This is a genomic window from Blastococcus sp. SYSU D01042 (assembly GCF_054050515.1).
This window is the reverse complement of record NZ_JBJGZM010000002.1, coordinates 392,453-449,327: the sequence shown is the minus strand read 5'-3', so window position 1 is coordinate 449,327 and position 56,875 is coordinate 392,453. Positions and strand designations below refer to the sequence as shown.

Genomic DNA, 56,875 nt, shown 5'->3' with positions numbered 1-56,875 from the left:
TCGAGGGACTGCGGCGCTTGACCTCGGCGATGACCCCGACGCCCGGGGCGCGCAGCGCGGCCAGGGCGTCCAGCGCCGGCCGGGCGTCGCGCGCGGCGGCCTTGACCTCGACCAGGGGGGTGAGCGCCTCGCGGGCGGCGACGTCCTCCCGGACGCCGGCGACGATCTCGTCGAGGACGTTCACGGGGTCGTCCCCACCGGCGCGGTCGCCCGCCCGCCGCTCGTTCGCACTGCCTGTCGCACGTCGTCCCCTCACCAGCCGGATCGGTGGGCTCACTCTAGAGCGGGCACCGATCCGGCCCTGGTGAGGGGGCCGTCGGCGCGACCGCAGCCCGCTGCGCTACGCCTCCCGCGGGGAGTCGGTGGGGTCCTCGCCGCGGTCCAGCGCCTTCCACGCGTCGACCGCGCGGTCCTCGTCGGTGCGCGGGCGGGCCGGCGCGGCGGCAGCAGCGGTCCCTGCGGCGGCGCCGGCGCGCTCGTAGCGGCGGCCCATCGCCGGCCACCCGCGGCCGCGCAGCACGGTGACCGCCCCGGTGGCGACGGCGACCAGGCCGGCCAGCACGGCGAGCACCGGCCAGACCGCGGACACCTCGGCGCCGGTGCCCGTCACCGTGGCACCCGCCAGGCCGGGCAGGTCGGTGCCCGCGTCGTCCAGGCCGCCGGTGAGGGCGCGCAGCCCGGACCAGGCCAGCGCGCCCCCCGCGGCGGCGGTGAGCAGCCCGACGCCGACCCGGCCGGCGCCGCGCACCGCGAGCAGCGCGACCGCGGCGGCCAGCAGCACCAGCCCGGCGGCCGGCACCAGGGGGGCGGCCTCGGAGCCGGACAGCTCGGCGCTCACCGGGGGCAGCGGCGCCCGCCGCTCCGCGGTGACCGACGCCCACGCCTGGCCGCCGGCGACGAGCGCCAGCGCTCCGGCGAGCACCGCGCCGAGCACCGCCGCCGTGAGCTCGCGGCGGCCCTCCGCGCTCACAGCTCGCGCAGCCCTTCGGCCCGCGCGATCGCCGACAGCACCGCCCGCGCCTTGTGCCGGGTCTCGGCCTCCTCGGTCGCGGGGTCGCTGTCGGCCACCACGCCGGCGCCGGCCTGCACGTAGGCCCGGCCGGCGTGCAGCACCGCGGTGCGGATCGCGATGGCCATGTCCATGTCGCCGCTGGCGTCGACGTAGCCCACGGTGCCGGCGTACAGCGCCCGCCGGGTGGGCTCGAGGCTCTCGATGATCTCCATGGCGCGCGGCTTGGGCGCACCGGAGACGGTGCCGGCCGGGAAGGTCGCGTCGAAGACGTCGAGGGCGTCGTGCCCCGGCGCGACCTCACCGGCGACCGTCGAGACCAGGTGCATCACGTGGCTGTAGTGCTCGACCCGCATGAAGTCGGGCACCTCGACCGAGCCCGGCACGCACACCCGGCCCAGGTCGTTGCGGGCCAGGTCGACCAGCATCACGTGCTCGGCGCGCTCCTTGGGGTCGGCCAGCAGCCCCTCGGCGAGCCGGACGTCCTCCTCCGGGGTCGCACCCCTCGGCCGCGTGCCGGCCGGCGGGTGGACGACGGCCGACGTGCCGGTCACCGTCACCAGCGCCTCCGGCGAGGACCCGACGACGTCGAACGGCGACTCCCGGCCCTCGAAGCGCAGCAGGTACATGTACGGCGAGGGGTTGGTGGCCCGCAGCACCCGGTAGAGGTCCAGCGCGTCCGCGCTGGTCGTCGTCTCGAAGCGCTGCGCGAGGACCACCTGGAAGGCGTCGCCGGCACGGATGTGCTCCCGGATCCGCTCGACGCCGGCCTCGTAGACCCCGGGCGCCATGTTGCTGGTGACCTCCGGGACCTCCGCCTCGCCGAGCACCGCCACCCCCGGCGGGACGGCGCGGGTGAGGTCGGCGGCCATCGCGTCCAGCCGGGCCACCGCGTCGTCGTAGCCGGCGTCGCCGCCGCGCAACGCGTTGGCGATCAGCAGCACGGTGCCGTCGGAGTGGTCGAGCACCGCCAGGTCGGTCACCAGCATCATCGCGAGCTCGGGCATGCCGAGGTCGTCGGTGCTGGTCTCCGGCAGCCGCTCCAGCCGCCGGACGACGTCGTAGCCCAGGTACCCGACCAGCCCGCCGGTGAGCGGCGGGAGCCCCGGCGTCCGCGGCGAGCGCAGCCGGCGGGCCAGCGTGCGCACGGCGGCCAGCGGATCGGCCGGCAGGGCGTCGGTGAGCCCGGGGATCTCCTCCCCCAGCCACTGCGCGACGCCGCCGCGCTCGGTGAGGACACCGGCGCTGCGGGCGCCCACGAAGCTGTACCGCGCCCAGCGCTTGCCCTGCTCGGCGGACTCCAGCAGCACCGTGCCGGGCCGGTTGCGGGCCAGCTTGCGGTAGATGCCGACCGCGGTCTCGCTGTCGGCCAGCAGGCGGCGCACGACGGGGACCATCGGCCGGTCGAGGGCGAACTCCTCGCGCGCCGGCGTCGCGACCCCGGACGTCATGCGCCGGCCGCCGCGCGTTCGCCGGTCACGCTGGGCAGCACCCGGAAGAAGCAGTTCGGCGCGCCGGTGTGGCAGGCCGGGCCCTCCTGGTCGACGAGCACGAGCAGCGTGTCGCCGTCGCAGTCCAGGCGCACCTCGCGGACCCACTGGCGGTGACCGGAGGTCTCGCCCTTCACCCAGTGCTCCTGCCGGCTGCGCGACCAGTACGTCGCCCGCCCGGTGGTGAGGGTGCGGCGCAGCGCCTCGTCGTCCATCCACGCGACCATGAGCACCTCGCGGGTGTCGTGCTGCTGGACGACCGCGGTCACCAGACCGTCGGGGCCGCGGCGCAGCGCGGCGGCGAGCTCGGGGTCGAGGGCGGACTCGGACGGGGCGTCGGGCATGCCCGCCAGTCTGCCGTGTCCTCCCGTCAGGCCGGTGGGGCGGTGAACCAGCGCCGCGCCACCCCGCTGAGCAGCAGCCCGAGGGCGACGGCGGGGAGGACCAGGAAGAACAGCGAGAACGCCGCCAGCGACCCCTCGCCGTCGCCGCCGCCGAGCGTCCCGAGGACGTCGAGCAGCCGGCCGGCCCAGTACAGCGCGATCACCACCTGGACGACGAGCGCGCCGGCCAGCAGCCGGTAGGCCGTCGGGGTCCGGCGGTTGAGCGCGAGGACGCCGCCCGCCACCAGCAGGACCACCGACGCCAGCTGGACGACGGCGAGCACCGTGCCCTCGGTGGCCAGCGAGCGGGCGGTCTCGGAGGTGTAGACGCCGGGCCGGCCGCTGGAGGCGATGTCGGCGACCGAGGCGAAGAACCAGACGTAGAGCGAGGCGATGAGCACCACGACCGCCTGCACGAAGGCGAGCACCGCCGGCGCGACCACCTGCCCGGGCATGCGCTCGCGCGGCGGGCCCCACGGCTGCGGACCGTAGGGCGCCGGTCCCCAGGCGGGCTGCCCCCACGGCGGCGGCGCGCCGTAGGGCTGCTGGTAGGGCTGCTGACCCCACGGCGGAGGAGCCGCGTAGGGCTGCTGCGGGGGCGGCTCGGTGCGCGGCGGGCCGGGGTAGGGCTCGACGGGCCCCGTCGGGTCCGACCAGGGGTCCCGCTCGCCCGGCGGCCCGCTCACAGGGCGGCCGCGACGGCGCGGCCGGCGGTCCGGCCGGAGAACAGGCAGCCGCCGAGGAAGGTGCCCTCCAGGGAGCGGTAGCCGTGCATGCCGCCCCCGCCGAAGCCGGCGACCTCGCCCGCGGCGTACAGGCCGGGGAAGACCTCGCCACCGGGCCGCAGCACCCGGCCGGACAGGTCGGTCTCCAGACCGCCGAGGCTCTTGCGCGTGATGATGTTCAGCCGGACGGCGATGAGCGGACCGGCCTCCGGGTCGAGGATGCGGTGCGGCTGGGCCACCCGAATGAGCTTGTCCCCGAGGTAGCTGCGGGCCCCGCGGATGGCGGTGACCTGCAGGTCCTTGGTGAAGGGGTGGGCGATCTCCCGGTCGCGGGCCACGATCTCGCGCTCGAGCGCGTCCAGGGCGATCTCCGGCGTGCCGCCGGTGATGCGGTTCATCCCGGCGACGAGCTCGGGCAGCGTGGTCGCGACGACGAAGTCCTCGCCCCGGTCGAGGAAGGCCTGCACCGGTGCCGACACACCGGCCCGCGCGCGGTTGAGCAGCAGCTTGACGTCCTTGCCGGTGAGGTCGGGGTTCTGCTCGGAGCCCGAGAGCGCGAACTCCTTCTCGACGATCTTCTTCGTCGTGACGAACCAGGTGTGCTCGTGCCCGGTGGTGCCGATGTGCGCGAGCGTGCCGAGGGTGTCGAAGCCGGGGAACAGCGGCACCGGCAGCCGGCGGCCGGTCGCGTCGAACCACAGCGACGAGGGCCCGGGCAGGATGCGGATGCCGTGCTGCGCCCACACCGGCGAGTGGTTGGCGATGCCCTCGGTGTAGTGCCACATGCGGTCCTCGTTCACCACGCTGGCACCGGCGGCTGCCGTGGCCTGCAGCATCTTCCCGTCGACGTGCGCGGGGACGCCGGAGAGCATCCGCTGCGGCGCCGGGCCGAGCCGGGCCGGCCAGTTGCGCCGCACCAGCTCGTGGTTGCCGCCGATGCCGCCCGAGGTGACGACGACGGCCTGCGCGCCGATCTCGAACGGCGCGACCTCCTCGCGCGAGCTGGCCTCGCCGCGGGCGACGCCGCTGGGCTCGAGCACCGCACCGCGCACGCCGGTCACGGCCCCGCCGGTGACGACCAGCTCGGACACGCGGTGGCGGAACCGCAGCTCGACCGTGCCGGCCTCCACCGCGGCCCGGACCCGCCGGATGAAGGGGCCGACGACGCCGGGTCCGGTGCCCCAGACGATGTGGAAGCGCGGCACCGAGTTGCCGTGGCCGGTGGCGGTGTACCCGCCGCGCTCGGCCCACCCGACGACCGGGAAGAAGCCGATGCCCTGCTCCTTGAGCCACGACCGCTTCTCCCCCGCGGCGAACTGCAGGTAGGCCTCGGCCCACTGCCGCGGCCAGTGGTCCTCGGTGCGGTCGAAGGCGGCCGTGCCGAACCAGTCCTGGCGGGCCAGCTCGAGGGAGTCGTGCACCCGCAGCCGGCGCTGCTCCGGGGAGTCGACGAGGAAGAGCCCGCCGAAGGACCACCAGGCCTGCCCGCCGAGGCTCGCCTCGGGCTCCTGGTCGACCAGGACGACCCGCTTGCCGGCGTCGGCCAGCTCGGCGGTGGCCACCAGCCCGGCGAGGCCCGCTCCGACGACGACGACATCTGCCTCGGTGTTGTTGTCCACGGCAGCGACGCTAGCGGGTCAGGCCACGGGTTCCGGCTCGCCGGCCGACGAGCGGCGCCACGAGGCGTGCAGCCGCGCGTAGGTGCCCTCGACCCCGACCAGCTCGGCGTGGCTGCCGCGCTGGACCACGTGCCCGCTGTCGACCACGAGCACCTCGTCGGCCCGCTCGGCGGTGGAGAGCCGGTGCGCGATGGTCAGCGTCGTCCGCCCGGCGGTCAGGGTGTCCAGCGCCCGGGTGAGGCGCTGCTCCGTGGCGGGGTCGACGGCACTGGTCGCCTCGTCGAGCACGAGCAGGTCGGGGTCGGCGACGTAGGCGCGGGCGACGGCGACGAGCTGCCGCTCGCCGGCCGAGAGCGACTCGCCGCGCTGACCGACCGGGCTGGCCACGCCGTCGGGCAGGCCGGTGACCCAGTCGGTGAGCCCCAGGTCGTCGAAGGCCCGGGCGACGTCGGCGTCGCTGATGCCCGGCCGGCCGTAGCGGACGTTGTCGGCGACGGTCGCGTCGAAGAGGAAGCCGTCCTGGGGCACCATCACGACCCGCGCGCGCAGCGACCCGAAGGCGACGTCGGGCAACGGCACCCAACCGGCGTCGTCGGACCCCAGGAGCACCCGTCCGTCGACCGGGTCCATCAGCCGGGTGACCAGCTTGGCGAAGGTGGTCTTGCCCGACCCGGTCTCGCCGACGATCGCCACCCGTCGGCGCGGCGCGATGGTCAGGTCGACGTCGTCGAGCGCCTTCCGCGCGCCGGGCGCGTACCGGAAGGTCACGTGGTCGAACCGGACGCCCAGCACGCCGTCGGGCAGGTGCACGGTGCTCTCCGGCGCGGCCGTCGCCGGGTCCCGCACGTCGGGCTCGGTGTCGAGGATGTCGAGGACCCGCCGGAACCCGGCCAGCGCGTTCTGCGCCTCGTTGATGACCTCGCTGGCGGTCTGGACCGGCGCGACGAAGAGGGTGACCAGGAACAGGAAGGCCACCAGCGTCCCCGCCGAGATGTCACCGGCGAGACCCAGGTAGACACCTGCGACGACCAGCGCGGCATTGGCCAGCGCGGCGGCGAACTCGCCGCTGACGAACACCCCGACGGCCACCCGCTGCGCATCGACCGCCGCCCGGTAGTGCCGGTCGATCGCCGCGTCGATGCGCTCGGCGGTGCGCTCCCGCACCCCGTAGGCGCGCACGGTCGACGCGCCGACGACGGACTCCGAGACGGCGGCCAGCAGGTCCCCGATCCGCTCGCGGACCACGCCGTAGACCACGGCCAGCTTGCGGGCGAACCAGCGGACGGCGATGCCCAGCGGCACGAAGCAGGCCAGGACGACCAGCGTCAGCTGCCACGAGTAGACGAACATCACCACCGTGGCCACGAGCAGCTGGCCGAAGCTGATGAGACCGAGCACCCCGCCCCACTGCATGAACTGCGACAGCTGGTCGACGTCGCTGGTCACCCGCGACACCAGCGCGCCGCGCTTGTCGCCCTGCTGGTGCACCGCGGACAGGTCGTGCACGTGGCGGAAGGCCCGCACCCGCAGGCCGGCCAGCGCGGTCTCGGTGGTGCGGAACAGCCGCAGGTTCATCCGGTAGACCGCCACGGCGGTCAGCACCACGACCACCGCGCAACCGAGCACGACCCAGGTGACGAAGTCCAGATCGGGCCCACCCGCCGCGCCGATGCCGCGGTCGAGGACCTGCTGGACGGCGATGGGGACGACGACCCGCCCCGCGGTGGCCAGCACGGCGAGCAGGACGGTCAGCGGGAGCCCGCGCCGGAACTCGGGCATCATCCGCAGACCGCGGCGCAGCGTCCGGATGCCTCCCTCGTGCCGGTCCTCGTCGGGCAGCGTGACGGTCATGCCGGCACCCCGTCGGCCTGGGAGTAGGCGCGCACCAGGTCGGCGTACCCGGGCACCTCGCCGAGCAGGTACGCGTGGCTGCCGCGCGCGACCGCCCGTCCGTGCTCGAACCAGACGACCTCGTCGGCGAGCGCGATGGTGGCCTGCCGGTACGCGACGACCACCACGGTCGCCGGGGCGTCGCTGGCCCGCAGCGCGTCGAGGATGCGCGCCTCGACGGCGGGGTCGACGGCGCTGGTGGCGTCGTCGAGCACGAGCAGCCGCGGCCGGCGGACGATGGCCCGGGCCAGCGCCAGGCGCTGCCGCTGACCGCCGGACAGGGAGGCGCCCCGTTCACCGACGTGCGTGTCGAGGCCGTCGGGCAGGGCGGTCACGAAGTCGTCGGCGGCGGCCACCCGCAGCGCCGCCCACACCTCCTCGTCCGTGTACGCGCCGCCGAGGGTGATGTTGCCGCGCACCGTGTCGTCGAAGAGGAAGGCGTGCTGGGCGACGAAGGCGGCGTGGTCGCTGACCTGCCCTTCCCGCAGGCGGCGGATGTCGAGCCCGTCCAGGAGGACCGTCCCGTCGACGGGGTCGACCAGCCGGACCAGCAGCCCGGCCAGGGTGGACTTCCCGGAGCCGGTCGGCCCGACGACTGCGACGGTGCCGCCGGCGGGGACGTCGAAGGTGACGTCGCGGACGGCCGGGCGCTCGACGCCGGCGAAGGTGTAGCCGATCCCCTGCAGTCCCAGTGCCGCCCCGCCGTCCGCCGTGGCGGCGTCCTCCGGCCCGTACGGCGTCTCGCCGGTCGCCTCCAGGACCGGGGTGATCCGGTCGTAGCCGGCGAGCGCCCGCGGCAGCTCGGCGAGCACCCAGCCGATCGCCCGGATGGGCAGTGCCAGGAGCGTGAACAGGTAGGCGATGGACACCAGCTCACCGACGTCGATCGCGCCGTCGGCCACCCGGTGGGCACCCACCAGCAGGACGGCGAGCGTGCCGATGTTGGGCAGCGACTCGATGAGCGGGTCGAACAACCCGCGGACCCGGCCGACCGCGATGAGCCCGTCGCGCAGCTCACCGGCGCGGGCGGTGAACCGCTCGGTCTCCGACTCCTCGCGGCCCAGGGTCTTGACCACGAGTGCGGCGTCGAAGCTCTCGTGCGCGATCTCGCTGACCTCGGCGCGCAGCTGCTGCGCGCGCTGCTGGCGCGGGCTCATCACCTGCGAGTACAGGGCGTTGATGACGAACACGAGCGGGAAGACCACGAACCCGATGAGGGCCAGCAGCGGGTCGGTGGCGACCATCGCGCCGCCGGTGATGAAGATGATGACGACCGCACCGAGGCCGAACGCCAGCGGCGCGACGAAGAACCAGGTCGCCTCCACGTCGGAGTTGGCGTTGGACAGCAGCTGGCCGGTGGGATGCTGCTGGTGCCAGGACAGCGGGAGCCGCAGGTACTGCCCGGTCACCTCGCGGCGCGTCTGCGCCTGCAGGCGGTACTGCATGATCCCGGAGAGCAGGCGGCGCCCGACGATGCCGACGATCCGCAGCAGGGCCACGCCGATGATCGCGGCGACGGCGAGGGCCAGGGCTCCGGTCGAGGCGCGGCCCTCGTCGAAGGACGGCAGGACGACGCGCTCGGTGATCTCGCCGATGACGTAGGCGCTGGCCACCGTCATGACGGCGAACAGGCTGCTCCCCAGCAGGGCGGCGGCGAAGATCCTCGGCTGGAGCGCGATCGCTCGGCCGAGGTGTCGGATCCCTCGCCGCACGACGGCTTCTCGACGGCGGCGCGGCACGGTGCTCCTCGGGGTGGTTCGGTTCCGGCTCTGCGGATGTTACGTGGATCTCACCCGGTAACCGAACGGTATTCGGATTATTCCACCGGGTGCGTGTCGGTAGCGTCGGGCGATGACCGCTGCCCCCGACCCCGCCGGCGCGCTGGCCGCGCAGGAGCGCCGTGCGCTCGCCGACCTGCTCCTCGAGCTCGGCCCGGACGCCCCGACCTGCTGCGCGGGCTGGACCACCGCGCACCTCGCCGCGCACCTCGTCGTCCGCCACCGGCGGCCCGACGCCATGCCGGGGTACGCGCTGGAGATGGTCCCGGGGCTGGGCCGCCTGGGTGGCTGGGCGCACCGCGTCGAGGACGCGGCCCGGACGCGCACGCCGTACGCCGAGCTGGTGGCGCGGGTGCGCAGCGGCCCGCCGGCGTGGTCGCCGCTGGCCTGGCCCGGGCTCGCCCGCTTCGACGACCCCGAGTACGCCATCCACCACGAGGACGTCCGTCGGGCCCGGCCGGGCTGGGCGCCGCGGGAGCTGCCGACCCCCGTGCAGGACCGGCTGTGGCTGCCCGCGACCCTGTACGCGCGGCGCGGCGCCGGGCGGCGCGGCGTGCTGCTGCGGCGCACGGACCGGCCCGGTGCGGAGGCGCGCATCGGGCTTGCGGAGCGCACGGTCGAGGGCGAGCCGCTCGAGCTGCTGCTGTGGGCCTCGGGCCGGCGGGACGTGGCGCGGGTGACCACCTCCTGACCGGCCGTCAGCTCGTGCGGGTGGCCACCTGGTCCAGCGCGGCTCGCCACGTGCGCGGGAACGCGACCGGGCCGAGGATCCGCTGCGCCAGCAGGATGGCGGCGCCCCGCAGCCCGCGCGGGTGGTGGTGGTCGATGACGACGTCCACCCGGCTGCCACCGCCCGCGGCCGGGACCACGTCGATCTCGCCGCTGCCGCCGTCGCAGTGGTCGCTGTCCACCAGCGCCCACCGGATGGTGCCGGGCACGTCCCACTCGTAGCGCAGCAGCACCCAGATCCGGACGCCCGCGCTGCCCTCGCGGACGAGGGCCCAGCCCTCCCCCGACTCGAGCAGTTGGTACTTGGCAGGGTCGAGGGTGCGCCGCCACACCTCGAGCCGGCGGTCCGTGAAGTCGGTGAACGCCGCGAACACCTGCTCGGGCGACGCCTTCGTCGTCAGGCTGAAGCGGAATCGCATGGCCGCCTCCGGGGGCAACGGATCCGACCGCCTCATCGTCCTCCGCCCGGCCCGGGGAGGCGAGGGGCCGCGGCGCGGTCAGTCCGGGTGGCCCACCACGTTGACGACGACGCCGTGCGGGTCGCGGACGAAGAACCGGTGCACGCCCCACGGCTCGCGGGTGAGCGGGTGCACGATCTCGTAGCCGCGGCGCTGCGCCTCGGCGTAGGCCGCCTCGACGTCGGCCACCGCGACGCTCATCGACGACGGCTCGGGCGCGGTCGGGTCCTCGGCGACGAGGGTGACCTGGATGCTCGGGTTCGACGGCGACCGGAAGCTGGCCACCCACCCCATGTCGAACTGCTTCTCCAGGCCGAGGAAGCCCTCGTAGAAGTCGTGGCCGGACGTGGAGTCGTCGACGGTCAGGTTGGGGACGATGCGGTGCAGGTGCATGGCAGCAGCTCCTGGGCGCGGTCGGGCCGCCCACCCTGCCCCGGCGGCGCGCGGCCGTCGAGCCTCAGCGGACCGGCACGCCCACGCGGGACAGCTCGGCCTTGACGTCGCCGACCCGCAGCTTGCCGAAGTGGAAGACGCTCGCGGCCAGCACCGCGTCGGCCCCGGCCTCGACCGCCGGCGGGAAGTCCTCGACCCGGCCCGCTCCCCCGCTGGCGATGACCGGCACGGTCACCTCGCGGCGCACCGCGCGGATGAGCTCGGTGTCGAAGCCGGCCTGGGTGCCGTCGGCGTCCATCGAGTTGAGCAGCACCTCGCCGACACCCAGGGCCGCGGCCTGCACCACCCACTCGACGGCGTCGCGGCCCGTGCCGCGGCGCCCGCCGTGGGTGGTGATCTCGAACCCGGAGTCGGTGGCCGCGCCCTCGCGCACCCGGCGCGCGTCGACCGAGAGCACCAGCACCTGGCTGCCGAACCGCTGGGCGATCTCGGCGATCAGCTCGGGCCGGGCGACGGCGGCGGTGTTCACGCCCACCTTGTCCGCGCCGGCCCGCAGGAGCCGGTCGACGTCGTCCACGGTGCGCACCCCGCCGCCGACGGTGAGCGGGATGAAGACGCTCTCGGCGGTCCGCCGGACGACGTCGTAGGTCGTCTCGCGGTCGCCGGAGCTGGCGCTGATGTCGAGGAAGGTCAGCTCGTCGGCCCCCTCGGCGTCGTAGACCCGGGCCATCTCGACCGGGTCGCCGGCGTCCCGGAGGTCGACGAAGTTGACGCCCTTGACCACCCGCCCCTGGTCGACGTCCAGGCACGGGATGACCCGCACGGACAAGCTCATGCCCCGGCCCCCCGCACGGCGTCGGCCTCGATCTCGACCAGGTGCTCCGGGTCGATCAGCGCGGCGACCTGCACCATCGTGGTGGCCGGCCGGACGTCGCCGAAGACCTCGCCGTGCACCCGCCCCACCTCCTCCCACCGGGAGATGTCGGTGACGAACATCCGCGTGCGGACGACGTCCCCCAGCGTGAAGCCGGCCCGCTCCAAGGACTCCGCGATGGTGGCCAGGCACTGGCGGGTCTGCGCGGCGGCGTCCCCGGGGTGCGCCACCGCGCCGTCCACGGTGGAGGTCGTGCCGCTCACCCAGGCGGTGTCGCCGCGGACGACGACCCGGCTGTAGCCGACGACCGCCTCCCAGGGGCTGCCCGAGCCCAGCCGGACCACGCTCATCCGAGCTCCTCGGTGATCCGGAGGGCCTCCGGGAGCGTGAAGGCACCGGCGTAGAGCGCCTTGCCCACGATGGCGCCCTCGACGCCGACGGCGGTCAGCCCGGCCAGCGCGCGGATGTCCTCGAGCGAGCTGACGCCGCCCGACGCGACGACGGGGCGGGTGGTGGCGGCGCAGACCTCGCGCAGCAGCTCCAGGTTCGGCCCCTTCAGCGTGCCGTCCTTGGTGATGTCGGTGACGACGTAGCGCGCGCAGCCCTCGGCGTCGAGGCGGGCCAGCGTCTCGTACAGCTCGCCGCCCTCCTTGGTCCAGCCGCGGGCGGCCAGCCGGGTGCCGCGCACGTCGAGGCCGACGGCGATGCGGTCGCCGTGCTCGGCGATGGCGCGGGCGCACCACTCCGGGGACTCCAGCGCCGCGGTGCCCAGGTTGACCCGCCGGCAGCCGGTGGCCAGCGCCGCGGCCAGCGACTCGTCGTCGCGGATGCCGCCGGAGAGCTCCACGTCGACGTCCAGCTCGCCGACGACGCGGGCCAGCAGCTCGCGGTTGGAGCCACGGCCGAAGGCGGCATCGAGGTCGACCAGGTGGACCCACTCGGCGCCGTCCCGCTGCCACTGCATCGCGGCCTCCAGCGGGTCGCCGTAGGAGGTCTCGCTCCCGGCCTCCCCCTGCACGAGGCGGACGGCCTGGCCGTCGGCGACGTCGACGGCGGGGAGCAGCTGCAGCTTCGGCACGACGACCAGCCTAGGAGCGTGCCGCCCGCGCCCTGCGGCAGGCTGTCGGCGTGGAGTTCGCAGAGGTGGTCCGCCGCCGCCGGATGGTGCGCGACTACGACCCCGACCGGCCGGTGCCGCCCGAGATCCGGGAGCGGCTGCTCGAGCACGCGATCCGGGCGCCGTCGGCCGGCTTCAGCCAGGGCTGGGCGTTCCTGGTGCTGGAGAGCGCCGAGGAGCGGGGCCGCTTCTGGGCGGCGACCACCGACGCCGGCGCGCCCGACGGCTGGCTCACCCGCATGCGGCGCGCGCCGCTCCTGGTCGTGCCGCTGTCCAACAAGCAGGCCTACCTCGACCGGTACGCCGAGCCCGACAAGGGCTGGACCGACCGGGACGAGGCGCGCTGGCCGGTCCCCTACTGGGACGTCGACGCGGGCATGGCGTCGCTGCTGGTGCTGCTCACCGCCGTCGACGAGGGGCTCGGGGCCTGCTTCTTCGGCGTCCCGGCGGACAAGGTGGCCGGCCTGCGGGCAGCCTTCGGCGTGCCCGAGGAGTACCGGCCGGTCGGGTGCCTGTCGATCGGCTACGCCGGGGACGGCGACCGGCGCTCGCCGTCCCTGCGCCGCGGGCGGCGCGGCCTGGACGAGGTGGTCCACCGCGGGCGCTGGGGAGCTCCACCCCGCTAGGTTCGCCCGATGCCCGACGAGCTGTGGCGCCCCTACGACCGGATGGCCGACGAGTTCCTGACCCACGCCGAGGACGGCGCCTACAACGCCCACTACGACCGGCCGGCGGTGCTCGAGCTGCTCGGGGACGTCGCCGGCCGGCGGGTGCTGGACGCCGGGTGCGGTCCAGGGCTGTACGCGGAGGAGCTGCTGGCCCGCGGCGCGGAGGTCGTCGGCTTCGACGCGAGCACCGCGATGGTGGAGCTGGCCCGGGCGCGGGTCGGCGACCGCGCGGAGATCGACGTCGCGCGCCTGGAGGAGCCGCTCCCCCACCCCGACGGCGCGTTCGACCTGGTGGTGTGCGCGCTGGCGATCCACTACGTCGCGGACCGGCGGGCGACGTTCGCCGAGTTCCGCCGGGTGCTGCGGCCGGGCGGCGCCGTCGTCCTCTCCACCCAGCACCCGACCACCGACTGGCTGCGCAAGGGCGGTTCCTACTTCGACCGTGTGCTGGAGACCGACGCCTGGTCGATGCTCTCCGGGCGGCACGAGGTGCAGTTCTGGCGCGAGCCGCTGTCCGACCTGTGCGACGCGGCGGCGGACGCGGGGTTCGTCATCCAGCGGCTGGTCGAGCCCCGTGCGCCGGAGGTGCTGCGGGAGCGCTGGCCGGCCGAGTACGACAAGCTCGCGCAGCGGCCGGGCTTCCTGGCGCTCCGGCTGCTCGCGCTGCCCTGATCAGTCCAGCGTGCCCAGCCAGTTGGTGAGCAGCTGCGCGCCGGCGTCGCCGCTCTTCTCGGGGTGGAACTGGGTCGCGGACAGCGCTGCGTTCTCGACGCCGGCGACGAAGCGGTCGCCGTGCTCGGCCCAGGTGACCTTGGGCTTGGGCAGCGGGGAGGGCAGGTCGTCCTGGCCGAGGGTGAAGTCGCGGACGCCGTAGGAGTGCACGAAGTAGAAGCGCTCGTCCTCGATGCCGTCGAACAGGACGCTGCCGGTGGGGACGTCCACCTGGTTCCAGCCCATGTGCGGGAGGACCGGCGCCTGCAGCGCCTCCACCACGCCGGGCCACTCGCCGCAGCCCTCGGCGTCGTGGCCGTGCTCGACGCCGCGGTCGAAGAGGATCTGCATGCCGACGCAGATGCCCAGCACCGGACGGCCGCCCGCGAGGCGGCGGCCGATGATCCGTGGGCCGTCGACGGCCTTGAGGCCCTCCATGCAGGCGGCGAACGCACCGACGCCGGGGACGACGAGGCCGTCGGCCTCCAGCGCCGTCTGCGCGTCGGACGTCACCGTCACGTCGGCACCGACCCGCGCGAGCGCGCGCTCGGCCGAGCGCAGGTTTCCCGACCCGTAGTCGAGGACCGCCACCTTCTTCACCCCTGCCACGCTACCGACCAGCGCGGCAGGGCCCGCCGTGATTCCCGTGACGGCGGTGCGCCGGGCCACCCCTCAGCTCGCGGCGACCTCGGTGCCCTGGTGGTAGACGGCGCGCCAGCCGCCGGCGGCGCGCTCCCAGACGGTCGCGCGGCGGGTGACCCGCTCGCCCTGCCGCAGCCGGTAGGTCAGCAGGTACGTACCGCTGCCCAGCGGGCGGCAGGCGAAGTCCCCGGCCTCCCAGTCGCCGGTCTCCCACTCGTCGGGCCCCTCCGCGGCGTAGCGCTCCGCCAGCACCGACCAGACGAATTCGCGGTCGTAGCGGGCGCCCGAGGCGCCGACCTCCCAGAAGTCCGGCGCGGTCATCGCCTCGAAGTCGGCGCGGCCGGTCCCGTGCTCGGTCCGGTGGAACAGCGGCTCCCGGGCCACGAGCTCCTCGAGGACGCCGTCGGTCTCGGCTGCGGGCACGCCCGGACGGTAGCTCAGCGAGCGGGCTCGGCGTCCCAGGGCAGGACCACGAGCTCGGGCCACTCCCCGTGCCAGCGCGCGGCCTTGGCCTCGTAGACCTCGCGCGGCGCCAGCCGCCGGTTGGGGCGCACCACGAGCCCGAACAGGTCGTCGAAGCCGTGCGGGGCGTAGACCTCCGGCCGGCCGTCGACGGACGTGGTCACGCCGAAGCAGCAGCACACCGCCGCGAAGTGGTCGATGGCGTCGGCGCAGTCGCGGAACGGCGGCGCGGGGACGCCGAAGTGCTCGGCGTACCAGAGGTGCACCCGGGCCTCGTTGCGGATCTCGACCGGCACCGGGAGGTCGGCGAACAGCTCCGCCCCCGCCCGGATGACGGCGTCCTCCGCCTCCCACGAGGTGTCCTCGTCGAAGTAGAACAGGTCCGCGTCCCGGATCCCGGTGCCGGCCGGGCGCCCGGTCAGGTCGTTCCACACCGTCTGGAACAGCACCCCGGCGGTCAGCCACCAGTCCCCGACGCCGAGCCGGGGCGCCCGGTCCAGCACCGCCCGCACCGTCGGGTCGGCCAGCACGGTGCGCAGGAAGCGCTGCTCGTCCGCCCCGCTCATCGGCGGGTCAGACCAGCCGGAGGACGCCCGAGGCCGACGCCAGCAGTGCGGCCAGCAGCAGGACGACGGCGAACACGACCTGCGGGGCGCCCCGCCGTGGGTCGTCCTCGTCGACGCTCCAGACGCTCCACGCCCCGCCGAGGAGGAACCCTCCGACGAGCAGGAGGACCAGGCCGGTGTTCACCGGTTACAGGGCGCCCTTGGTGGAGGGGACGTCGGTGATGCGGGGGTCGAGGGCGACCGCCTGGCGCAGCGCACGGGCGAGCGCCTTGAACTGCCCCTCGACGATGTGGTGGGCATCGCGGCCGGCGTGGAGCACGCGCACGTGCAGGCTGATCCGCGCGTTGAACGCGAACGACTCGAGCACGTGCTTGGTGAGCGACGTCGGGTAGTCCGGCCCGATCATCGGCGTCATGCCGTCGGGCTCGGCGTGCACGAAGTACGGGCGGCCGGAGAGGTCGACGGCGGCCTGGGCGAGCACCTCGTCCATGGGGATGGTCGCGTCGCCGTACCGCGTGATGCCGCGCTTGTCGCCCAGCGCCTGCGCGAACGCCTGACCCAGCGCGATGGCGACGTCCTCGACGGTGTGGTGGGCGTCGATGTGCAGGTCGCCGTCGGCCTGCACGGTCAGGTCGATGCCGCTGTGCTTCGACAGCGCGGTGAGCATGTGGTCGTAGAAGCCGACGCCCGTGCTGATCGAGCTGGTGCCGGTGCCGTCGAGGTCGAGCTCCACGACCAGCTTGGTCTCGCTGGTCGCGCGCTCCACCCGGGCGGTGCGGCGTGCAGGTGCGGTCATGGGCTCAGTCTCCCAGAGCGGTGGGCTGTACTCGCACGACCTCACCCAGCGCGGTGAGGAACGCATCGGTCTCCTCCGCGGTGCCGGCCGTCACCCGCAGCCACCCGGGCAGGCCCACGTCGCGCACGAGCACGCCGCGGTCGAGCAGCGCCTGCCACGCGGCCGGCGCGTCGGCGAACCGCCCGAACAGCACGAAGTTGGCGTCGCTGGGCACGCTGGTCAGCCCCAGCGCGGGCAGCTCGGTGACGATCCGGTCGCGCTGGGCGCGGACGGCGTCCACCGTGGCGAGCAGCGCGTCGGTGTGCGCGAGAGCGGCCCGGGCGGCGGCCTGGGTCAGCGAGCTCAGGTGGTAGGGCAGCCGGACCAGCTGGAGCGCGTCGACGACGGCGGGATCGGCAGCGAGGTAGCCCAGCCGCAGCCCCGCCATGCCGAACGCCTTGCTCATCGTCCGGCTGAGGACCAGCCGCGGCCGGCCCTCGAGCAGGGTCAGCGCCGACGGGGTGCCGGTACGGGCGAACTCGGCGTAGGCCTCGTCGACGACGACCACGCCGGACGTCGCCTCGTACAGCTCCTCGATGGTCGCCAGCGGCACCGCGGTGCCGGTGGGGTTGTTCGGGCTGGTCACGAAGACGACGTCCGGGGACACCTCGCGCAGCTGGGCGACGGCGGCGGCCGGGTCGATCGTGAAGTCCGCCCGGCGGTGCCCGTCGACCCACGCGGTACCGGTGCCGGCGCTGATGATCGGGTGCATCGAGTAGGACGGCGTGAAGCCCAGCGCCGTGCGGCCCGCGCCGCCGAAGGCCTGCAGGATCTGCTGCAGCACCTCGTTGGAGCCGTTGGCCGCCCACACCTGGGCGGGTTGCACCGGCGTCCCGGCCGACCGGGTGAGGTAGCCGGCCAGGTCGGCGCGCAGCTCGCGGGCGTCGCGGTCGGGGTACCGGTTGAGCTCCAGCGCCGCGTGCCCGAGCGCCGCCCCCAGGTCGGCGAGCAGCTCGTCGGGCAACGGGTGCGGGTTCTCGTTGGTGTTCAACCGGTGCCGGGCGGGCACCTGCGGGGCGCCGTAGGGCGTGCGACCGCGCAGCTCCGGCCGCAGCGGGAGCTCGTCCATCGACGTCACCGCTGGCGGATCCGCACCGCGGCGGCGTGCGCGGGCAGGTCCTCGGCACCGGCGAGCGCGTCGATGTGCCCGGCGACGCCTGCGAGGGCCTGCTCGTCGTACTCGACCAGGTGGATGCCGCGCAGGAACGACTGCACGCTCAGCCCGCTGGAGAACCGGGCGCACCCGCCGGTGGGCAGCACGTGGTTGGACCCGGCCGCGTAGTCGCCGAGCGACACCGGCGACCAGGCGCCCACGAAGATCGCGCCGGCGTTGCGCACGCGCAGCGCGACGGCGCGGGCGTCGCGGGTCTGGATCTCGAGGTGCTCGGCGGCGTAGGCGTCCACGACGCGCACCCCGGCGTCGAGGTCGTCGACCAGGACGATCCCCGACTGGCTGCCGTCCAGGGCGGTGCCGATCCGGTCGGAGTGCTTGGTCGCGGCCACCTGCCCGGGCACCAGCGACAGGACGGCGTCGGCGAGCGCCTCGCTGTCGGTGACGAGCACCGCGCCGGCCAGCGGGTCGTGCTCGGCCTGGCTGATCAGGTCGGCGGCGACGTGCGCGGGGTCGGCGATGTCGTCGGCGAGGATCGCGACCTCGGTGGGGCCGGCCTCGGAGTCGATGCCGATGATCCCGCGCAGCAGCCGCTTGGCCGCGGTGACGTAGACGTTGCCCGGGCCGGTGACCATGTCGACCGGCTCGCAGGAGCCGGCGCCGTAGCCGAACACCGCCACGGCCTGCGCGCCGCCGACCGCGTACACCTCGGTGATGCCGAGCAGCGCGCACGCGGCCAGCACGCCGGGGTCGGGCAGGCCACCGTGGTCGCGCTGCGGCGGGGAGGCGACGGCGATCGACTCCACGCCGGCGATCTGCGCCGGGACCACGTTCATGACCACGCTGGACAGCAGCGGGGCCAGCCCGCCCGGCACGTAGAGGCCGACCCGGCGCACCGGCACCCAGCGCTCGGTGACCGTGCCGCCGGGCACCACCTCGGTGGTGACGTCGCTGCGCCGCTGGTCGGCGTGCACCTTCTGCACGCGGGCGATCGCCTCCTCCAGCGCCGCGCGCAGGGTGGGGTCGCACTCGGCCAGCGCCCGGTCCAGCGCCTCCCGGGGGACGGCGAAGTCCTCGTTGTCCACACCGTCGAGCCTCGCGGTGATCTCGCGGACGGCCTGGGCGCCGCGGATGCGCACGTCCTCGCACAGCGGGCGGACCGTGGCGAGCACGGAGTCGATGTCGGTGGCGGCGCGCGGCAGCAGGCCGGCGAGCTCCCGGGTTCCCGGCAGCGCGGATCCGCGCAGGTCGATGCGGGCGAGCACGGGATTGCCTCCGGGGCGGTGCGGCGTGGCGCGGGACGAGCTCCCAGCGTAGCCAGCGGCCGTACCGCTCCCGGGCGCGCCCGGCCACTAGGCTGCCGGGATGGGCGAGCTGATCCCGCTGTTCCCGCTCCAGACTCCCCTGTTCCCCGGCATGGTCCTGCCGCTGCACGTCTTCGAGCCCCGCTACCGGCGGCTGGTGCTCGACCTGCTGGCGCACCCCGAGGACGGCGACCGCCGCTTCTTCGGCGTCGTCGCCATCCGGCAGGGATGGGAGGTGGAGCGCATCGCGCCGGCCGAGGCGCTCTACGACGTGGGCTGCGTGGCCCGGCTGCAGATGGTGCGCCCGCAGTCCGACGGCGGCTTCCGCATCGTCACCGTGGGCGGGGACCGCTTCCGGCTGCTGGACGTCGTCGTGGGCGAGGACCCGCCCTACCTGCAGGGGCGGGTCGAGTGGCTGGCCGAGGAGGAGGCGGCCGAGGAGGCCGCGGGGGACGCCGAGGGCCTGGTGCTCCCGGGCAGCGCGGCGGCGGACGGGGCGCGGACCGGGCCCTCGCCGTGCGACGAGAACCTCGACGAGGTGGTCGCCTCCGTCGCCCGGGGTTCGCTGGCGCTGCTGGCCGCCGGCGTGCAGGAGCTGTTCACCGACTACGTCGACGAGGTGGCCGACCTCGGCGCCGGGAGCGACGGCGAGGACGCCGAGCGGGCGGCGCTGCTGGCCGCGGTCGCCGACGACCCGGGTGCGCTCTCCTGGCTGGTGGCCTCCGCCGCGCTGCTGACCACCGAGGACCGGCAGGCGCTGCTCGCCGAGTCGACCACCCGGCGCCGGCTGGCCGCCGAGACGCGGCTGCTGCGCCGCGAGCTCACGCTGCTGCGCGAGCTGGGGGCCGTGCCCGCGCCGCTGCAGCGGTTCGCGACCCCCATGACGGTCAACTGATCGGGGACCCCGTCGCCGGGTCGGCTTCCGGGTCGGCCGGTGCGCGGCCGACGCCGTCCTCCGCGTTGACGACCACGCCCAGGACGTAGACGAGCAGCGCCACGAACGGCGCGACGGCCAGGGCGGCCGTCGCCCCGAGGTCGAGGCCGGTGGTCACCACGCCCCCGACGTCGGACAGCTCCGCCTGGGTGGGCCCCTCGCCGAGCATCTCCCCGACCAGCCAGGCGACGGCACCGGCGGCGGTCGTGCCCACCGCGAGCGCCGCGAGCAGGGTGACCCCGCGGTGCGGGCGCAGCAGCCACGCGGCGATGCCCGCGAGCAGCCCGATCACCGCCATCACCAGCACGAACACCGCGTCGTCTGCGACCAGCAGCTCGGTCGACGGCGAGCCGACCACCACCGGCCCGTCCTCGGTGATCCGGAACTCCGCCCGCGGCGCCAGGGCCCACCACACCAGGCCCGCGGGGACGCCGACCCCGGCGAGCGCGAGCACCAGCAGGCCCGCCGGCCGCAGGTCGGCCTGCAGCTCCTGCCGCCCCAGCCAGCGGTCCGGGGCGGGCTGCTGGACCCCGGAGGACGGGTGGGCGGGCGCGGGAGGCGGCTCGCTCACAGCAGCGCGACGCTCGTGGGACCCAGGAGCGCCTTGATGTCACCCATCAGCGCCGTGCTGGGCCGCACGCGCAGCCCCTGGTCGAGCCGCAGCACCGTCTCCCGGCTGCCGTTGACCAGCTTGAGCTGCACCTCGGTGGTGCCCGGGTGGCTGCCCAGGACCTCGCGCAGCCGCTCGACCACCGGCGGGGTGCAGCGCGCGGCTGCCATCGACACCAGCACCGGGCCGCGGGCGCCCTCGGTCAGCTCGGGCAGGGTCACCTCGGAGCCGAAGAGCGAGGGCTGGTCGTCGCGCCGGCTGATCCGGCCCTTGACCACGACGATCTGGTCGCGGACGACCTTCTCCGAGACCTCCGCCCAGGTCTTCGGGAAGAACAGCACCTCGATGCCGGACTCGAGGTCCTCCACCGTGGCGATCGCCCACGGCGCGCCCTGCTTGTTGGTGCGCGGCGACACCGAGGTGAGGATGCCGGCAATGGTGACGTTCGCGCCGTCCTCGACCCCGCCGGCGTTGATCTCGGCGATCGGGGTGTCCGCGTTCTGGGCGAGCACGTGCTCGACGCCGTGCAGCGGGTGGTCGGAGACGTACAGGCCGAGCATGTCGCGCTCGAAGACCAGCCGCTCGCTCTTGGACCAGTCGGCCGTCGGGATCACGATGTCCAGCGCGTTGCCGAAGGGGTCGTCGGCGGCGTCCCCGTCGCCGAAGCTGCCGAACAGGTCGAACTGCCCCTCGGCCTCCTTGCGCTTGAGACCCATCGCGGAGTCGACGGCCTGGGCGTGGATGGCCACGATGCCCTGGCGGGAGTGGCCGAGGGAGTCGAAGCCGCCGGCCTTCGCGAGGGACTCGATGACCTTCTTGTTGCAGGCCACGGTGTCGATCTTCTTCATGAAGTCGGCGAAGTCCTTGAAGGCGCCCTTCTCCTCGCGCGCCTTGACGATCGACTCCACGACGTTGTGCCCGACGTTGCGCACCGAGGCCAGGCCGAAGCGGATGTCGGCGCCGACGGCGGTGAAGTCCCAGGAGGACTCGTTGACGTCCGGCGGCAGCACCTTGATGCCCATCCGCCGGCACTCGGCCAGGTAGATCGGGCGGCGGTCCTTGTCGTCGCCGACGCTGGTGAGCAGCCCGGCCATATACTCCGCCGGGTAGTTGGCCTTGAGGAACGCCGTCCAGTACGAGATCAGGCCGTAGGCCGCGGAGTGCGCCTTGTTGAACGCGTAGTCGGCGAACGGGACGAGGATGTCCCAGAGCGTCTTGATGGCCGCGGCGGAGAAGCCGTTGGCCTTCATGCCGGCCTCGAAGCCGACGAACTCCGCGTCCAGCACGGACTTCTTCTTCTTGCCCATGGCCCGCCGCAGCAGGTCGGCCTTGCCGAGGGAGTACCCGGCGACCTTCTGCGCGATCGCCATGACCTGCTCCTGGTAGACGATCAGGCCGTAGGTCTGGCCCAGGATCTCCTCCAGCGGCTCGGCCAGCTCGGGGTGGATGGGCGTGATCTCCTGCTGGCCGTTCTTGCGCAGCGCGTAGTTCGTGTGCGAGTTCGCACCCATCGGGCCCGGCCGGTACAGCGCGCCGACGGCCGAGATGTCCTCGAAGTTGTCCGGCCGCATGAGCCGCAGCAGCGAGCGCATCGGCCCGCCGTCAAACTGGAACACCCCGAGGGTCTCGCCGCGGCCGAGCAGCTCGTAGGTCGCCTTGTCGGTGAGGTCCTTGCTGATCTCGTCGAGGTCGACCGGCGCCTTGCCGTTGATCACGATGTTGCGCAGCGCGTCGTCGATGACCGTCAGGTTGCGCAGGCCCAGGAAGTCCATCTTGAGCAGCCCGAGCGTCTCGCAGGTCGGGTAGTCGAACTGCGTGATGACGGCGCCGTCGGCCTCGCGCCGCATGATCGGGATGCTGTCGATCAGCGGGTAGCGGCCGATGATGACGCCGGCGGCGTGCACGCCCCACTGCCGCTTCAGGCCCTCGAGCTTGCGGGCCTGGTCGACCACCTCGGCCGCGCCCGGGTCGGACTCGTAGCGGGCGCGGAACTCCGCGGCCTCCTTGTAGCGCGGGTGGGCCGGGTCGAACACGCCGGTCAGCGGTATGCCCTTGCCCATGACGTCCGGCGGCATGAGCTTGGTCAGCTCGTCGCCGACCGAGTACGGCCGGTCGAGCACCCGTGCGGCGTCCTTGATCGCGGCCTTCGCCTTGATCGTCCCGTACGTGACGATCTGGCTGACCCGCTCCTCGCCGTACTTCTCGGAGACGTACCGGATGACCTCGCCGCGGCGGCGGTCGTCGAAGTCGATGTCGACGTCGGGCATGGAGACGCGCTCGGGGTTGAGGAACCGCTCGAAGATCAGCCCGTGCTGCAGCGGGTCGAGGTCGGTGATGCCCATCGCGTAGGCGGCCAGCGAGCCGGCGGCCGACCCGCGGCCGGGGCCGACGCGGATGCCGTTGTCCTTGGCCCAGTTGATGAAGTCGGCGACCACGAGGAAGTACCCCGGGAAGCCCATCTGCGTGATGATCCCGGTCTCGTAGTCGGCCTGCTTGCGCACGTGCGCGGGGATGCCGCCCGGGTAGCGCTTGTGCAGCCCGCGCTCGACCTCCTTCACGAACCAGGAGGTCTCGTCCTCACCGGGCGGAAGGGGGAACCGCGGCATCAGGTCGGCGCCCTCGGTGAAGGTCACCTCGCACTGCTCGGCCACCAGCAGCGTGTTGTCGCAGGCCACCTGCAGGTCACCGGGGAACAGCGCCCGCATCTCCGCGGCGCTCTTGAGGTAGTAACCGTCGCCGTTGAACTTGAAGCGGTTGGGCTCGTTGAGACGCGACCCGGTCTGGATGCACAGCAGGGCGTCGTGGGCGTCGGCGTCCTCCTTGTGCGTGTAGTGCAGGTCGTTGGTCGCCAGCAGCGGGATGCCGAGGTCCTTCGCGATGGCCAGCAGGGCCGGCCGCGTCTTCTGCTCGATGGACAGCCCGTGGTCCATCAGCTCGGCGTAGAAGTTCTCGCGCCCGAAGATGTCCTGGAAGTCGGCCGCGGCCTGGCGCGCCTTGTCCTCCTTGCCGGCGCGCAGCCACATGTTCACCTCGCCCGAGGGGCAGCCGGTGGTGGCGATGAGGCCCGTGCCGTAGCGCTCCAGCAGGTCGCGGTCGAAGCGCGGCTTGCGGTACTGGCCCTCGAGGCTGGCCAGCGAGGAGATGCGGAACAGGTTGTGCATGCCCTCGGTGGTGCGGGCCAGCAGCGTCATGTGCGTGTACGCGGCCTTGCCGCGGTTGGACCCGCCGTCACCCTCCTCGTCGATCAGCTTGTCGCCGAAGTCGAAGGGGGCGCGGTCGAACCGCGAGCCGGGCGTGTAGTAGCCCTCCATGCCGATGATCGGCTTCACGCCCGCGCCGGTCGCCTGCTTGTAGAAGTCGTAGGCGCCGAACACGTTGCCGTGGTCGGTCATCGCCAGCGCCGGCATGCCCTGCTCGGCGGCGGCCTTCGTCACCTCGGGCAGCTTCGCCGCGCCGTCGAGCATCGAGTACTCGGTGTGCACGTGCAGGTGCGCGAACGAATCGGACGAGCTGCTCACGGTCGGTCGGTGCTCCTCAGTGGTCGTGCGTGCCCGCCGGCAGGGTTCTCCGGCAGGCGACCGGCGGGGAAGACTCGGTCCGGCGAGTCCGATCCTCGCACTGCAAGCTGTCTACGCCGAGGGTCTGACAGGACGTGTCTGCTCACAGGCGGACCGATCGGTCACATCCGTCTCAGGGCAGCTCGCGGCGCATGGTGACGTGCACGATGCCGGCCTCCAGGTACTCCTCGCCGACGGCCGCGTAGCCCGCCCGCTCGTAGAACCGGCGGGCGGTGACCTGGGCGTGCAGCTCGACCGCCGTCATGCCGCGCTGCGCGGCCTGCCGGTGCAGCTCGGCCAGGACGGCGGCGCCGTGCCCGCCCCCGCGCACGGCCGCGTCGGCCGCCATCCGGCCGATCGTCGCGGTGCGCGAGCCCTCCGCGGGCAGCAGCAGCCGGCCGGTCGCGACGACCCGTCCGGCCAGCGGCCCGGTGAGGCCCCTGCTCAGCACGTGGACGGCGGTGGCGTCGGCGGCGTCGTGCTCCAGCTCGGCCGGCACGCCCTGCTCCTGCACGAAGACGCGGGTGCGCAGATCGAGGACCTCGGGCCAGTCGTCGGGGGTGGCGGCGCGGGCGGTGGGACCGCTCACCACGCGGGTCGACCGGTGGGCAGCACTCGGGTGGGCACGAGGAGGAATCGTAGGTCGACCGCCGCGTGCAGCAGCACGGGGAGCAGCAGCGACCCGGTGCCCACGTAGAGGGCGGCCATCACGCCGCCGAGCACGCCGGTGAGCACGACGCCGGCCCGGCCCTGGTAGGCGTGCGCCAGCCCGAAGGCGACCGCGGCGACGGCGACGAGCACCCAGGAGGGCAGATCGCCGGCGACGGCGGCGACGACGGCGAGGAAGAAGCCGCGGTAGAGCCACTCCTCGCAGATGCCGGCGGTCAGGCCGACCACGGTGAACAGCCGGCGCTCCCCCGGGGTGCGGGGCAGGAGGGCCAGCGTCGACTGCCCGGGCGGCTCCGCGTGCCGCCCCTCACCCGGCCGGTGGACCGGGCGGGCGGCCTCCACGAGCGCCCCGCCGCGCAGCGCCCGCGTGGAGGCGACGACGAAGACCAGCACCAGGGCGACGAGCAGCAGGGTCAGCGGGCCCGGCCACGACCGGGGCCACACCAGGCCGACCGCGGCGGCGTCCACCCCGGGCGCCGACAGCCAGACGACCAGCGCCAGCAGCGCCAGGCCCCACTCGAGCACGAGCAGCCGGCCGTAGAACGAGCGGCGCGCCCCGGGGTCGGTGCGCAGCCGGCCCTCGAAGCGGCGGTGCAGCACGTGCCCCGCGACCGGCTCGCCGGCGACCAGGTAGACCGCCACGACCACCGCGGCGAAGGCCGCCGGGCCGAAGTCCGCGAGCGACTCCGGCAGCCCGTTCACGGCAGGTCCACGGGCCGGTCAGGCCTCGGCGCGCAGGACGGCCAGCGCGCCGGCGAGGTCGGGCGGGTACTCGCTGGTGAACTCCACCCACGTTCCGTCGGCCGGGTGCGGGAACCCCAGCCGGACCGCGTGCAGCCACTGCCGGGACACCCCGAGGCGGGCGGCCAGCGTCGGGTCCGCGCCGTAGGTGGCGTCCCCGACGCACGGGTGGCGCAGCGCGGAGAAGTGCACCCGGATCTGGTGGGTGCGGCCGGTCTCCAGCCGGATGTCGACCAGGCTCGCGGCCGGGAAGGCCTCCACGACCTCGTAGTGGGTCACCGAGGGGCGCCCACCCTGGACCACGGCGAACCGCCAGTCGTGCTTCGGGTGCCGGTCGATCGGCGCGTCGATCGTGCCGCGCGAGGGATCGGGGTGTCCCTGCACGAGGGCGTGGTAGCCCTTCTCGACGGTGCGCTCCTTGAACGCCGCCTTCAGCGCGGTGTAGGCCCGCTCGCTCTTGGCCACGACCATCACGCCGGTGGTGGCGGCGTCCAGCCGGTGGACGACGCCCTGGCGCTCGGCGGCACCGGAGGTGGAGATCCGGAAGCCCGCGGCCGCCAGCCCGCCGATGACGGTCGGGCCGTCCCACCCGGGGCTCGGGTGCGCCGCGACGCCCACGGGCTTGTCCACGACCACCAGGTCGTCGTCGTCGTGCAGGATCGTCATGCCCTCGACCGGGCGCGGCGCCACCGGCTCCCCCGGGGGCGGCGGCAGCTCGACCTCCAGCCAGCTGCCCCCGCTCAGCCGGTCGCCCTTGCCCCGCGCCCGACCGTCGACCAGCACGTTCCCGGCGTCGGCGACCTCGGCCGCGGCGGTCCGGGAGAGCCCGAACAGCCGGGACAGCGCCTGGTCGACCCGCTGCCCCTCCAGCCCGTCGGGCACGGGCAGGGCGCGGTGGACCCCGGACGCGGGCAGGCCGGGAGAGCTGGTCACTCCCCCATTGTGACGGGACGCTCGCCGCTGCCGGCGGAGCGTGCCGGCTCCGCTCCCTCGCGGGTGCCGTCGAAGTCGATGCCGCGCAGCGCGAGCAGCGCGCCGAGGATGCCGCCGCAGACGATCGCCGAGTCGGCGACGTTGAAGATCGGCCACACCTCGCCGTCGGGGCCGAACACCGACAGGAAGTCGACGACGCCGCCGCGCAGGAAGCCGGGGTCGCGGAACACCCGGTCGACCAGGTTGCCCACCGCTCCGCCGAGGACCAGCCCGAGGGTGATCGCCCAGCCGGTGGAGAACAGCCGCCGCGCCGTCCGGACGATGACGACCACGACCGCCGCGGCGACCAGGCTGAACACCACGGTGAAGCCCTCGGCGAAGGAGAACGCCGCGCCGGTGTTCCGGTAGTGGGTGAGGTACAGCGCGCCACCGAGGGTGCGGATGTCCTCACCGCGGTCGATCGTGGCGACCACGACGAGCTTGGTGACCAGGTCGAGCAGCAGCACGCCCGCGGCCAGGCCCAGCAGCAGCCGCATGCGCGGCCGTGGTGCGCGGGTGCCCGCGGGGTCGGGCTGCTCGGTCACGACGACGACGATAGCCGTGCCCCCGCGGGCGTCCCGCTAGGCGGTGGCCGCCGTGGCGCCGCCCGCCCGCTGCTGCTCCGACGCCCGGCCCTGGGAGTCCTCGACCTGCTCCACCCGGTCCTGCGTGGCCATCCGGGTGAGCTCGGCCCCGGCCTCGGCGTCGCGGGTGAGGTTCTCGCCGGTCTCCGGGTCGAAGACGTGCACCTTGCGGGTGTCCAGCCAGAACTCGGCCTCGCGGCCCTCCCGGATCCGGCTGGTCGAGTCGATCGACACGATCGCCTGGGTGCGCAGCTCCTCGGAGTCCAGCTCGCGGGAGAGGTCGCGCAGCTTCGACCGGATAGACTCGGGCGCCTCATAGGGGATGTAGGCGAACTGCGAGTCGCCCAGCCACTCGGTCACGTCGACCCGCGCGGTGAAGGTCGAGCCCAGGGGCCGCTTGGCCTCGTCCACCAGCGAGGCGTCCTCGAAGTACTCCGGCCGGATGCCGACCAGGAGCAGTTCGTGACCGGCGAGCTTGCCGGCCCGCGCCGGGTCGAGCTGGATGGTCCCGAACGGCGTCTCGAGCGCGTTGCCCTTCGGCGTCGCCGGCAGGAAGTTCATCGGCGGCGAGCCGATGAAGCCCGCGACGAAGAGGTTGACCGGCTGCTCGTAGAGCTCCCGGGGCGAGGCGACCTGCTGGATCTTCCCCTTGCGGAGGACGCAGACCCGGTCGCCGAGGGTCATCGCCTCGGTCTGGTCGTGGGTGACGTACACGGTGGTGATGCCGAGGCGGCGCTGCAGCCGGGAGATCTCGGTGCGCATCTGCCCGCGCAGCTTGGCGTCGAGGTTGGACAGCGGCTCGTCGAAGAGGAAGGCCTCGGCCTGCCGGACGATCGCCCGGCCCATGGCCACCCGCTGCCGCTGGCCACCGGAGAGGTTGGCCGGCTTGCGCTCGAGGTGGTCCTTGAGCTCGAGCACGTCGGCCGCCTCGGTGACGCGGCGGCGCACCTCGTCGTCGGGCATCTTCGCCAGCCGCAGCGGGAAGGCGACGTTCTCGAAGACCGTCATGTGCGGGTAGAGCGCGTAGTTCTGGAACACCATCGACAGGTTGCGGTCGCGGGGGGCGAGGTCGTTGACCCGCTTGCCGCCGATGACCATGTCACCGCTGGTGATGTCCTCCAGGCCGACGATCATCCGCAGCAGGGTCGATTTCCCGCAGCCGGAGGGGCCGACGAGGATCATGAACTCGCCGTCGGCGATGTCGAGGCTGACGTCGTTCACGGCCGGGAACCCGTCGCCGTACTGCTTGACGATGTTCTTCATCTCGATGGAGGCCATCAGTGCTCGTCCCCTCGGTGGGTCGAAGTGTCTCTAAGAGTGGTGGTCATGCCGGTCAGCCCTTGACCGCGCCGTTGGTGAGGCCGGCGACGATGCGCCGCTGGAAGAGCAGCACCAGGACGACGACCGGGATCGTGACGATCACGGCGGCCGCCGCGATGGCCCCGGTCGGCTCCACGAACTGCGACTCGCCGGAGAACAGACCGATCGCCGCCGGGACGGGCCGGGCGCGGTCGGTCGAGGTCAGCGAGATGCCGTACAGGAAGTCGTTCCACGCGATGAAGAAGGCGATGATCGCGGTGGTGAACACGCCAGGTGCGGCCAACGGGACGATCACCCTGCGGAACGCCTGCCACGTCGTCGCGCCGTCGACCTGGGCCGCCTGCTCCATCTCCCAGGGGATCTCGCGGAAGAAGGCCGACATGGTCCAGATCGAGATCGGCAGGGTCAGCGACAGGTACGGGATGATCAGCCCGGGCCAGGTGTCGTACAGGCCGATGTTCCGCCAGAGGTTGAACAGCGGGGTGACGATCGAGATGATCGGGAAGATCGCCACGATGAGCGCCGTGGACAGGATCAGCCTCTTGCCCGGGAAGTCCAGCCGGGCGATGGCGTACGCGGCGAACATGGCCAGCAGGCACGAGATCGCCGTCGCGATCAGGCAGATGCCGAACGAGTTGCGCAGCGCCGGCAGGAACAGGTCGCTGGCCCCGCCGCTGAGGATCAGCTCGTAGTTCTCCCAGGACACCGCCGAGGGCAGGAAGCCGCCGGTGTTGAGGTCGCTGGGCGCCTTGAAGGACAGCGACACGATCCAGGCGATGGGGAACAGGCAGTAGATGATGATCAGCGCGCCGCCGACCCACCACCAGATCTTCTCCCGTCGGGACATCAGCCCTCACCCCTCGCCTGCGCCAGGTCGACCTTGAAGCCCTTGATGAACACCGCCGCGATGAGCACGACCGACAGGAAGAGCAGCACCGAGAGCGCCGAGCCGAGCCCGATCTCGAGCCGGGAGATGGTCTGCCGGTAGGCCAGGAACGACACCGACTCGGTGCCGTTGGCGCCGGCGGTCATGATGAAGATGCTGTCGAAGATCCGGAACGCGTCGAGCGTCCGGAACAGCAGGGCGACCATGATCGCCGCCTTCATGTTCGGCAGGGTCACCCGCCAGAGCCGCTGCCACCAGGTCGCTCCGTCGACCTTCGCGGCCTCCTGCAGCACCTCCGGGACCTGCGCCAGACCCGCCAGCAGGAGCAGCGAGATGAACGGCGTGGTCTTCCAGATCTCGGCCAGGCAGATCACGAAGATCGACGTCCCGAAGTCACCGAACCAGTCGGTGTCGGTGCCGACACCGGGGATCCAGGCGAACCACGAGTTCACGAACCCGGTGTTGATGTTGAAGGCGAACTGCCAGGCGTAGGCCGACACCACCGTGATGACCGCGTACGGGATCAGGATGGCGGCCCGGACGACCGGCCGGATCGAGCGCAGCGCCTTGGCCATCACCATCGCCAGCGCGAACCCGAGCACCAGCTCCACCAGCACGGTGATGAAGGTGATCAGCGCCGTCACCCAGAGGGACTTCCACCAGAGCGGGTCACTGAGGATGACGCCGTAGTTCTGCAGGCCGACGAACGACCGGTTGTCCGGGTCGGTGAGCCGGTAGGAGAAGAGCGACTCGTAGGTCGCCTGCAGGATCGGGTAGGCGGTGACGGCGAGCATGACCAGGAAGGCCGGGCCCGCCAGCATCCAGCCGAGCTTGCGCTCGCTGCGCGCCCGGTCGCTGGCCCGCCCGCCGGGCGCGGAGACCGGGGCGTCCTTCTTCGTCGGAGGCAGGGTCGTCGTACTCACAGGAGCTGCTCCCCTCGCAGCACGGCGGCGATCAGGTCGGCCGCCTGCGGACCCGTCTCACCCGGCTGGACCGAGGACGGCGGGTGGTACTCGCGTTGGATACCTCCGGAGACCTCGTTGTAGTAGGCGGTCTGCGGCCGCGGGGCGGCCTGCTCCAGGGACTGCCGGATGGTGTCGGCCATCGGGAACTGCTCGACGACCTCGGGGTCGTCGAACACGGCCGCCGACGACGCCGGGTTCCCCTCGTTGATCATGTAGTAGGCCTGGTTCTCGTCCGAGGTGATGCACTCGGCCGCCTCGTAGGCGAACTCCACGTCGTCGCTGTAGGCGCCCACGCCCAGGTCGATGCCACCCAGCGGCGGAGCGCTCGGCTCCCCCTCGACCACCGCCGGCCACAGCGCCCAGCCGTAGTCGTCGAGCGTGGCCTGGTCCAGCGTCCCGCCCTCGACGCCGGTCACGGCCTGCGCGTAGATGAACGGCCAGTTGACCATGAAGCCGCCGTTCTCCCCCTCGAACTCCGCGGCCGACGCCGACTCGTCCTCGGTGGAGAACGCCGCGCCGGCCTGCCCGGACTCCGCGACCAGCTTCATGACCTCGGCGGCCCGGGCGGCAGCCTCGGAGTCCAGTCCGAGCTCCAGGTTGTCCGGGTCGTCGGCGTTGTCCTCGATGACCGAGCCGCCGGCGGACTCGATGAGCGAGTTGAGCCAGACGGTGAGCGACTCCGCGCGGTTGCCCTGGACGCCGAGGTCGACGCCCTGCTCCTGGGCGGCGGCGACGATCTGCTCCCAGGTGACCGGCTGCGTCATGTCGAGCCCGGCGGCCTCGGCCACCGACTTCCGGTACCAGAGCAGCTGGGTGTTCGCCCAGAACGGGACGGCGACCAGCTCGTCCTCCCACGTCGCGCCCTCGATCGCGCTCTGCACCACGCCCTCGGTGACCCGCTCCGCGACGTCCTCGGGCACCGGGGCGAGGAAGCCGGCCTGCGCGAACTCCGGCACGTAGATCGGGTCGAGGCTCATCAGGTCGATGGAGGAGTCCTTCGCCGCCAGGCGGCGGACCAGCTGCTCGCGCTGGGACGAGGCGTCCCGGGGCAGGATCGCCGTCTCGATCCGGTACCGCCCGTCGGCCTGCTCGGTGCAGCGTTCCGCCAGCTCGACCTGACCGCCGTTGTCCGGGTTGTAGTACCAGGTGAGGGTCGGCGGGCCGCCGCTGTCGCCGCCGCACGCGGCCAGCGTGCCGGCCGCGACCAGCAGGGCCGCGGCGCCCGCGACCCCGCGACGGCGGGAGCGCGGCGCCGCGCCGAGGAGGGCCGGGGCCCGCCCCCGTGCTGAGGAGCGGCCTGGAGCGTTCGGCATCGGTCATCGCCTCCGTTGGCGCCTCGTGAGCTGATCAAGAGGGGTGTTCGGAGCGTGGTGCAGGCCACAATGGCTGTCAATTCGAAGCGACACCCACGCGTACCGGGCGACCGGATCGTGACCTGGCGGGTGCGTCAGCCGCGCTTCGCACGCCCGGCGATCACCGACGGCGTGGTGACCTCCTCCGGCGTCCGCGGCAGGACGTGCCGCACGTACGAGCGCACCGCCTCCGCCGTCCCGACGTCCCTGCCCGCCTTCTCCGACAGCAGCCACCGGTGGGTGAGCACCTCGTGGAAGATCTCCGCCGGCGCCAGCCGGCCGGCCAGCTCGGGCGGGATGGCGGCCATGACGGTCTGGTAGACCTCGGCCAGCCACCGGTGCGCCGCGACCGGCTCGGGCACCGGGCTCCCGGTGCGCTGCTCCAGGTGGGCGCGGTAGGCCCGGACGTCGTTGAGCAGCCGCTGGGCCTGCCGCTCCTGCACCTCGAGGCCGGTGAGCCGGAACAGCTCCCGCCGGTTGTGCCCCGGCTCGGAGACGCGGGTCTCCACCCGCAGGCGGGCGCCCTCCGGGGAGGTGACGATCTCGATCTCGCCCACGTCGAAGCCGAGCTCGTTGAGCCGGCGCAGCCGCTCGGCCACCCGGTACTGCTGCTCGTCGGGCGAGAAGGTCTCCTCGTGGGTGACCTCCTCCCACAGGGACTCGTAGCGCGGCGGCAGGCTGTCGGCGACCTCGATCGGGTCGATGTCGTCGGGCAGCAGCCCGCCGAACCGGAGGTCGAGCAGCTCGGCACCCACCCGCTCGCGGGCCAGGTCGACGTCGTGCCGCCGCTGCCCGGGTGTCAACGAGGGGTAGCGCTCGACGGTCTCGGCGTCGACCAGGTAGGCGGCCAGCGTGCCGGCGTCGAGCCGGAAGAGCGTGTTCGACAGCGAGCAGTCCCCCCAGAAGACCCCCGCCAGGTGCAGCCGCACCAGCAGCACCACCATCGTGTCGAGCAGTTGCTCCGCGGAGTGCTCGCCGGGCGGTCGGGAGAACAGCCAGCGGTAGGACATCGAGTACTCGAGGTACCGCGTCACCAGGATCGCCTGCTGGTCGTCGGGCCGGTCCACGCAGATGCCGAGCACGCTGACCGACGGCAGGCCCTCCTCCTCGAAGCGGGCGAGCAGCGCGTACTCGTGCCGGGCGAGCCGCTCGGCGATCTCCTTGAGGGCGTACACGTGGCCGCCGGAGGCGACGAAGCGGACGACGTGCCGCGAGATGCCCCGCTGGGGCACCTCCAGCAGCAGCGCGTCGTCCCACTCCTCGAGCGGCCGGGCCCAGGGCAGGGCGAGCAGCTCGGCCGCCTCGTTCGCCGGGGGCCGGAAGAGGAAGCGCATGTCGGACTCCTGGTGGCGTTCTGGAACGGCCTCGGTGCAGGGTCCCGCGGCGAGCGCGGCGAGTCGAGTCGGGACACCGAGGTCCTTCTTCTAGTCGGCGCCGGTCGAGGCGCCGGTCTCGCCGCGCCAGGAGGCCAACCGTCCCGCCCGGCTGACCGCGCGCAGCCGGCGCTCGGCCGCCGAGCGCGAGCGCCGCGCGGCCACGATGAGCGCCTGGTCCCCGCGCATCAGGCGGGTGCCCTCGTCGGGCACGAACGACCGGCCGTCCCGGACGACGAGCACCACGGCGGCGTCCTCCGGCAGCCGGAGCTCGGGCAGGTAGACGCCGTGCAGCCGGGACCCCTCCTGGACCACCAGCTGCAGCAGGTCCGCGTCCAGCTCGTCCAGCGGCGCGGACTCGACCTCGACGTCGCGCGGGGTGAGCGGCGCGGCGATCCTGAGCCGCCGGGCGACCCACGGCAGCGACCCGCCCTGCACCACCGTGAAGACGACGACCAGCACGAAGACGGTGTCGAAGATCGTCGTCGCCCCGGGCACGTCCTCGGTCAGCGGGATGGTGGCCGCGACGATCGGCACGGCTCCGCGCAGCCCCGCCCACGACATGAACGCCTGCTGGGCCCACGGGAAGCGGAAGAACGCCAGGCTGGCGACCACCGACAGCGGCCGGGCGAGCAGGAGGAGCGCGCCGCCCACCAGCAGCGCCGGCCACACGGCCTCCGGCAGCCGACCGGGCGAGACGAGGAGTCCGAGCATGACGAAGAGGCCGATCTGCGCCAGCGAGGCCATGCCCTCGGCGAAGCCGACGCTCGCCGAGCGGTGGGGCAGCGTCACGTTGCCCAGGACCACCCCGGCCAGGTAGACCGCGACGAAGCCGGAGGTGTGCGCCAGGCTGGCCGACGAGTACGCGAGCACGCACAGGGCGAGGGTGGCCAGCGGGTAGAAGCCGGCGACGGGCAGGGCGACCCGGCGCAGGAGCGCGGCACCCGCGAAGCCGATGCCGACCCCGATCACGGCCCCGCCGATCAGCTCGGCGACCACGACGACGCCGACCAGCCACCACGGACCGGTCGACTCCTCCGTGAGGAACTCGGCCAGCGCCACCACCAGCAGGATGACCGGGGCGTCGTTGAGGCCGCTCTCGGCCTCCAGCGAGGCGGCGAGCCGGCGCGGGAGGGGCAGCCGGCGCAGCGTGGCGAAGACGGCAGCGGCGTCGGTGGAGCTGATCACCGCGGCCAGCAGGAAGGCGAACCCCCAGCTGTAGCCGAGGGCCAGCGCGGCGACCGCTCCGGTCACGCCCACGCTCACCGCGACGCCCACGGTGGACAGCGCGATGCCCGGCCCGATCGCCCGCCGGACGTCGGCCCAGCGCGTCGTGAGCCCGCCCTCGGCCAGGATCACCACCAGAGCGGCGTAGCCCAGCGTGTGGGTGAGCTCGTAGTCCTCGAACTGGATGCCCAGGCCGTTCTCGCCCAGCGCCACCCCGAGGGCGAGGTAGAGCAGGAGGCTGGGCAACCCGAGCCGGTCGGCCACGCGCAGGGCGACGGCGGCGACCAGCACGACCACCGCGCCGATCCCCAGGGCCAGCGTCACGGTCGTGCTCACCGGCCGCCGCCCTCCATGGCGACAGTCTCCCGGATGGCCTGCGGATCCCGTTTGCCGGTTCGGGGAGAATGGACCCCGTGAGTTCCCCCTCGGCCACCGGCCCGTTCGCCGCACTGCCCCCGCAGGTCGACCTGCCGGCGATGGAGCAGCAGATCCTGCAGCGCTGGGAGGCCGACAAGGTCTTCGACCGCACGCTCGAGGGCTCGGCCGGCCGGCCGCAGTGGAACGTCTACGAGGGGCCGCCGACCGCCAACGGGCGGCCCGGCACGCACCACATCGAGGCCCGGGCGTTCAAGGACGTCTTCCCGCGCTTCAAGACGATGCAGGGCTGGCACGTGCCGCGCCGCGCCGGCTGGGACTGCCACGGCCTCCCCGTGGAGATCGCCGTCGAGCAGGAGCTCGGGTTCGCGGGCAAGCCCGACATCGAGCGCTACGGCATCGCCGAGTTCAACGCCAGGTGCCGGGAGTCGGTCGAGCGGCACGTCGACTCGTTCTCGGAGCTGACCCGGCGCATGGGCTACTGGGTCGACATGTCCACCGCCTACTGGACGATGGACGCCGGCTACATCGAGAGCGTCTGGTGGTCGCTCAAGCAGATCTTCGACAAGGGCCTGCTGGTCGAGGACCACCGCGTCGCCCCGTACTGCCCGCGCTGCGGCACCGGTCTGTCCGACCACGAGGTGGCGCAGGGGTACGAGTCGATCACCGACCCGTCGGTCTACGTGCGGCTGCCGGTCACCAGCGGCGAGTGGGCCGGCAAGGCCGACCTGCTGATCTGGACGACGACGCCGTGGACGCTGCCCAGCAACACCGCGGTCGCCGTGCACCCCGACGTCACCTACGTCGTCGTGCGCACGGAGCGCTCCGTTGCTGGAGGCCCTCCCACCCAGGCCACGGTCGTCGTCGCCGAGCCGCTGCTGGACGCCGTCCTGGACCCGGACGCGCCGCGCGAGGTGCTGGCCCGCACGACCGGCCGCGACTGGGAGCGGGTGCACTACCAGCGGCCTTTCGAGCTGGTCGAGTTCCCCGAGGGTGACGCCCACTACGTGGTGCTCGCCGACTACGTGACCACCGAGGACGGCACCGGCCTGGTGCACCAGTCCCCCGCGTTCGGCGCCGAGGACCTCGCGGTGTGCCGTGGCTACGGGCTGCCCGTCGTCGTGCCGATCGACGCCACGGGTCACTTCCTCGCCGACGTGCCCCTGGTGGGCGGGCACTTCTTCAAGGCCGCCGACCCCGCGCTGGTCGAGGACCTGCAGTCCCGCGGCGTGCTGTGGCGCGAGCACCGGTTCGAGCACAGCTACCCGCACTGCTGGCGCTGCCACACGCCGCTCATGTACTACGCGCAGCCGTCCTGGTACATCCGGACCAGCGCGATCAAGGACCAGCTGCTCGCCGAGAACGAGAAGACGAACTGGTACCCGGAGAGCATCAAGACCGGCCGCTACGGCGACTGGCTCACCAACAACGTCGACTGGGCGCTGTCCCGCGACCGGTACTGGGGCACCCCCCTGCCGATCTGGCGCAACGACGCCGACCCGACCCGCATGGTGGCCGTCGGCTCGCTGGCCGAGCTCTCGGAGCTGACCGGGCGCGACCTGTCCGACCTGGACCCGCACCGGCCCTACATCGACGACGTCACCTTCACGCTGCCCGGCACCGACGGCACCTTCCGGCGGGTCCGGCAGGTCATCGACGCCTGGTACGACTCGGGGTCGATGCCCTTCGCGCAGTGGGGCGCGCCGCACCGCAACCAGGAGCAGTTCGAGGCCGCCTACCCGGCGCAGTTCATCTGCGAGGCGATCGACCAGACCCGCGGCTGGTTCTACACGCTGATGGCGGTCGGCACGCTGGTGTTCGAGCAGAGCTCGTACGAGAACGTCCTGTGCCTGGGCCACATCCTGGCCGAGGACGGCCGGAAGATGAGCAAGCACCTGGGCAACATCCTCGAGCCGATCCCGCTCATGGACCGGCACGGCGCCGACGCCGTCCGGTGGTTCATGCTGGCCGGCGGCTCGCCGTGGTCGGCCCGCCGGGTCGGGCACGAGACGCTGTCCGAGGTGGTGCGCAAGGTGCTGCTCACCTACTGGAACACCGCGAGCTTCTTCACCCTGTACGCCGAGACGAACGGCTGGGACCCGGCCGCGACGCCGGCCCCCGAGCGCGCCGAGCGGCCGCTGCTGGACCGGTGGGCGCTGGCCCGGCTGGCGGCGGTCACCGAGGGCGTCACCGACGCCCTCGAGGACTTCGACACCCAGGGCGCCGGCCGCCTGCTCGCCGAGTTCGTCGACGACCTGTCGAACTGGTACGTCCGGCGGTCCCGGCGGCGCTTCTGGGACGGCGACCCGGCCGCCCTGGGCACGCTGCACGAGGTGCTCGACGGGCTGACCCGGCTCATGGCGCCGTTCACCCCGTTCGTCACCGAGGAGGTGTGGGGCCGCGCCGTCGCGCCCGGTCTGGTCGGCGCCGCGGCGGACCGCGCCGTGGACTCGGTGCACCTCACCACGTGGCCGACGGTCGACGAGGACGCCCGCGACGACGCCCTGCTCGCCCAGGTGGACCTGGTCCGCCGGCTGGTCGAGCTGGGCCGGTCGGCCCGCACCTCGGCCAAGGTGCGCACCCGCCAGCCGCTGGCCCGCGCCCTCGTGGCCGCCCCGGGCTGGTCCTCCCTGCCCCGCGACCTCGTGGCCGAGGTCGCCGACGAGCTCAACGTCGTCGAGCTCACCGACATCTCGGCGACCGACGGCTCCCTGGTCGACGTGAGCGTCAAGGTGGACTTCCGGGCCGTCGGCCGCCGGCTGGGCAAGCAGGTGCAGGCGGTCGCCACGGCCGTCGCGGCTGCCGACGCCACGGCGCTGGTCGCCGCCTACCGGGCGGGCACCGCGACGGTCGACGTCGACGGCGCGCCGGTCGCGCTGGCCGAGGGCGACCTGGTCGTCACCGAGACCCCGCGGGAGGGGTGGACGGTCGCCAGCGGCGGCGGGCTCACCGTGGCCCTCGACCTCACGCTCACGCCCGAGCTCGAGCGGGCCGGCCTGTTCCGCGAGGTGGTCCGGCTGGTGCAGGAGGCGCGCAAGAACGCCGGCCTGGAGGTCAGCGACCGGATCGAGCTGACGTGGGCGGCCGAGGGCCCGGTCGCGCAGGCGATGGCCGAGCACGCCGAGCCGCTCGCCGCCGAGGTGCTGGCGGTGCGGGTGCAGGCCGGGACCGGGGCCGGTGCCGGCGTCGAGGGCCCCGAGGGGTCGCGCTTCTGGGTGGTCCGCGCGGGCTGAGATCAGGCCCCGCCGGCCGCCCTCCGCTCGCGGACGCGGCCGGCGAGGGTCGCGTCGGGGCGGCAGACCCCGCAGGGCGTGAAGCCGTCGGTGCGGGCCTCGTCCACCGGCAGCGGGAAGGTGTCCCGGCCGGCGAGGTGCGCGCAGCCGGCCACGTGGTAGCGCGGGTGCTCGTCGACGACGAGGACCTCGTCCTTCAGGTCGACGACCAGCAGCAGGTCCGTGACCTCGACCTCCTCGACCGGCGGCTCCCCCGCCTCCGCCGGGACGGCGGGAGCCGCGGCCGGCGCCGCGGGGGGAGCCGCGGCGGGGCCGGGGTCTGCGGTGGCCGTGCCGACCTCCGGCTCGGCGGCCGGCGGGGCGGCGCCGTTCCCGGAGACGGCCACGGTGGCGGCGGTCGTCGCGGTGGCGGCCGTGCTGCCCCCGGCGTGCCGCCCGCCGGACGTGCTCACCCCGGCCGCCGCGGGTGCGGCGACCGTCGGCGCGACCGGCGACGCGGTCGTCGTTGCCGCGGTCATCCGGCGGCGCGCGAGGAAGAGCAGCACCGCCGCGACGACGCACGCCCCGACGCACGCCCAGTAGAGGGCCGTCACGCCGGTGAGCACACCGGCAACGAACAGACCCAGTCCCACGAGCACGAGCAGGCCGGCGGCGACGATCACGTGCTGGACTCTAGAAGGACCGCCTGCCGCCCACACCTCGCCGGGCCGGTGCGCACCGCCACCGTCCCGTCACGCGACAGGGCCCCCGGACCGTGCGGTCCGGGGGCCCTGGTCGGCCGGTGCTGCTAGGCGGGCGCGTGCTGGTTCTGCCGCGCGGCGCTGGCCGGCTCGGCCGTGCCACGGCTGTCCAGGTCGCGCAGGTTGGACTCCAGGTAGGAGCGCAGCCGGGTGCGGTACTCGCGCTCGAAGGTGCGCAGCTCGTCGATCTTGCGCTCGAGGCCCGCCCGCTTCTCCTCGAGGGGGCCCATCGTCTCGACGTGCCGGCGCTCGGCGTCCTGCTCGAGGGCCGCGGCCTTGGCCCGGGCCTCCCTCTCCAGGGTCTCGGCCCGGGTGCGCGCGTCGCCGATCATGGCGTCGGCGCGGTGCTTGGCCTCGGTGACCATCTGCTCGCTCTTGGTGCGGGCCTCGGTCACCATCCGCTCGCTGTTGGTCTTGGCGCCGCTGAGCATCTGCTCGGCCTGCGTCTTGGCCTCGTTGACGTAGCGGTCGGCCGTCTCGGTGGCCAGCGCCAGCATGCGGGAGGCGCGCGCGCTGTCGTCCTCGCGGGGCTGCTGCACCGGCTGCGGGGCGACCGCGACCGGCGCCGGCGCGGGGGCCGGGGGCTCGGGACGCTCCTCGACGCGCGCCGGGGCGCGGGTGCCGACGCCCGAGCGCAGCTCGTTGTTCTCCTCGATGAGGCGGGCCAGCTCGGCCTCCACCACGTCGAGGAAGGCGTCGACCTCGTCCTCGTCGTAGCCCCGCTTGCCGATGGGCGGCTTCTTGAAGACGACGTTGTGCACGTCGGCAGGCGTGAGTGGCATCAGGTCACCTCAGGGGTACGGCGGGACTGGCGGGCGCGGACGCCGGAGGACGACGGGGTCGGTCGCCCGGCGTGCGGCCCGGGTAGGTGGCGATCACGTTAGCGTGCCAAACCTCCGACGATCCCGCGGAGCACGACCACGGCGATGAGGACCACCATGAAGCCGAGGTCCAGCCGGATCTGGCCGAGGTTCAGCGGCGGGATGACCCGCCGGACGGCCTTGAGCGGGGGGTCGGTGGTGCTGTAGACGACCTCGAGACCGGCCGCGACCAGGCCCGCGGGCCGCCAGCTGCGCGCGAGCACCATCACCCAGTCCACGACGAAGCGCGCGAAGAGCAGCACCATGAACACGGTGAGGACCACGTAGAGGATCAGCCAGAGAAGTTCCACGGTCCTCGTTCGTCCAGGGGCACCCGGGGTGCCGCCGTCGTCGTGCGCGCGGGCGGGTGCCCGCGCGGAGCTCAGGACTGGTTGAAGAACCCGCCCTCGCGGATCCGCGCCTTGTCCTCGGCCGTCACGTCGACGTTCTGCGGGCTCAGCAGGAACACCTTCGCCGTGACGCGCTCGATACTACCGCGCAGCCCGAACGACAGACCGGCGGCGAAGTCGACGAGCCGCTTGGCGTCCGCGTCGTCCATCTCCGTGAGGTTCATGATGACCGGCATCCCGTCGCGGAACCGCTCGCCGATCACCCGCGCCTCGTTGTACGTGCGGGGGTGCAGGGTCGTGATCCGGTAGGGCTGCGGGGTCGGCGCCGGAGCGGGGGCGGGCTCGGGCGCGACGGCGGCGACCGGCTCGCGGACGGCCAGGCCGGCCGCGCCGACCGGACCGCTGCTCATGGCGCTGATCCGGGACCCGCCGCCGCTGCCGGCCGAGGGGGCCAGGCCCAGCGGGCGGGCGGGGGCGACGCGGCGGACGCTGAGCGGCTCGGGGCTGCGCACCGGCGCCGGCTCCGCGGGCTCGAGCTCCTCGTCGGCGTACCCGGCCGCGTAGTCGCCGTCGGCGTAGTCGTCGTAGCGGTCCTCGTCGTAGCGCGAGTAGCGCCGGTCGGACTCGGGATGGTCGGACTGCCGGGCGTCGTACCGCCCGTACCCGCGGGCGTCGTCGTCCTCGACGAGCCCCAGGTAGATCCCCATCCTCCGCATGGCTCCAGCCATCGGACCTCCCCCTCTGCTGGCGTGCACGACGCGCACGTTCGACGACCGTCGAGAGCCACCCCGGGGCTCCGGAGGCCCCTGTGGCGGGTGTGACTCGTGTGTCTCAGTCGGAGGTTAGGGGCCGACTGCCGAACAACGCGGTTCCGACACGCACGATGGTGGCGCCCGCCGCGACCGCCTGCTCGAGGTCCCCGCTCATGCCGGCGGAGAGCTCCGCGGCGCCGGGGTGGTCGGCCCGGACGCGGGCGGCGAGCCGGGCCAGGCGCTGGAAGGCGGGGCCCGGATCGGCACCCCGGGGCGCGACGGCCATCAGCCCGCGCAGCCGCGCACCCGGCAGCTGCGCCACCACGTCGGCCAGGGCGGGCACCTCGGCCGGGTCCGCTCCCCCGCGCGCGCCCAGCTCGCCCTCCGGCCCGCCGAGGTCGACCTGCAGGAGCACCTCGACCGGCGCCCCCGCGGACTCCCCCGCGCGGCTCAGCGCCTCGGCGAGCGCCGCCCGGTCGACGGAGTGGACGACTGCCCCGAGCCGGGCGACGGCGGCGGCCTTGTTGCGCTGGAGCTGCCCGATGAAGTGCCATCGGACGTCCAGGTCGGCGAGCTCGGCGGCCTTGCCCACGAGCTCCTGCGCCCGGTTCTCCCCGAAGTCGGACTGCCCGAGCGCGGCGAGCGCGCGCACGTCCGCGGCCGGCCACGTCTTGCTGACGGCGAGCAGCGCGACCGCGGACGGGTCGCGGCCGGCGGCCCGGGCCGCGGCGTCGATCCGGGCCCGCACCGCGCGCAGGTTGCCGGCGAGGTCGGTCACGTCGGGGAGAGCCACACGAGGCCGGCCTGCCGCCCGGTGACGCCGTCGCGCCGGTGGGAGAACAGCTGCGGGTCCTCGACGGTGCAGCGGGGGTCGTGCACCACCTCGGTCACCCCCGCCCGCGCCAGCACCTCGGCCAGCCCCGCGCGGAGGTCCAGGCCGGGGGTGCCCCGCCGGGTGCGGACGGCGGCGGCCGGGGTGACCGCCGCGACCTCGGCCTGCATCGCCTCGGGCACCTCGTAGCAGGCGCCGCAGACCGCCGGGCCCAGCAGCGCCGTGACGTGCCGCGCCCGGGCGCCCCGGCCGGCCATGGCGGAGAGGGTCGCCGGGAGGACCCCCCTCCGCACGCCCTCGCGGCCGGCGTGGACGGCGGCCACCACGCCCGCCACCGGGTCGGTGAGCAGCACCGGCACGCAGTCGGCGGTGAGCACGCACAGCACCAGGTCGGTCGCGGTGGTGACGACGGCGTCGGTGGCCGCCAGCGGCCCCGCCTGCGGGCCGTCGACGACCGCCACCGCCGCGCCGTGCACCTGCTCCATCCAGACCAGCCGGTCCTCGCCCACCCCGAGCTCGCGGGCCACCCGCGCCCGGTTCGCCGCGACCGCCGTCGGGTCGTCCCCCACGTGGTCCCCGAGGTTGAACGAGTCGTAGGGCGCACGCGAACGGCCGCCCCGCCGGTCGGTCACGACCCTGCGGGGTCGTACCGACGACGGGGCGGCCGGCGAGGTGCTCATGCGGCTGAGCCTACGAGGGGTCCTCTCACTGCTTGAGGAACTCCGGGATGTCCAGCTCTTCCTCGAAGTCCTCGTTGGACAGCGGGCGACGGCCGTTGATGGCGCCCGGGATGGGCGGCAGCGGCGGCACGGTGATGCCCCCGCCGGCCGGCGCGGGCGCCGGGGCCGGGGCCGGGCGGGACCCGGTGGCCGGCGTCGACGCCGGCTGCGCCGGGGCGAGGCGCTCACCGGCGCCCTGCGGGGCCACGGGCGCCGCCGGGGCGACGGGGTTCATCGGGGCCACCGCCGGGCGCCGGTGCGGCGACAGCCCGCTGGGCAGCCCCCCACCGACCGGGGCGCCGGCCACCGCGGCGCCCGCGCCGTCCTTGCGGACGTTGGGCTTGCCGCTGTCGAAGCCGGCCGCGATGACGGTGACCCGGACCTCGTCACCCAGGGCGTCGTCGATGACGGCGCCGAAGATGATGTTGGCGTCCGGGTGCGCGGCGTCGGAGACCAGCGAGGCGGCCTCGTTGATCTCGAACAGCCCGAGGTCGGAGCCGCCGGAGATCGACAGCAGCACCCCGTGGGCGCCCTCCATCGAGGCCTCCAGCAGCGGGCTGGCGATCGCCTGCTCGGCGGCGAGCAGCGCGCGGTTGTCCCCGCGGGCGCTGCCGATGCCCATGAGCGCCGAGCCCGCCCCGGACATGACCGACTTGACGTCGGCGAAGTCCAGGTTGATCAGGCCGGGCGTGGTGATCAGGTCGGTGATGCCCTGGACACCGGAGAGCAGCACCTGGTCGGCGGTGCGGAAGGCGTCCATCACGCTGACGTTCCGGTCGCCCAGCTGCAGCAGCCGGTCGTTCGGGATGACGATGAGCGTGTCGCACTCGTTGCGCAGCTCCTCGATGCCGGACTCGGCCTGCACCGCGCGCCGCTTGCCCTCGAAGGCGAACGGGCGGGTGACCACGCCGATGGTCAGGGCGCCGAGCTTGCGCGCGATGGAGGCGACGACCGGGGCGCCACCGGTTCCGGTGCCACCGCCCTCGCCCGCCGTCACGAAGACCATGTCGGCCCCCTTGAGGACCTCCTCGATCTCCTCGCGGTGGTCCTCGGCCGCCTGCCGGCCCACGTCGGGCTGGGCGCCGGCGCCGAGCCCGCGGGTGAGCTCGCGGCCGACGTCGAGCTTGACGTCGGCGTCGCTCATCAGCAGGGCCTGGGCATCGGTGTTGATCGCGATGAACTCGACGCCCTTGAGCCCGACCTCGATCATGCGGTTGACCGCGTTCACCCCGCCGCCGCCGATGCCGACGACCTTGATGACCGCTAGATAGTTGTGCGGAGGTGTCATGCGGCGCTCCCCAACTGGACCCTCATCCTCAAGTTCAGCCTTACAGTTATGTCAACTTGCTCGACGGGGATGAAGTTAGGTGCGCGCCGGAAGGCGCTACAAGCACCCGCTCCGGCTCGGCGTGTCGGTGCGGCGGATCGCCACCAGCCTCCGGCGACCCGGCCGTCACATTCGCACCACTGATCGTGACGACCCGCCCTGGATCCGTCTCATGCAGAGGTGCAGGCTCCCGCCGGCACCAGGAATCACACCCGCGACATTTGTTTCTCGCGTCGGGCGTGTCGCGGCCGTGGGCGTGTCGGTCGGACGGGCCCGTCCGCGCCCTGCGGAGGCACCCCGCGACCGTGCGCAACCGTCAGCGGAGGGCGACGGCCCCGGGGACGCTGAGGTCCAGCTCCGCGGCCGGAGCGAGGCTCCCCGCAGCGAGCTCGTCGAGCAGCGCGGCCAGGATCTCGGCCTTGTCCGCGGACTCGTCGGCGCCGCCCCAGCGCACGAGCGTGCCGTCGTCCAGGGTGAGCACGACGTCCTCGGCGCCGGAGGCCGCTGCCGAGGCGACCTGCTCGCGCAGCCCGTCCGGCAGCGCGGCCAGCGCCGCGAGCGCGGCGGTGGTCGCGGGGTCCTCCGGCCCGGGGTCGGCCACCTCGAGCGGGACCACGCCCTCGGGCGGCGCGCCGGTGACGGTGTCGAACAGCACTCCCCCGGCGTCCAGCAGCGACCGGCGTCCCGGCTCCCCGACGACGGCCAGCGGCTCCCGCTCCACGAGCGTGATGACCACCCGGCTGGGCCAGCCGCGGGTCACCGTCACCTGCTCCACCTGGGGCAGCTCGGCGACGGCGGCGCGGGCGGCGTCGACGTCGACCCGCAGCAGCGGCGTCCCGTCGTCGATCCCGGCGGCCTCGCGGACCAGGTCGGCCGGCAGCGTCGTGGCGCCGTCCACCTGGACGGAGCGGACGGCCAGCAGCGGCCCCACCCACAGCGCCCACGCCAGCGCGAGCAGGGCGAGCGCGCCGCCCGCGAGCTGCAGCGCCCGCCGACGGCGCGCCGAGCCCGCGCGACGGCGGCGGATCGGGGTGACCGCGGTGCTGCCCCGGCCCGGGGACGACCGCCGGGGAGCGCCGCTGTCGCGGTCGCGGGTGGTCGTCCCGGTGCGGCTCACCGGCCCGCGCCCGTCGCGCCGCCCGTCCCGTCCTCCCCGTCCCGCCGGGTGGCCCGGGCCGTGAGCGCCTCGAGCACCTCCGGTCCCACCATCGACACGTCGCCTGCGCCCATCGTCATGACCAGGTCGCCGGCGCGCGCCCGCTCGGCCAGCGCCGGGGCGGCGGCCGACCAGGACGGCTCGAACAGCACGCGCCCCGCCGGGAGCGGGACCGCGTCGGCCACCATCGCGCCGGTCACGCCGGGCACCGGGTCCTCGCGGGCGCCGTAGACCTCCATGACGACGACCTCGTCGGCCAGGCCCAGCGCCTCCCCGAAACCGGCGGCGAACTCCCGCGTCCGGCTGTAGAGGTGCGGCTGGAAGGCCACCACCAGCCGGCCGTCGCCGGCGACCGCGCGCGCCGCGTGCAGCTGGGCGCGGACCTCGGTCGGGTGGTGGGCGTAGTCGTCGTACACCCGGACGCCGTCGACGACGCCCTTGAGCTCGAACCGGCGGTGCACCCCGCCGAAGCGGCCCAGGCCGTCGATCAGGCCGTCCGCCGGCAGCCCCAGCTCCAGGCCGGCCAGCAGCGCGGCGGCGCTGTTGAGCGCCATGTGCTCGCCGGGGACCTGGATCCGCACCCGTCCCAGCGGGCGCCCGTCGAGGACGGCGGCGTAGCTGGTCGCGTCGCCGTCGACCCGCAGGTCGTCCAGCCGGAGGTCGGCGTCGGCCGCGCGGCCGTAGGTGCGCAGCCGGGCGGGCCGGTCCACCCCGCGCAGCCGGGCGGACCCGGGGTCGTCGGCGCAGACGACGACGAAGCCCGCGGGGTCCACGGTCTGCAGGAACCGGTCGAAGGCGGCCTCGACCGCGGCGAGGTCGCCGTAGTTGTCCAGGTGGTCGGCCTCGACGTTGGTGACGATGCCGGCGAAGGGCGCGAGCAGCAGGAAGGAGCGGTCGCTCTCGTCGGCCTCGGCGACGAAGACGTCGCCCTCCCCCGAGTGCGCGTTGCTGCCGGACTCGTTGAGGTCGCCGCCGATGGCGAACGACGGGTCGGCCCCGCACGCCTGGACGGCCACGGTGAGCATCGAGGTGGTCGAGGTCTTGCCGTGCGTGCCGGCCACCGCGACGCTGCGCCGGCCGGCCATCACCGAGGCCAGCGCCACCGCGCGCGGCAGCACCCGCAGCCCCCGCTCCCGGGCGGCCGCGAGCTCCGGGTTGTCGTCCCGGATCGCGGTGGAGACCACCACGGTGGCGGCGTCGCCCAGGTGCTCCGCGGCGTGCCCGACCTCGACCCGCGCCCCCAGTGCGCGCAGCGCCAGCAGGGTCGGGGTGTCGCGGCGGTCGCTGCCGGAGACCGGCACCCCGCGGGCCAGCAGGATCCGCGCGATGCCGCTCATGCCGGCGCCGCCGATGCCGACGAAGTGCACCGCCCCCAGCTCGTCCGGTGCGGGCACCGGCCCCGTCCAGGCCGCGACGTCCGCCGCGCTCACTTCTCCGCCCTCGCCACGTCGAGCACGATCCCAGCCAGCCGGTCGTCGGCGTCGGGCACCCCCGCCGCGGCGGCGTGCCGGGCGTACCCGGCCAGCGCGGCGGCGTCGGCGAGCAGCGGGACCAGGTGCTCGGCGACCCAGGCCGGCGTCAGGTCGGCGTCCTCGACCAGCAGCCCTCCCCCGGCCTCGACGACCGGCAGCGCGTTGCGCCGCTGCTCGCCGTTGCCGATGGGCAGCGGCACGAAGGCGGCCGGCAGCCCCACGGCGGACAGCTCGGCGACGGTCACCGCGCCCGACCGGCACAGGGCCAGGTCGGCGGCGGCGTAGGCGAGGTCCATGCGCTCCAGGTAGTCGACGACGACGTAGGGAGCCGAGCCGCTCAGCTGCGATGGCGCCTCGACGTCGGTGTTCTTGGGCCCGCGGGCGTGCAGCACCTGGACGCCCGCGGCCTGCAGCGCGCCGGCCGCGCCGATCGCCGCCCGGTTGAGCGTGGCGGCGCCCTGCGAGCCGCCGAACACCAGCAGGGTGGGGCGGTCGGCCTCGAGCCCGAAGGCCCGCCGCGCCTCGTCCCGCCGGGCCGCACGGTCCAGCGAGCTGATCGCGGTGCGCAACGGCATGCCGACGTGCTCGGCGCCGCGCAGCGGTGTCCCCGGCGAGGTGACGGCCACCCGCGCGGCCAGCCGGGCGCCGATCCGGTTGGCCAGCCCGGGCAGCGCGTTCTGCTCGTGCACCACGACCGGCACCCCGGCGCGGCGCGCGGCCAGGTAGGCCGGCAGCGCCACGTAGCCGCCGAAGCCGACGACGACGTCGGCGGAGAGCTCGTCCAGGAGCGCCCGCGTCTCGGCGACCGCGCGCCGGACCCGGCCGGGCACCCGCAGCAGGTCGACGGTGGGCTTGCGGGGCAGCGGGACCGGCGGGATCAGCCGCAGGTCGTACCCGCGCGCCGGCACCAGGCGGGTCTCCATGCCGCGCTCGGTGCCCAGGCAGGTGATCCGGAGGTCACCGTCCGCGGCGGAGCGCCGGCGCAGCGCGTCGGCCAGCGCCAGCATGGGCTCGATGTGGCCGCCGGTGCCGCCGCCCGCGAGGACGACCGACAGCGGGCGGGACGACGGTGCGCTCACCGCGGCCCTCCGGGACGGCGGGCGGGCGGCGGGGCCGACCGGCCGGCGCGCCGGTCGGGTGCGGGCCGCTCGCGGCGGACCGGGGTCGGGGCCGGGCGGGCGTGCACGACCGTGCGCCCGCTGCCGCCGGCGGGGCGGCGCGGGTCGCGGTCGTCGGGGCGGCGGCGCGGGCGGACCGGCTCGACGGCCGTCGAGGGGGCCGGCAGCAGCAGCCGGGCGATGCGGCCGCGGTCGCGGGAGCTCAGCGACTCCACGGCGGCGGGCTCGGTGCAGGCGAAGCGGGCGAGCAGCCCGATGACGGCGAGGGTGAGGATGAGCGACGTGCCGCCCGCGGAGATCAGCGGCAGGGTCACGCCGGTCACCGGGAGGAGACCGACCACGTAGCCCATGTTCATGGTCGCCTGGCCGACCAGCCACACGGTGATGGCGACGCTGGCCAGCTGGACGAAGCGGTCGGCAGCGCGCCGGGCGATGCGGAAACCGGCGTAGGCCAGCACGCCGTAGAGGGTGACGACCACCAGGCAGCCGAGGAAACCGAGCTCCTCGCCGATGATCGCGAAGATGTAGTCCGACTCGGCCTCGGGGAGGATGTTCCACTTCATCGCGCTGTTGCCCAGGCCGGTGCCCCACAACCCGCCCTCGGCCAGCGCGTACATGCCGCGGACGGCCTGGAAGCCGGTGTCCGTGGGGTCGGCGAACGGGTCCATGAACGCGGTGATCCGCTCCATCCGGTACGGGGCCACCGCCACCATGAGCGCGATGAGCACGGCCGCCACCGCGGCGAAGGCGGCGAACCACCGGACCGGCATCCCGCCGGCCCACAGGAGGCCGACCAGCACCAGGCCCAGGCTGATGACGCCGCCGAAGTCGGGCTCGGCGATGATCAGCAGGGAGAGCACGCCGAACACCGGCAGCACGGGCACGAGCAGCGACGTCGTGGTCAGGTAGCGCTCGCGCAGCGCGAGGACGTGCGCGCCCCAGAGCGCGAGCACGATCTTGGCCAGCTCGGAGGGCTGGAAGAGCGTGAAGCCCAGGTCGATCCACTGCCGGGCACCGTTGAGCTTGACCCCGATCCCGGGCACGAGGACCAGGAGCAGCAGCACCGCGACGACCACCAGAGCGATCGGCGACCAGCGCCGGATCAGGCCGATCGGCAGCCGCATCGTGACGAGCATCGCGCCGAGGCCCAGGCCCGCCCACACGAGCTGCTGCACGCCCGGCGCCCACGCCGGCTGGTCGGCCAGCGCCGCCTCGATGGATGAGGCGGAGAACACCATGGTCAGCCCGATCAGCAGCAGCAGGCCGGCCGCACCGAGCACCAGGTGGCAGCTGCTCATCGGGCCGTCGAGCCACGCCGGCCCCGACCAGCGCCGGGCGGGGACGGGGTCCCGGTCCCCGCGCGCCGCCCGGACGGGACGCGGGCGGGCCTGCGTCGTCGTCACGGCCGGCTCAGCCCAGCGCCCGCACCGCGGCGGCGAAGGCGGTGCCGCGGTGGGCGTAGTCGCGGTACACGTCCATGGACGCGGCCGCGGGGGCGAGCAGGACCGTGTCGCCGGGCCGGGCGAGCTCCCGCGCGGCGGCCACCACGCGCGCCGTCGTCGCCTCGGCAGTCACACCCGTCCCGTCCATCCCGCCATCGTCGCCGCTGGGTACCGCCACGACGGGGACCGACGGGGCGTGTCGCGCCAGTGCCGCGGCGATCAGGCCGCGGTCGCGGCCCAGCAGGACCACCCCGGAGAGCCGGTCCGCGACGGCAGCGACCAGCGGATCGACGTCGGCGCCCTTGAGCAGGCCGCCGGCGATCCACACCACCCGCGGGTACGAGGCCAGCGAGGCGCCGGCCGCGTGCGGGTTGGTCGCCTTGCTGTCGTCGACCCAGTCCACGCCGTCGACCGTGGCGACCAGGACGTTGCGGTGCGCGCCGCCGCGGAAGCCGGCCAGGCCGCGGCCGACCGAGACCGCGGGCACCCCCGCGGCGCGGGCCAGGGCGGCGGCGGCCAGCGCGTTGACCGCGTTGTGCGGGCCGGGCACCTGCAGCGCCCCGGCCTCCAGCAGCACCTCCCCGGACGGGTCGGCCGCGAAGGCGCGGTCGACCAGCGCGCCGGAGCGGACGCCGAGCTGCCCGGGGGCCGGCTCGCCGAGGGTCACGAGTACGGGGTGCGGGTGGGCCCCCGCCAGCGCGGAGGCGACCGGGTCGCCGGCGTCGGCGACGGCCACCGGCGAGCGCTCGAGGATGCGGGCCTTGGCGTCGCGGTAGGCCGGGAAGGACCCGTGCCAGTCGGTGTGGTCGTCGGCGACGTTGAGCACCGCCGCGGCCGCGGGCGCCAGCGTCGAGGACCAGTGCAGCTGGAAGCTGGACAGCTCGACCGCGATCGCGTCGAACGACGGCGTCCCGTCGGGGTCCCGGGCGGTGACCACCTCGACCAGCGGCCGGCCGACGTTGCCCGCCGCGACCGCGCGGCGGCCGTCGGCCAGCAGGATCGCCTCGAGCATGGTGACCGTCGTCGTCTTGCCGTTGGTGCCGGTGACGGCCAGCCAGGGTGCCGGGACGCCGTCGGGCCCGGCGATGCGCAGCCGCCAGGCGAGCTCCGGCTCCCCGACCACCTCGACGCCGCGGCGCGCGGCGTCGGCCAGCAGGGGGTGGTCGGGGCGCCAGCCCGGCGAGGTGACGACGAGATCGGTGCCCTCCGGGACGACGCCGGCGTCCCCCAGCCAGGTGGCGCCGCCGGCGGTGAGCTCGGCGACGGCCGGGCGCTCGGCGGCGTCGGCGAGGGTCACCGTGGTCCCGAGGTCGAGCAGCACCCGGGCGGCCGCCACCCCGGACACGCCGAGACCGGCGACCAGGACGGTCGCGTCGCGCAGGTCGGTCACCGTCACAGGCCCGCGAAGGAGAGCCAGTCCGCGTAGAACAGCCCCAGCCCGAACGCCACCGCCATGCCGGTGACCAGCCAGAACCGCACGATCACGGTGTTCTCGGTCCACCCGGCCAGCTCGAAGTGGTGGTGCAGCGGGGCCATGCGGAACACCCGGCGCCGGGTCGCCCTGAAGAAGGCGACCTGGATGACCACCGAGAGGGTGACGGCGACGAACAGCCCGCCGAGGACCACCAGCAGCAGCTCGGTCCGGGTGACGATCGCCAGCCCGGCGATGAGCCCGCCGAGGGCCAGCGAGCCGGTGTCGCCCATGAAGATCCGCGCCGGGCTGGTGTTCCACCACAGGAAGCCCAGGCAGGCGCCCATGCCCGCCGCGGCGACCAGCGTGATGTCCAGCGGGTCGCGCACCTCGTAGCAGCCGTCGATGAGCTCGCTGGCGCAGTCGTGGGTGAACTGCCAGAACGAGATGACGATGTAGGAGGCCAGCACCATGGCCGAAGACCCGGCGGCCAGCCCGTCCAGCCCGTCGGTGAGGTTCACGGCGTTGGAGAACCCGGCGATGAACAGGTAGGCGAGGATCACGAACCCGATCGAGCCCAGCGTCAGGGGTTCGATGTCGCGGACGTAGGAGACGACGGTCGAGGCCGGTGTCAGCCCGTTGCTCGGGAAGTTGATCGCCAGCACCGCGAAGGTGACGCCGACCAGCAGCTGCCCGACCAGCTTGGCGGTCTTGTTCAGGCCCAGGCTGCGGCGGTGCCGGATCTTGAGGTAGTCGTCGAGGAAGCCGACGGTGCCCATGCCGACCATGAGGAACAGCAGCAGCAGACCGGTGGCGCTGAACCCCCAGCCGTCGTTGCCGATGAACGCCAGGTGGGCCACCAGGTAGCCGACGACGGTGGCGCCCACGATCACCGTGCCGCCCATGGTGGGCGTGCCCTTCTTGGACAGGTGGCTCTCGGGGCCGTCGTCGCGGATCTCCTGGCCCAGGCCCTGACGCCGGAAGGCGCGGATGGCCAGCGGGGTGAGCAGGATGGACAGGATCAGGCCCACGCCCGCGGCGATGAGGACGCTCCTCATGCCCGGCTCCCCCCGTCGAGCAGGTCGGCGGCGAGCAGCTCCAGGCCGAAGGACCGGCTGGCCTTCACGAGGACGACGTCCCCGGGGCGCAGCACCTCCGACAGCAGCTGGCGGGCAGCGGCCCGGTCCGGCACGAGCACCGACTCCTCTCCTGCACGACGCCCGGCCGCGGCCGCACCGTCGGCTATGCCTACCGCATCGGGACCCACGGCCACGACCAGGTCGATCCCGGCGGCCGCGGTGTCCCGGCCGAGCCGCTCGTGCTCGGCGGCCGCGCCGGGGCCCAGCTCGGCCATGGCGCCCAGCACCGCGATCCGCCGGCCGGCGGGCATGCCGGCGAGGGCGGCGAGCGCGGCGCGCATCGACTCCGGGTTGGCGTTGTAGGCGTCGTTGACCACCGTGACGCCGTCGTCCCGGCGGTCGACCTCCATGCGCCAGCGGCTGCGCGGGCCGGCCTCGGACAGCGCGGCCGCCACGGCGGCGGGCGTCATCCCGGCGGCGAGCGCGGCGGCGGCCGCGGACAGCGCGTTGGCGACCTGGTGCTCGCCGACGACGCGCAGCGCGACGGGGTGCTCCTCGCCGCCGGCGACCAGGGTGAACCGGGCGCGGGCGGACTCGTCGAGCGCGACGCCGGTGGCCCGCACGTCCGCGGTCTCCCCGCGGCCGGTGGTGACCACCCGGGCGCGGGTCCGGGGCGCCATGCCGAGCACGCGCGGGTCGTCCGCGTTGAGCACCGCGGTCCCGTCGGCGGGCAGCGCCTCCACCAGCTCGCCCTTGGCCTGCGCGATGACCTCCGCGCTGCCGAACTCGCCGAGGTGCGCCGAGCCCACGTTCAGCACCACCCCGATGCCCGGCCGGGCGACCGCGCAGAGCCGGGCGATGTGCCCGGGGCCGCGGGCGCCCATCTCCAGCACCAGGTACCGGGTGCCCTCGTCGGCGGACAGCACCGTCAGCGGCAGGCCGATGTCGTTGTTGTAGGAGCCCGGCGGGCTGACCGTCTCCCCCGCCGCGGCGAGCACCTGGCCGAGCAGGTCCTTGGTCGAGGTCTTGCCCGAGGAGCCGGTGAGGCCGATGGTGGTCAGCCCGGCGGCGGCCAGCCGGGCGTGCACGCCGGCGGCCAGCCGGCCGAGCGCGACGACGGGGTCGTCGACGACCACGCACGGCAGCGCGGGGTCCGGGCGGGTGCCCAGGGCGGCGACCGCCCCGGCGTCCGCCGCGGCGCCCAGGAAGTCGTGCCCGTCCACCCGCTCACCGGCGACGGCGACGAACAGGTCGCCCGCGGCCACGGTGCGCGAGTCGAGCGTGACGGCGCCGGTCACGGCGCTGCCCGGGTCGCCGCCGGCCAGCGTGCCGCCGGTGAGCTCCGCGACCTCGGCCAGGGTCAGCCGGATCACGGCTGCACCACCGCGGAGAGGACCTCGCGGAGGACGACGCGGTCGTCGAACGGGTGCACCGTGCCGGCGACCTCCTGGCCGGTCTCGTGCCCCTTGCCGGCCACCAGCACGGCGTCGCCGGGCCGGGCCAGCGAGACGGCGGTGGCGATGGCCGCGCGCCGGTCGCCCACCTCGTGCACCTCCGCGCGCCGGTCCTCCGGCACGTCGAGGGCTCCGGCCAGCATCGCCGCGCGGATCACGGCGGGGTCCTCGGAGCGCGGGTTGTCGTCGGTCACGACCAGGACGTCGCTCCCGGCCGCCGCGGCCGCGCCCATGCCCGCCCGCTTGCCGGGATCGCGGTCGCCGCCGCAGCCGAGCACGGTGATCACCCGGCCGGCGGTCGCCGCTCGCAGGGCGCCCAGCGCGGTGGCGACGGCGTCCGGCGTGTGCGCGTAGTCGACGGCGACGACGAAGGGCTGGCCGGCCTCGACCGGCTCCATCCGCCCCGGGACCACGGTCGCCGCCACGCCGGCCAGGGCGTCGTCGACGGGCACGCCGACGGCGTCGAGCAGGGCCACGGCGAGCACGGCGTTGGCGACGTTGAACCGGCCGGGCAGCCGCACCCGCCCCTCCCGGCGCAGGCCGCCGGGCCCGTGCAGCACGAAGGTCGAGCCGCCCTCGGGGGCCGGGACCACGTCGGTCGCCCGCCAGTCCGCGTCCGCGCCCTCGGTGGAGACGGTTCCCGGGCGCGGGCGACCGGGCCGGTCCAGCAGCCGCCGGCCGTGCGCGTCGTCGATGTCGACCACCTCGGCGGCCGCGCGGCCGTCGAACAGCAGCGACTTGGCCCGGAAGTACTCCTCCAGGCTCCCGTGGAAGTCCAGGTGGTCGCGGCCCAGGTTGGTGAAGCCGGCGGCCGCGAAGCGGACCGCACCCACCCGGCCCAGCACCAGCGCGTGGCTGGACACCTCCATGACGACGGTCTGCACCCCGGACTCCGCCATGGCCGCGAGCAGCGCGTGCACGGCGGGGGCCTCGGGCGTGGTGCGCTCGCTCGGCAGCGCGGTCACCGTGCCGTCGGCGGCGCGGGTCTGCGTCTGCACGGTGCCGATCAGACCGGTGGCGCGGCCGGCGGCGGCGAGCCCTGCCTCGACCAGGTAGGCGGTGGTGGTCTTGCCGTTGGTGCCGGTGATGCCGACGACCTGGAGCCGCTCGCTGGGCCGGTCGTAGACGCGGTCTGCCACCTCGCCGAGCACCGCGCGCGGGTCGTCGACCACGCACACCGGCAGGCCGGTGGCGGCCGCCTCCTCCTGCCCGGAGGGGTCGGTGAGGACGGCGACCGCGCCACGGCGCACCGCCTCGGCGACGTGGCGCACGCCGTGCGTGCGGGCTCCGGGCAGGGCGGCGTAGAGGTCGCCCGGGACGACGTCACCCGAGGCCAGCGTGAGCCCGGTGACGGCGACGTCGGAGCCGCCGGGGGCGGGCGGGCCGACCAGGTCGGCGAGCTCGGCGAGCGGTACGGGACGCGGGGAGCGCGGGCGGCTCCCCGTGCGCCGGGGCGCCGGGCCGTCGTCGGTCGGGGTCACGGGGCTCCAATCTACCGGCGGCAGGGCCGGGACCCGCGCAGCTGCGCCGTCCCCGGGCACGCCGCAGGTCCCGGCCGTGCGGCGGCCGGCGCGTTCAGGGGGTGGCGGTGAGGCGGAAGTCGGGCCGCGGGGTGCCCGAGGGGACGACGCCGTCGGCGGTGAGCGCGTACCGCATGATGTCGCGGAACACCGGGGCTGCGACCTGGCCGCCCTCCGCGGAGCTGGTCGGCCGCTCGAGGTCGACGGCCACGACGTACTGGGGGTCGTCGGCGGGGGCGAAGCCCGCGAACGTCGTCACGTACCCGCCGCCGGCGTAGCTGCCGGTCTCCGGGTTGGCGCGCTGCGCGGTACCGGTCTTGCCGGCCACGCGGAAGCCCTCGATCTGCCCCAGCGGGGCGGTGCCGCCCGGCCCCACGACCGCCTCCAGCATGTGCGCCATCGCCTCGGCGGTGGCCTCGCTGATCACCCGGCTGCTCCGGGGCGCCGGGGCGGCGGTCTCCCGCCCGCCGGGGGCGGTGACCGAGCGGACGATGCGCGGCTCGACCCGGACGCCGTCGTTGGCGATGGTCTGGAACACCGAGGCCATCTGCAGGGTGGTCACGGACACGCCCTGGCCGATGGCGACGTTGGCGGCCTGGATCTCGCTCCAGTCGGCCGCGTCCTGCAGGATCCCCGGGCTCTCGCCGGGCAGCTCGACGCCGGTGCGGCTGCCCAGGCCGAAGGCCCGCAGGTACTCGCCGAGCTTCTCGTCGCCCACCTCGCGCGCGAGCTCGATGGTGCCCACGTTGCTGGACTTGGCCAGGATGCCGGTGGTGGTCCAGTCGATCGGCTCGTGGTCGTGCGCGTCGGTGACGACGTGGTTGCCGGCCTGGATGTGCCCGTCGACGGTGTGCACCTCGTCCGGGGTGGTGAAGCCCTCCTCGACCGCGGCGGCGAGGGTGACGGCCTTGAGCACGGAGCCCGGCTCGAAGACGTCGGAGACGGTGGGGTTCTTGAGCAGCTCGGGGGTGGCCCCGACGTTGCCGGGGTCGTAGCCGGGGCAGGACCCCATGGCCACGACCTCGCCGGTGCGGACGTCCTGCACGACCGCGGACGCCCGCGTCGTCGACCCGTCGGCGCACGCCGCCGCCAGGCGCTCCTCCAGCACGAACTGCAGGTCCTGGTCGAGGGTGAGGGTGACGTCGCTGCCGTCGGTGGCCGGGGTGGCCTCGTCGATGCCGCGGGACGGGATCGGGTAGCCGCCGCTGCCGACCTCGACCCGGCGCTGCCCCGGCGTGCCGGCGAGCTCGTCCTCGAAGGTCTGCTCGATGCCGGCCAGACCGGCGCCCTCGCGCCCGATGAAGCCCACGACCTGGCCGCCGACCGTCCCCGCGGGGTACAGCCTCTGCGGGTCGTCCCGGAGGAACACGCCGCCGAGCTCGAGCTCCTCGATCGCGTCGGCGGACTCGGGGGGCACCTGCCCGGCGAGCACGACGTAGCGCCGGTCCTCGGAGAGCTTCGCGGTCAGCTCGTTGACCGGCTTGTCGAGCACCGTGGTCAGCGCGAGGGCCGTGCGCGCCGGGTCGGTGACGACGGTGGGGTCGGCGACCACGAGCGAGGCGTCCACGGTGTAGGCGAACGGGCGGCCGTCGCGGTCGAGGACCTCACCGCGGATCGCGGGGATCGGGATGGTCCGGAGCCGGTCCTGGGAGGCGGCGCTGGCGTACTCGGCGCCGTCCACCCCCTGGACGACGGCGAGCCGGGCGACGACCACGACGAGCAGGGCGACCAGGAAGCCCAGGCCGAACCGGTTCCGCCGCGTCCGCTGGACGAGGGAGAGCCCCGCCCCGCCGCTGCGCCGGCTGCCCGGGGTGCGCCGGGACGTGAACGCACCGGGCGCGGAGCGCGGGGCGCCCGGGCGGCCGGCGCTGCGCGACCCGCTCCCGGGGCCGCGGACGGTGCCGGCCACCGTCAGTTCCCGACCGCGGGGCCGTCCGCAGGCGGCGCCGCCGCCTCCGCGGGTGCGGGCTCGCCGCGCAGGACGGGGCGGCCGTCGGGGTCGAGCACGAGGTAGGCGGCCGGCCCGGCGGGCACCAGCCCGGCGGCGACGGCGGCCTGGGCGATGGCTGCGGGGGTGTTGCCGTCGACCACCCGCTGCTCGAGACGCTGCACGTCCTGCGCCCGCTGGGCGTTGTCGGCACGCAGCCGGCTGGCCTCGAGGGAGTCGACCGCGATCGCGGTGTTGAGGACCAGCAGTCCGAGGGTGGTGCCGGCCAGGAGCGCGACGACCAGCAGCACGAAGGGCGCCCGGCGGTGCCGCAGCGCGGTGCGGGGCCGGCGGCGGGCGCGCGGCGCCGGCGGGGCGACGACGCTCAGCGTGGGCCGGGGGTGCGACCGCGGGGTGGCGTGCAGCGCCGTCCGGGCGGGGACGGCCCGTGCGGACGCCGTCCGCGGGGACGCCGGGACGCGGGCAGTGGCTCGGCTGCTCATGCCGCCCTCCGGATGCGCTCGGCCGCGCGGACGCGGGCCGAGGCCGCGCGGGAGTTCGCCGCGACCTCGGTGTCGGAGGCGGCCTCGCCGCCCCGGGTCAGGAGCCGGAGCACGGGGCCGTGCTCCGGCAGGGGCACGGGCATGCCGTGCGGGGTGTGGTCGGTCGCGCCCTCGGCGAGGGTCTGCTTGACGATGCGGTCCTCGAGGGAGTGGAAGGTGATGACGGCGAGCCGCCCGCCCACGGCCAGCGCCTCGATCGCGGCCGGCAGCGCGCGCTCGAGGACGCCGAGCTCGTCGTTGACCTCGATCCGCAGCGCCTGGAAGGTGCGCTTGGCGGGGTGCCCGCCGGTGCGCCGGGTGGCGGCCGGGATGGCGTCGCGCACCAGGTCGGCCAGGCGGCCGGTGGAGGTGAAGGGCTCGCGGGCGCGCTCGCGCTCGATCGCGGCGGCGATGCGGGTGGCGAAGCGCTCCTCGCCGTAGACCCGGAGCACGCGCGCCAGGTCCTTGGGCGGGTAGGTGTTGACGATCTCGGCGGCGGTGCGCCCCGTGGTCGGGTCCATCCGCATGTCCAGCGGGACGTCGGCGGAGTAGCTGAACCCCCGGTCGGCGGTGTCCAGCTGGAGCGAGGAGACGCCGAGGTCGAACAGCACG

At 74.6% G+C, this 56,875-nt stretch carries 55 protein-coding genes (2 of these 55 cut by a window edge); 5 read left to right on the top strand and 50 right to left on the bottom strand.

The window, feature by feature from the left end; translation table 11 throughout:
• The 8 genes from trpC to ACI79H_RS06355 all read right to left on the bottom strand — a co-directional run.
• Positions 1–184, bottom strand: the start of a protein-coding gene (gene trpC, locus ACI79H_RS06390) for an indole-3-glycerol phosphate synthase TrpC (protein WP_456553540.1). It extends 626 nt beyond the left edge of the window; 184 of the gene's 810 nt are visible here — the first part of the coding sequence; it begins with the start codon at positions 182–184; the stop codon falls past the left edge of the window.
• Positions 185–340: 156 nt separating this feature from the next.
• Positions 341–970 (bottom strand): Trp biosynthesis-associated membrane protein, encoded by a 630-nt coding sequence (locus tag ACI79H_RS06385; RefSeq protein WP_456553539.1) that lies wholly within the window; start codon positions 968–970, stop codon positions 341–343.
• Entirely contained in the window at positions 967–2,460 is a 1,494-nt protein-coding gene (locus ACI79H_RS06380; RefSeq protein ID WP_456553538.1) for an anthranilate synthase component I, read from the bottom strand. Before ACI79H_RS06380 ends, ACI79H_RS06385 begins: the two co-directional genes overlap by 4 nt.
• Positions 2,457–2,843 (bottom strand): phosphoribosyl-AMP cyclohydrolase, encoded by a 387-nt coding sequence (hisI, locus tag ACI79H_RS06375; protein WP_456553537.1) that lies wholly within the window; start codon positions 2,841–2,843, stop codon positions 2,457–2,459. Before hisI ends, ACI79H_RS06380 begins: the two co-directional genes overlap by 4 nt.
• A 26-nt stretch (positions 2,844–2,869) precedes the next feature.
• Positions 2,870–3,568, bottom strand: coding sequence for a hypothetical protein (locus ACI79H_RS06370; RefSeq protein ID WP_456553536.1), 699 nt, complete (start codon positions 3,566–3,568; stop codon positions 2,870–2,872).
• Positions 3,565–5,226, bottom strand: coding sequence for an FAD-binding dehydrogenase (locus ACI79H_RS06365; RefSeq protein WP_456553535.1), 1,662 nt, complete (start codon positions 5,224–5,226; stop codon positions 3,565–3,567). The genes ACI79H_RS06370 and ACI79H_RS06365 overlap by 4 nt, the downstream gene beginning before the upstream one ends.
• An 18-nt stretch (positions 5,227–5,244) precedes the next feature.
• The gene (locus tag ACI79H_RS06360; RefSeq protein ID WP_456553534.1) at positions 5,245–7,077 is read right to left on the bottom strand and encodes an ABC transporter ATP-binding protein; all 1,833 of its coding nucleotides are present in this window, start codon (positions 7,075–7,077) and stop codon (positions 5,245–5,247) included.
• Positions 7,074–8,828 (bottom strand): ABC transporter ATP-binding protein, encoded by a 1,755-nt coding sequence (locus tag ACI79H_RS06355; RefSeq protein ID WP_456553533.1) that lies wholly within the window; start codon positions 8,826–8,828, stop codon positions 7,074–7,076. The genes ACI79H_RS06360 and ACI79H_RS06355 overlap by 4 nt, the downstream gene beginning before the upstream one ends.
• Before the next feature lie 139 nt (positions 8,829–8,967).
• Here ACI79H_RS06355 and ACI79H_RS06350 point away from each other — a divergent pair, with 139 nt between their 5' ends.
• On the top strand, positions 8,968–9,585 hold the full coding sequence (locus ACI79H_RS06350) for a TIGR03085 family metal-binding protein (RefSeq protein ID WP_456553532.1): 618 nt from the start codon (positions 8,968–8,970) through the stop codon (positions 9,583–9,585).
• Positions 9,586–9,592: 7 nt separating this feature from the next.
• On the opposite strand, the gene ACI79H_RS06345 is transcribed toward ACI79H_RS06350, so the two are convergent.
• The 5 genes from ACI79H_RS06345 to priA all read right to left on the bottom strand — a co-directional run bounded on the left by ACI79H_RS06345 (position 9,593) and on the right by priA (position 12,426).
• The gene (locus ACI79H_RS06345; protein WP_456553531.1) at positions 9,593–10,042 is read right to left on the bottom strand and encodes an SRPBCC family protein; all 450 of its coding nucleotides are present in this window, start codon (positions 10,040–10,042) and stop codon (positions 9,593–9,595) included.
• 78 nt (positions 10,043–10,120) lie between these two features.
• Positions 10,121–10,474, bottom strand: a complete 354-nt coding sequence (locus tag ACI79H_RS06340; RefSeq protein ID WP_456553530.1) for a VOC family protein — start codon at positions 10,472–10,474, stop codon at positions 10,121–10,123.
• 64 nt (positions 10,475–10,538) lie between these two features.
• Positions 10,539–11,309 carry an imidazole glycerol phosphate synthase subunit HisF gene (gene hisF, locus ACI79H_RS06335; protein WP_456553529.1) on the bottom strand — a complete coding sequence of 257 codons (771 nt, stop codon included), beginning with the start codon at positions 11,307–11,309 and terminating at the stop codon, positions 10,539–10,541.
• Entirely contained in the window at positions 11,306–11,698 is a 393-nt protein-coding gene (locus tag ACI79H_RS06330) for a RidA family protein (protein ID WP_456553528.1), read from the bottom strand. The genes hisF and ACI79H_RS06330 overlap by 4 nt, the downstream gene beginning before the upstream one ends.
• Positions 11,695–12,426 (bottom strand): bifunctional 1-(5-phosphoribosyl)-5-((5-phosphoribosylamino)methylideneamino)imidazole-4-carboxamide isomerase/phosphoribosylanthranilate isomerase PriA, encoded by a 732-nt coding sequence (gene priA, locus ACI79H_RS06325; RefSeq protein ID WP_456553527.1) that lies wholly within the window; start codon positions 12,424–12,426, stop codon positions 11,695–11,697. The genes ACI79H_RS06330 and priA overlap by 4 nt, the downstream gene beginning before the upstream one ends.
• A gap of 50 nt (positions 12,427–12,476) precedes the next feature.
• On the opposite strand from priA, the gene ACI79H_RS06320 reads away from it, so the two are divergent.
• Both ACI79H_RS06320 and ACI79H_RS06315 read left to right on the top strand, forming a co-directional pair.
• Entirely contained in the window at positions 12,477–13,091 is a 615-nt protein-coding gene (locus tag ACI79H_RS06320; RefSeq protein WP_456553526.1) for a nitroreductase family protein, read from the top strand.
• Positions 13,092–13,100: 9 nt separating this feature from the next.
• Complete coding sequence (locus ACI79H_RS06315) at positions 13,101–13,805, top strand: class I SAM-dependent methyltransferase (protein WP_456553525.1); 705 nt, start codon at positions 13,101–13,103, stop codon at positions 13,803–13,805.
• Here the strand turns inward: ACI79H_RS06315 and hisH are convergent, their stop codons facing one another.
• The 7 genes from hisH to hisD form a co-directional block, all read right to left on the bottom strand.
• Positions 13,806–14,444, bottom strand: coding sequence for an imidazole glycerol phosphate synthase subunit HisH (gene hisH / locus ACI79H_RS06310; RefSeq protein ID WP_456553524.1), 639 nt, complete (start codon positions 14,442–14,444; stop codon positions 13,806–13,808).
• A gap of 72 nt (positions 14,445–14,516) precedes the next feature.
• Entirely contained in the window at positions 14,517–14,909 is a 393-nt protein-coding gene (locus ACI79H_RS06305; protein ID WP_456553523.1) for a nuclear transport factor 2 family protein, read from the bottom strand.
• Between the two features lie 14 nt (positions 14,910–14,923).
• A complete protein-coding gene (locus tag ACI79H_RS06300) occupies positions 14,924–15,514 on the bottom strand; it encodes a nucleotidyltransferase family protein (RefSeq protein ID WP_456553522.1) in 591 nt (196 codons plus the stop codon).
• 7 nt (positions 15,515–15,521) lie between these two features.
• Entirely contained in the window at positions 15,522–15,698 is a 177-nt protein-coding gene (locus tag ACI79H_RS06295; RefSeq protein ID WP_456553521.1) for a hypothetical protein, read from the bottom strand.
• 3 nt (positions 15,699–15,701) lie between these two features.
• Positions 15,702–16,310: an imidazoleglycerol-phosphate dehydratase HisB gene (hisB, locus tag ACI79H_RS06290; protein WP_456553520.1), complete on the bottom strand. Its 609-nt coding sequence runs from the start codon at positions 16,308–16,310 to the stop codon at positions 15,702–15,704.
• A 4-nt stretch (positions 16,311–16,314) separates the two neighbouring features.
• The gene (locus ACI79H_RS06285; RefSeq protein WP_456553519.1) at positions 16,315–17,418 is read right to left on the bottom strand and encodes a histidinol-phosphate transaminase; all 1,104 of its coding nucleotides are present in this window, start codon (positions 17,416–17,418) and stop codon (positions 16,315–16,317) included.
• Between the two features lie 5 nt (positions 17,419–17,423).
• The gene (hisD, locus tag ACI79H_RS06280; RefSeq protein WP_456553518.1) at positions 17,424–18,725 is read right to left on the bottom strand and encodes a histidinol dehydrogenase; all 1,302 of its coding nucleotides are present in this window, start codon (positions 18,723–18,725) and stop codon (positions 17,424–17,426) included.
• Positions 18,726–18,825: 100 nt separating this feature from the next.
• Between hisD and ACI79H_RS06275 the strand changes: the two genes are divergently transcribed.
• Positions 18,826–19,659, top strand: a complete 834-nt coding sequence (locus ACI79H_RS06275; RefSeq protein ID WP_456553517.1) for an LON peptidase substrate-binding domain-containing protein — start codon at positions 18,826–18,828, stop codon at positions 19,657–19,659.
• On the opposite strand, the gene ACI79H_RS06270 is transcribed toward ACI79H_RS06275, so the two are convergent.
• The 12 genes from ACI79H_RS06270 to ACI79H_RS06215 form a co-directional block, all read right to left on the bottom strand.
• Positions 19,652–20,269: a DUF2567 domain-containing protein gene (locus ACI79H_RS06270; RefSeq protein ID WP_456553516.1), complete on the bottom strand. Its 618-nt coding sequence runs from the start codon at positions 20,267–20,269 to the stop codon at positions 19,652–19,654. The two genes, ACI79H_RS06275 and ACI79H_RS06270, sit on opposite strands and share 8 nt — an antisense overlap.
• Positions 20,266–23,826, bottom strand: a complete 3,561-nt coding sequence (gene dnaE / locus ACI79H_RS06265; RefSeq protein ID WP_456553515.1) for a DNA polymerase III subunit alpha — start codon at positions 23,824–23,826, stop codon at positions 20,266–20,268. The genes ACI79H_RS06270 and dnaE overlap by 4 nt, the downstream gene beginning before the upstream one ends.
• A gap of 172 nt (positions 23,827–23,998) precedes the next feature.
• Positions 23,999–24,454 (bottom strand): GNAT family N-acetyltransferase, encoded by a 456-nt coding sequence (locus ACI79H_RS06260; RefSeq protein WP_456553514.1) that lies wholly within the window; start codon positions 24,452–24,454, stop codon positions 23,999–24,001.
• Positions 24,451–25,236, bottom strand: coding sequence for a CPBP family intramembrane glutamic endopeptidase (locus ACI79H_RS06255; RefSeq protein ID WP_456553513.1), 786 nt, complete (start codon positions 25,234–25,236; stop codon positions 24,451–24,453). The genes ACI79H_RS06260 and ACI79H_RS06255 overlap by 4 nt, the downstream gene beginning before the upstream one ends.
• An 18-nt stretch (positions 25,237–25,254) precedes the next feature.
• Positions 25,255–26,208, bottom strand: a complete 954-nt coding sequence (locus tag ACI79H_RS06250) for an RluA family pseudouridine synthase (protein ID WP_456553512.1) — start codon at positions 26,206–26,208, stop codon at positions 25,255–25,257.
• A complete protein-coding gene (gene lspA / locus ACI79H_RS06245; RefSeq protein WP_456553511.1) occupies positions 26,205–26,792 on the bottom strand; it encodes a signal peptidase II in 588 nt (195 codons plus the stop codon). The genes ACI79H_RS06250 and lspA overlap by 4 nt, the downstream gene beginning before the upstream one ends.
• A gap of 36 nt (positions 26,793–26,828) precedes the next feature.
• Positions 26,829–28,109: an ABC transporter ATP-binding protein gene (locus ACI79H_RS06240; RefSeq protein ID WP_456553510.1), complete on the bottom strand. Its 1,281-nt coding sequence runs from the start codon at positions 28,107–28,109 to the stop codon at positions 26,829–26,831.
• A gap of 55 nt (positions 28,110–28,164) precedes the next feature.
• Entirely contained in the window at positions 28,165–28,998 is an 834-nt protein-coding gene (locus ACI79H_RS06235) for a carbohydrate ABC transporter permease (RefSeq protein WP_456553509.1), read from the bottom strand.
• Positions 28,998–29,960 (bottom strand): carbohydrate ABC transporter permease, encoded by a 963-nt coding sequence (locus ACI79H_RS06230; protein WP_456553508.1) that lies wholly within the window; start codon positions 29,958–29,960, stop codon positions 28,998–29,000. Before ACI79H_RS06230 ends, ACI79H_RS06235 begins: the two co-directional genes overlap by 1 nt.
• On the bottom strand, positions 29,957–31,315 hold the full coding sequence (locus ACI79H_RS06225; RefSeq protein ID WP_456553507.1) for an extracellular solute-binding protein: 1,359 nt from the start codon (positions 31,313–31,315) through the stop codon (positions 29,957–29,959). The genes ACI79H_RS06230 and ACI79H_RS06225 overlap by 4 nt, the downstream gene beginning before the upstream one ends.
• Positions 31,316–31,449: 134 nt before the next feature.
• Positions 31,450–32,688 carry a DUF4032 domain-containing protein gene (locus ACI79H_RS06220; protein ID WP_456553506.1) on the bottom strand — a complete coding sequence of 413 codons (1,239 nt, stop codon included), beginning with the start codon at positions 32,686–32,688 and terminating at the stop codon, positions 31,450–31,452.
• 90 nt (positions 32,689–32,778) lie between these two features.
• Entirely contained in the window at positions 32,779–34,290 is a 1,512-nt protein-coding gene (locus tag ACI79H_RS06215) for a potassium/proton antiporter (RefSeq protein ID WP_456553505.1), read from the bottom strand.
• A gap of 77 nt (positions 34,291–34,367) precedes the next feature.
• Between ACI79H_RS06215 and ileS the strand changes: the two genes are divergently transcribed.
• Positions 34,368–37,562 carry an isoleucine--tRNA ligase gene (ileS, locus tag ACI79H_RS06210; RefSeq protein WP_456553504.1) on the top strand — a complete coding sequence of 1,065 codons (3,195 nt, stop codon included), beginning with the start codon at positions 34,368–34,370 and terminating at the stop codon, positions 37,560–37,562.
• 2 nt (positions 37,563–37,564) lie between these two features.
• On the opposite strand, the gene ACI79H_RS06205 is transcribed toward ileS, so the two are convergent.
• The 18 genes from ACI79H_RS06205 to rsmH all read right to left on the bottom strand — a co-directional run.
• A complete protein-coding gene (locus tag ACI79H_RS06205) occupies positions 37,565–38,224 on the bottom strand; it encodes a hypothetical protein (RefSeq protein WP_456553503.1) in 660 nt (219 codons plus the stop codon).
• Between the two features lie 125 nt (positions 38,225–38,349).
• Positions 38,350–39,084, bottom strand: a complete 735-nt coding sequence (gene wag31, locus ACI79H_RS06200; RefSeq protein WP_456553502.1) for a DivIVA-like cell division protein Wag31 — start codon at positions 39,082–39,084, stop codon at positions 38,350–38,352.
• A gap of 98 nt (positions 39,085–39,182) precedes the next feature.
• Entirely contained in the window at positions 39,183–39,473 is a 291-nt protein-coding gene (locus ACI79H_RS06195) for a YggT family protein (RefSeq protein ID WP_456553501.1), read from the bottom strand.
• Positions 39,474–39,544: 71 nt separating this feature from the next.
• Positions 39,545–40,240 (bottom strand): cell division protein SepF, encoded by a 696-nt coding sequence (locus ACI79H_RS06190; RefSeq protein WP_456553500.1) that lies wholly within the window; start codon positions 40,238–40,240, stop codon positions 39,545–39,547.
• Between the two features lie 103 nt (positions 40,241–40,343).
• Positions 40,344–41,057, bottom strand: coding sequence for a YggS family pyridoxal phosphate-dependent enzyme (locus ACI79H_RS06185; RefSeq protein WP_456553499.1), 714 nt, complete (start codon positions 41,055–41,057; stop codon positions 40,344–40,346).
• Positions 41,039–41,776 (bottom strand): peptidoglycan editing factor PgeF, encoded by a 738-nt coding sequence (pgeF, locus tag ACI79H_RS06180; protein WP_456553498.1) that lies wholly within the window; start codon positions 41,774–41,776, stop codon positions 41,039–41,041. Before pgeF ends, ACI79H_RS06185 begins: the two co-directional genes overlap by 19 nt.
• A 25-nt stretch (positions 41,777–41,801) precedes the next feature.
• A complete protein-coding gene (ftsZ, locus tag ACI79H_RS06175; RefSeq protein ID WP_456553497.1) occupies positions 41,802–43,103 on the bottom strand; it encodes a cell division protein FtsZ in 1,302 nt (433 codons plus the stop codon).
• Between the two features lie 355 nt (positions 43,104–43,458).
• Positions 43,459–44,259 carry a cell division protein FtsQ/DivIB gene (locus ACI79H_RS06170; RefSeq protein WP_456553496.1) on the bottom strand — a complete coding sequence of 267 codons (801 nt, stop codon included), beginning with the start codon at positions 44,257–44,259 and terminating at the stop codon, positions 43,459–43,461.
• Positions 44,256–45,728 carry a UDP-N-acetylmuramate--L-alanine ligase gene (gene murC / locus ACI79H_RS06165; RefSeq protein WP_456553495.1) on the bottom strand — a complete coding sequence of 491 codons (1,473 nt, stop codon included), beginning with the start codon at positions 45,726–45,728 and terminating at the stop codon, positions 44,256–44,258. Before murC ends, ACI79H_RS06170 begins: the two co-directional genes overlap by 4 nt.
• Positions 45,725–46,849 carry an undecaprenyldiphospho-muramoylpentapeptide beta-N-acetylglucosaminyltransferase gene (murG, locus tag ACI79H_RS06160; RefSeq protein ID WP_456553494.1) on the bottom strand — a complete coding sequence of 375 codons (1,125 nt, stop codon included), beginning with the start codon at positions 46,847–46,849 and terminating at the stop codon, positions 45,725–45,727. The genes murC and murG overlap by 4 nt, the downstream gene beginning before the upstream one ends.
• Positions 46,846–48,291 (bottom strand): putative lipid II flippase FtsW, encoded by a 1,446-nt coding sequence (ftsW, locus tag ACI79H_RS06155; protein ID WP_456553493.1) that lies wholly within the window; start codon positions 48,289–48,291, stop codon positions 46,846–46,848. Before ftsW ends, murG begins: the two co-directional genes overlap by 4 nt.
• 7 nt (positions 48,292–48,298) lie before the next feature.
• The gene (gene murD / locus ACI79H_RS06150; protein WP_456553492.1) at positions 48,299–49,720 is read right to left on the bottom strand and encodes a UDP-N-acetylmuramoyl-L-alanine--D-glutamate ligase; all 1,422 of its coding nucleotides are present in this window, start codon (positions 49,718–49,720) and stop codon (positions 48,299–48,301) included.
• Positions 49,721–49,722: 2 nt separating this feature from the next.
• The gene (gene mraY / locus ACI79H_RS06145) at positions 49,723–50,799 is read right to left on the bottom strand and encodes a phospho-N-acetylmuramoyl-pentapeptide-transferase (RefSeq protein WP_456553491.1); all 1,077 of its coding nucleotides are present in this window, start codon (positions 50,797–50,799) and stop codon (positions 49,723–49,725) included.
• Complete coding sequence (locus tag ACI79H_RS06140; protein WP_456553490.1) at positions 50,796–52,193, bottom strand: UDP-N-acetylmuramoyl-tripeptide--D-alanyl-D-alanine ligase; 1,398 nt, start codon at positions 52,191–52,193, stop codon at positions 50,796–50,798. The genes mraY and ACI79H_RS06140 overlap by 4 nt, the downstream gene beginning before the upstream one ends.
• Positions 52,190–53,755: a UDP-N-acetylmuramoyl-L-alanyl-D-glutamate--2,6-diaminopimelate ligase gene (locus ACI79H_RS06135; protein ID WP_456553489.1), complete on the bottom strand. Its 1,566-nt coding sequence runs from the start codon at positions 53,753–53,755 to the stop codon at positions 52,190–52,192. Before ACI79H_RS06135 ends, ACI79H_RS06140 begins: the two co-directional genes overlap by 4 nt.
• 94 nt (positions 53,756–53,849) lie before the next feature.
• On the bottom strand, positions 53,850–55,703 hold the full coding sequence (locus ACI79H_RS06130; protein ID WP_456553488.1) for a peptidoglycan D,D-transpeptidase FtsI family protein: 1,854 nt from the start codon (positions 55,701–55,703) through the stop codon (positions 53,850–53,852).
• 2 nt (positions 55,704–55,705) lie between these two features.
• Positions 55,706–56,224: a hypothetical protein gene (locus ACI79H_RS06125; protein ID WP_456553487.1), complete on the bottom strand. Its 519-nt coding sequence runs from the start codon at positions 56,222–56,224 to the stop codon at positions 55,706–55,708.
• Positions 56,221–56,875: the 3' portion of a 16S rRNA (cytosine(1402)-N(4))-methyltransferase RsmH gene (gene rsmH, locus ACI79H_RS06120; RefSeq protein ID WP_456553486.1), read on the bottom strand. The gene runs 341 nt beyond the window's last position; the window shows 655 of its 996 coding nt (coding positions 342–996); the start codon falls outside the window, past its right edge; the stop codon is at positions 56,221–56,223. The genes ACI79H_RS06125 and rsmH overlap by 4 nt, the downstream gene beginning before the upstream one ends.

What these genes read in the sequence shown, in the direction of transcription:
- pgeF (WP_456553498.1), bottom strand. Translation starts at nt 41,776, where the DNA reads ATGAGCACCTCGCCGGCCGCCCCGTCGTCGGTACGACCCCGCAGGGTC.
- wag31 (WP_456553502.1), bottom strand. Translation starts at nt 39,084, where the DNA reads ATGCCACTCACGCCTGCCGACGTGCACAACGTCGTCTTCAAGAAGCCG.
- ACI79H_RS06315 (WP_456553525.1), top strand. Translation starts at nt 13,101, where the DNA reads ATGCCCGACGAGCTGTGGCGCCCCTACGACCGGATGGCCGACGAGTTC.
- ACI79H_RS06275 (WP_456553517.1), top strand. Translation starts at nt 18,826, where the DNA reads ATGGGCGAGCTGATCCCGCTGTTCCCGCTCCAGACTCCCCTGTTCCCC.
- mraY (WP_456553491.1), bottom strand. Translation starts at nt 50,799, where the DNA reads ATGAGGAGCGTCCTCATCGCCGCGGGCGTGGGCCTGATCCTGTCCATC.
- hisB (WP_456553520.1), bottom strand. Translation starts at nt 16,310, where the DNA reads ATGACCGCACCTGCACGCCGCACCGCCCGGGTGGAGCGCGCGACCAGC.
- hisF (WP_456553529.1), bottom strand. Translation starts at nt 11,309, where the DNA reads ATGAGCTTGTCCGTGCGGGTCATCCCGTGCCTGGACGTCGACCAGGGG.
- ACI79H_RS06300 (WP_456553522.1), bottom strand. Translation starts at nt 15,514, where the DNA reads ATGAGCGGGGCGGACGAGCAGCGCTTCCTGCGCACCGTGCTGGCCGAC.
- ACI79H_RS06220 (WP_456553506.1), bottom strand. Translation starts at nt 32,688, where the DNA reads ATGCGCTTCCTCTTCCGGCCCCCGGCGAACGAGGCGGCCGAGCTGCTC.
- ACI79H_RS06240 (WP_456553510.1), bottom strand. Translation starts at nt 28,109, where the DNA reads ATGGCCTCCATCGAGATGAAGAACATCGTCAAGCAGTACGGCGACGGG.
- ACI79H_RS06350 (WP_456553532.1), top strand. Translation starts at nt 8,968, where the DNA reads ATGACCGCTGCCCCCGACCCCGCCGGCGCGCTGGCCGCGCAGGAGCGC.
- ACI79H_RS06360 (WP_456553534.1), bottom strand. Translation starts at nt 7,077, where the DNA reads ATGACCGTCACGCTGCCCGACGAGGACCGGCACGAGGGAGGCATCCGG.
- ACI79H_RS06345 (WP_456553531.1), bottom strand. Translation starts at nt 10,042, where the DNA reads ATGCGATTCCGCTTCAGCCTGACGACGAAGGCGTCGCCCGAGCAGGTG.
- ACI79H_RS06340 (WP_456553530.1), bottom strand. Translation starts at nt 10,474, where the DNA reads ATGCACCTGCACCGCATCGTCCCCAACCTGACCGTCGACGACTCCACG.
- ACI79H_RS06225 (WP_456553507.1), bottom strand. Translation starts at nt 31,315, where the DNA reads ATGCCGAACGCTCCAGGCCGCTCCTCAGCACGGGGGCGGGCCCCGGCC.
- ACI79H_RS06190 (WP_456553500.1), bottom strand. Translation starts at nt 40,240, where the DNA reads ATGGCTGGAGCCATGCGGAGGATGGGGATCTACCTGGGGCTCGTCGAG.
- hisI (WP_456553537.1), bottom strand. Translation starts at nt 2,843, where the DNA reads ATGCCCGACGCCCCGTCCGAGTCCGCCCTCGACCCCGAGCTCGCCGCC.
- ACI79H_RS06125 (WP_456553487.1), bottom strand. Translation starts at nt 56,224, where the DNA reads ATGAGCAGCCGAGCCACTGCCCGCGTCCCGGCGTCCCCGCGGACGGCG.
- ftsZ (WP_456553497.1), bottom strand. Translation starts at nt 43,103, where the DNA reads ATGACACCTCCGCACAACTATCTAGCGGTCATCAAGGTCGTCGGCATC.
- ACI79H_RS06330 (WP_456553528.1), bottom strand. Translation starts at nt 11,698, where the DNA reads ATGAGCGTGGTCCGGCTGGGCTCGGGCAGCCCCTGGGAGGCGGTCGTC.
- ACI79H_RS06235 (WP_456553509.1), bottom strand. Translation starts at nt 28,998, where the DNA reads ATGTCCCGACGGGAGAAGATCTGGTGGTGGGTCGGCGGCGCGCTGATC.
- ACI79H_RS06285 (WP_456553519.1), bottom strand. Translation starts at nt 17,418, where the DNA reads ATGGACGAGCTCCCGCTGCGGCCGGAGCTGCGCGGTCGCACGCCCTAC.
- ACI79H_RS06380 (WP_456553538.1), bottom strand. Translation starts at nt 2,460, where the DNA reads ATGACGTCCGGGGTCGCGACGCCGGCGCGCGAGGAGTTCGCCCTCGAC.